Annotated in this window: 56 protein-coding genes (1 of these 56 running past the window's edge); 7 read left to right on the top strand and 49 right to left on the bottom strand. The window is 35.8% G+C overall.

Annotated features, from left to right (window positions below; translation table 11 throughout):
* The 5 genes from ZA07_RS15310 to ZA07_RS15290 all read right to left on the bottom strand — a co-directional run.
* A protein-coding gene (locus ZA07_RS15310; RefSeq protein WP_053972641.1) for a VWA domain-containing protein crosses the window boundary here: on the bottom strand, positions 1-219 show its 5' portion. 2,076 nt of this gene lie to the left of the window's left edge; only the first 219 of its 2,295 coding nucleotides appear in the window; the start codon lies at positions 217-219; its stop codon lies off the left edge, out of view.
* A 116-nt stretch (positions 220-335) separates the two neighbouring features.
* Positions 336-1,994, bottom strand: a complete 1,659-nt coding sequence (locus ZA07_RS15305) for a TonB-dependent receptor plug domain-containing protein (RefSeq protein WP_082316636.1) — start codon at positions 1,992-1,994, stop codon at positions 336-338.
* A gap of 45 nt (positions 1,995-2,039) precedes the next feature.
* Positions 2,040-3,095, bottom strand: a complete 1,056-nt coding sequence (locus ZA07_RS15300; protein WP_053972639.1) for an AMP-binding protein — start codon at positions 3,093-3,095, stop codon at positions 2,040-2,042.
* Positions 3,095-4,051: a CPBP family intramembrane glutamic endopeptidase gene (locus ZA07_RS15295; protein ID WP_053972638.1), complete on the bottom strand. Its 957-nt coding sequence runs from the start codon at positions 4,049-4,051 to the stop codon at positions 3,095-3,097. Before ZA07_RS15295 ends, ZA07_RS15300 begins: the two co-directional genes overlap by 1 nt.
* Positions 4,052-4,054: 3 nt before the next feature.
* Complete coding sequence (locus tag ZA07_RS15290; protein ID WP_053972637.1) at positions 4,055-5,089, bottom strand: o-succinylbenzoate synthase; 1,035 nt, start codon at positions 5,087-5,089, stop codon at positions 4,055-4,057.
* Between the two features lie 57 nt (positions 5,090-5,146).
* On the opposite strand from ZA07_RS15290, the gene ZA07_RS15285 reads away from it, so the two are divergent.
* Positions 5,147-6,055 carry a sterol desaturase family protein gene (locus ZA07_RS15285; RefSeq protein WP_053972636.1) on the top strand — a complete coding sequence of 303 codons (909 nt, stop codon included), beginning with the start codon at positions 5,147-5,149 and terminating at the stop codon, positions 6,053-6,055.
* Positions 6,056-6,071: 16 nt separating this feature from the next.
* Here the strand turns inward: ZA07_RS15285 and ZA07_RS15280 are convergent, their stop codons facing one another.
* Positions 6,072-6,398: a multidrug efflux SMR transporter gene (locus ZA07_RS15280; RefSeq protein ID WP_053972635.1), complete on the bottom strand. Its 327-nt coding sequence runs from the start codon at positions 6,396-6,398 to the stop codon at positions 6,072-6,074.
* A gap of 21 nt (positions 6,399-6,419) precedes the next feature.
* A complete protein-coding gene (locus tag ZA07_RS15275) occupies positions 6,420-7,097 on the bottom strand; it encodes an MBL fold metallo-hydrolase (protein ID WP_053972634.1) in 678 nt (225 codons plus the stop codon).
* Positions 7,098-7,288: 191 nt separating this feature from the next.
* On the opposite strand from ZA07_RS15275, the gene ZA07_RS15270 reads away from it, so the two are divergent.
* Positions 7,289-10,696, top strand: coding sequence for an amidohydrolase family protein (locus ZA07_RS15270; RefSeq protein ID WP_053972633.1), 3,408 nt, complete (start codon positions 7,289-7,291; stop codon positions 10,694-10,696).
* A gap of 64 nt (positions 10,697-10,760) precedes the next feature.
* On the opposite strand, the gene ZA07_RS15265 is transcribed toward ZA07_RS15270, so the two are convergent.
* From ZA07_RS15265 to ZA07_RS15205, 13 genes are all read right to left on the bottom strand, one after another.
* Positions 10,761-11,513 (bottom strand): SDR family NAD(P)-dependent oxidoreductase, encoded by a 753-nt coding sequence (locus ZA07_RS15265; RefSeq protein ID WP_053972632.1) that lies wholly within the window; start codon positions 11,511-11,513, stop codon positions 10,761-10,763.
* 115 nt (positions 11,514-11,628) lie between these two features.
* Positions 11,629-12,792, bottom strand: a complete 1,164-nt coding sequence (locus tag ZA07_RS15260; protein ID WP_053972631.1) for a DUF3999 family protein — start codon at positions 12,790-12,792, stop codon at positions 11,629-11,631.
* 52 nt (positions 12,793-12,844) lie between these two features.
* A complete protein-coding gene (locus ZA07_RS15255; protein ID WP_053972630.1) occupies positions 12,845-15,220 on the bottom strand; it encodes a DUF2339 domain-containing protein in 2,376 nt (791 codons plus the stop codon).
* A 124-nt stretch (positions 15,221-15,344) separates the two neighbouring features.
* The gene (locus ZA07_RS15250; protein WP_053972629.1) at positions 15,345-15,893 is read right to left on the bottom strand and encodes an HNH endonuclease; all 549 of its coding nucleotides are present in this window, start codon (positions 15,891-15,893) and stop codon (positions 15,345-15,347) included.
* Between the two features lie 179 nt (positions 15,894-16,072).
* Positions 16,073-16,372 carry a DUF1905 domain-containing protein gene (locus ZA07_RS15245; RefSeq protein WP_053972628.1) on the bottom strand — a complete coding sequence of 100 codons (300 nt, stop codon included), beginning with the start codon at positions 16,370-16,372 and terminating at the stop codon, positions 16,073-16,075.
* Between the two features lie 51 nt (positions 16,373-16,423).
* On the bottom strand, positions 16,424-16,939 hold the full coding sequence (locus tag ZA07_RS15240) for a hypothetical protein (protein ID WP_053972627.1): 516 nt from the start codon (positions 16,937-16,939) through the stop codon (positions 16,424-16,426).
* Between the two features lie 134 nt (positions 16,940-17,073).
* Entirely contained in the window at positions 17,074-17,703 is a 630-nt protein-coding gene (locus tag ZA07_RS15235) for a DUF1287 domain-containing protein (protein WP_231628695.1), read from the bottom strand.
* Between the two features lie 5 nt (positions 17,704-17,708).
* Positions 17,709-18,503 carry a cation transporter gene (locus ZA07_RS15230; protein ID WP_053972625.1) on the bottom strand — a complete coding sequence of 265 codons (795 nt, stop codon included), beginning with the start codon at positions 18,501-18,503 and terminating at the stop codon, positions 17,709-17,711.
* Between the two features lie 77 nt (positions 18,504-18,580).
* Positions 18,581-19,312, bottom strand: coding sequence for a DUF6090 family protein (locus tag ZA07_RS15225; RefSeq protein WP_231628694.1), 732 nt, complete (start codon positions 19,310-19,312; stop codon positions 18,581-18,583).
* A gap of 108 nt (positions 19,313-19,420) precedes the next feature.
* Entirely contained in the window at positions 19,421-21,787 is a 2,367-nt protein-coding gene (locus ZA07_RS15220) for a patatin-like phospholipase family protein (protein ID WP_082316634.1), read from the bottom strand.
* Between the two features lie 70 nt (positions 21,788-21,857).
* Positions 21,858-22,535 carry a metal-dependent hydrolase gene (locus ZA07_RS15215; RefSeq protein ID WP_053972622.1) on the bottom strand — a complete coding sequence of 226 codons (678 nt, stop codon included), beginning with the start codon at positions 22,533-22,535 and terminating at the stop codon, positions 21,858-21,860.
* A gap of 180 nt (positions 22,536-22,715) precedes the next feature.
* Positions 22,716-23,618, bottom strand: coding sequence for a 1,4-dihydroxy-2-naphthoate octaprenyltransferase (gene menA, locus ZA07_RS15210; protein WP_053972621.1), 903 nt, complete (start codon positions 23,616-23,618; stop codon positions 22,716-22,718).
* An 18-nt stretch (positions 23,619-23,636) separates the two neighbouring features.
* Complete coding sequence (locus ZA07_RS15205) at positions 23,637-24,476, bottom strand: 1,4-dihydroxy-2-naphthoyl-CoA synthase (protein WP_053972620.1); 840 nt, start codon at positions 24,474-24,476, stop codon at positions 23,637-23,639.
* Positions 24,477-24,528: 52 nt separating this feature from the next.
* Here ZA07_RS15205 and ZA07_RS15200 point away from each other — a divergent pair, with 52 nt between their 5' ends.
* Together ZA07_RS15200 and ZA07_RS15195 are read left to right on the top strand one after the other, a co-directional pair.
* A complete protein-coding gene (locus ZA07_RS15200; RefSeq protein ID WP_053972619.1) occupies positions 24,529-25,650 on the top strand; it encodes a C1 family peptidase in 1,122 nt (373 codons plus the stop codon).
* A gap of 110 nt (positions 25,651-25,760) precedes the next feature.
* The gene (locus tag ZA07_RS15195) at positions 25,761-26,219 is read left to right on the top strand and encodes a hypothetical protein (RefSeq protein ID WP_053972618.1); all 459 of its coding nucleotides are present in this window, start codon (positions 25,761-25,763) and stop codon (positions 26,217-26,219) included.
* On the opposite strand, the gene ZA07_RS15190 is transcribed toward ZA07_RS15195, so the two are convergent.
* The 3 genes from ZA07_RS15190 to menD form a co-directional block, all read right to left on the bottom strand.
* Positions 26,191-27,021, bottom strand: a complete 831-nt coding sequence (locus ZA07_RS15190; protein WP_053972617.1) for a S1 RNA-binding domain-containing protein — start codon at positions 27,019-27,021, stop codon at positions 26,191-26,193. The genes ZA07_RS15195 and ZA07_RS15190 overlap by 29 nt on opposite strands.
* An 86-nt stretch (positions 27,022-27,107) precedes the next feature.
* On the bottom strand, positions 27,108-27,446 hold the full coding sequence (locus ZA07_RS15185; RefSeq protein WP_053972616.1) for a DUF2853 family protein: 339 nt from the start codon (positions 27,444-27,446) through the stop codon (positions 27,108-27,110).
* 81 nt (positions 27,447-27,527) lie between these two features.
* Complete coding sequence (gene menD, locus ZA07_RS15180) at positions 27,528-29,288, bottom strand: 2-succinyl-5-enolpyruvyl-6-hydroxy-3-cyclohexene-1-carboxylic-acid synthase (RefSeq protein WP_053972615.1); 1,761 nt, start codon at positions 29,286-29,288, stop codon at positions 27,528-27,530.
* 192 nt (positions 29,289-29,480) lie between these two features.
* On the opposite strand from menD, the gene meaB reads away from it, so the two are divergent.
* The gene (gene meaB, locus ZA07_RS15175; protein ID WP_053972614.1) at positions 29,481-30,485 is read left to right on the top strand and encodes a methylmalonyl Co-A mutase-associated GTPase MeaB; all 1,005 of its coding nucleotides are present in this window, start codon (positions 29,481-29,483) and stop codon (positions 30,483-30,485) included.
* Between the two features lie 56 nt (positions 30,486-30,541).
* Here meaB and scpA read toward each other — a convergent pair whose 3' ends face one another.
* From scpA to ZA07_RS15120, 12 genes are all read right to left on the bottom strand, one after another.
* The gene (gene scpA / locus ZA07_RS15170) at positions 30,542-32,674 is read right to left on the bottom strand and encodes a methylmalonyl-CoA mutase (protein WP_053972613.1); all 2,133 of its coding nucleotides are present in this window, start codon (positions 32,672-32,674) and stop codon (positions 30,542-30,544) included.
* Entirely contained in the window at positions 32,671-34,485 is a 1,815-nt protein-coding gene (locus ZA07_RS15165; protein ID WP_053972612.1) for a methylmalonyl-CoA mutase family protein, read from the bottom strand. Before ZA07_RS15165 ends, scpA begins: the two co-directional genes overlap by 4 nt.
* A 40-nt stretch (positions 34,486-34,525) precedes the next feature.
* On the bottom strand, positions 34,526-35,845 hold the full coding sequence (locus tag ZA07_RS15160; protein ID WP_053972611.1) for a sodium ion-translocating decarboxylase subunit beta: 1,320 nt from the start codon (positions 35,843-35,845) through the stop codon (positions 34,526-34,528).
* A 52-nt stretch (positions 35,846-35,897) separates the two neighbouring features.
* Positions 35,898-36,320: a biotin/lipoyl-containing protein gene (locus tag ZA07_RS15155; RefSeq protein ID WP_053972610.1), complete on the bottom strand. Its 423-nt coding sequence runs from the start codon at positions 36,318-36,320 to the stop codon at positions 35,898-35,900.
* A gap of 27 nt (positions 36,321-36,347) precedes the next feature.
* Complete coding sequence (locus ZA07_RS15150) at positions 36,348-36,710, bottom strand: OadG family transporter subunit (protein ID WP_053972609.1); 363 nt, start codon at positions 36,708-36,710, stop codon at positions 36,348-36,350.
* A complete protein-coding gene (locus tag ZA07_RS15145; protein WP_053972608.1) occupies positions 36,710-38,269 on the bottom strand; it encodes an acyl-CoA carboxylase subunit beta in 1,560 nt (519 codons plus the stop codon). The genes ZA07_RS15150 and ZA07_RS15145 overlap by 1 nt, the downstream gene beginning before the upstream one ends.
* 31 nt (positions 38,270-38,300) lie before the next feature.
* Positions 38,301-38,708 (bottom strand): methylmalonyl-CoA epimerase, encoded by a 408-nt coding sequence (mce, locus tag ZA07_RS15140; protein WP_053972607.1) that lies wholly within the window; start codon positions 38,706-38,708, stop codon positions 38,301-38,303.
* A gap of 224 nt (positions 38,709-38,932) precedes the next feature.
* Entirely contained in the window at positions 38,933-39,244 is a 312-nt protein-coding gene (locus ZA07_RS15135; RefSeq protein WP_231628693.1) for a DUF3861 domain-containing protein, read from the bottom strand.
* Positions 39,231-40,019, bottom strand: a complete 789-nt coding sequence (locus ZA07_RS15130; RefSeq protein ID WP_053972606.1) for a glucose 1-dehydrogenase — start codon at positions 40,017-40,019, stop codon at positions 39,231-39,233. The genes ZA07_RS15135 and ZA07_RS15130 overlap by 14 nt, the downstream gene beginning before the upstream one ends.
* Positions 40,020-40,128: 109 nt before the next feature.
* Positions 40,129-40,299, bottom strand: a complete 171-nt coding sequence (locus ZA07_RS16380) for a hypothetical protein (protein ID WP_369793541.1) — start codon at positions 40,297-40,299, stop codon at positions 40,129-40,131.
* Positions 40,300-40,956, bottom strand: coding sequence for a 4,5-DOPA dioxygenase extradiol (gene ygiD, locus ZA07_RS15125; protein WP_369793540.1), 657 nt, complete (start codon positions 40,954-40,956; stop codon positions 40,300-40,302). It lies immediately after the preceding gene.
* Positions 40,957-40,987: 31 nt separating this feature from the next.
* A complete protein-coding gene (locus ZA07_RS15120; RefSeq protein WP_053972605.1) occupies positions 40,988-41,860 on the bottom strand; it encodes an SDR family oxidoreductase in 873 nt (290 codons plus the stop codon).
* 144 nt (positions 41,861-42,004) lie between these two features.
* Here ZA07_RS15120 and ZA07_RS15115 point away from each other — a divergent pair, with 144 nt between their 5' ends.
* On the top strand, positions 42,005-42,382 hold the full coding sequence (locus tag ZA07_RS15115) for a helix-turn-helix domain-containing protein (protein WP_053972604.1): 378 nt from the start codon (positions 42,005-42,007) through the stop codon (positions 42,380-42,382).
* On the opposite strand, the gene ZA07_RS15110 is transcribed toward ZA07_RS15115, so the two are convergent.
* The 8 genes from ZA07_RS15110 to ZA07_RS15075 form a co-directional block, all read right to left on the bottom strand.
* The gene (locus ZA07_RS15110; protein WP_053972603.1) at positions 42,377-43,123 is read right to left on the bottom strand and encodes a LytTR family DNA-binding domain-containing protein; all 747 of its coding nucleotides are present in this window, start codon (positions 43,121-43,123) and stop codon (positions 42,377-42,379) included. The two genes, ZA07_RS15115 and ZA07_RS15110, sit on opposite strands and share 6 nt — an antisense overlap.
* Entirely contained in the window at positions 43,116-44,156 is a 1,041-nt protein-coding gene (locus ZA07_RS15105) for a sensor histidine kinase (RefSeq protein ID WP_053972602.1), read from the bottom strand. Before ZA07_RS15105 ends, ZA07_RS15110 begins: the two co-directional genes overlap by 8 nt.
* A 1-nt stretch (position 44,157) precedes the next feature.
* Positions 44,158-45,378 (bottom strand): ABC transporter permease, encoded by a 1,221-nt coding sequence (locus ZA07_RS15100; protein ID WP_053972601.1) that lies wholly within the window; start codon positions 45,376-45,378, stop codon positions 44,158-44,160.
* A 1-nt stretch (position 45,379) separates the two neighbouring features.
* On the bottom strand, positions 45,380-46,120 hold the full coding sequence (locus tag ZA07_RS15095; protein ID WP_053972600.1) for an ABC transporter ATP-binding protein: 741 nt from the start codon (positions 46,118-46,120) through the stop codon (positions 45,380-45,382).
* A 2-nt stretch (positions 46,121-46,122) separates the two neighbouring features.
* A complete protein-coding gene (locus ZA07_RS15090) occupies positions 46,123-47,331 on the bottom strand; it encodes an efflux RND transporter periplasmic adaptor subunit (protein WP_053972599.1) in 1,209 nt (402 codons plus the stop codon).
* Positions 47,332-47,335: 4 nt separating this feature from the next.
* On the bottom strand, positions 47,336-48,673 hold the full coding sequence (locus ZA07_RS15085; RefSeq protein WP_053972598.1) for a TolC family protein: 1,338 nt from the start codon (positions 48,671-48,673) through the stop codon (positions 47,336-47,338).
* Between the two features lie 119 nt (positions 48,674-48,792).
* On the bottom strand, positions 48,793-49,908 hold the full coding sequence (locus tag ZA07_RS15080) for a chorismate-binding protein (protein ID WP_053972597.1): 1,116 nt from the start codon (positions 49,906-49,908) through the stop codon (positions 48,793-48,795).
* A complete protein-coding gene (locus tag ZA07_RS15075) occupies positions 49,908-50,333 on the bottom strand; it encodes a PaaI family thioesterase (protein ID WP_053972596.1) in 426 nt (141 codons plus the stop codon). Before ZA07_RS15075 ends, ZA07_RS15080 begins: the two co-directional genes overlap by 1 nt.
* A 50-nt stretch (positions 50,334-50,383) precedes the next feature.
* Here ZA07_RS15075 and ZA07_RS15070 point away from each other — a divergent pair, with 50 nt between their 5' ends.
* Positions 50,384-51,034 carry an alpha/beta hydrolase gene (locus ZA07_RS15070; protein WP_053972595.1) on the top strand — a complete coding sequence of 217 codons (651 nt, stop codon included), beginning with the start codon at positions 50,384-50,386 and terminating at the stop codon, positions 51,032-51,034.
* Positions 51,035-51,037: 3 nt separating this feature from the next.
* On the opposite strand, the gene ZA07_RS16230 is transcribed toward ZA07_RS15070, so the two are convergent.
* The 6 genes from ZA07_RS16230 to ZA07_RS15040 form a co-directional block, all read right to left on the bottom strand.
* Positions 51,038-52,174, bottom strand: coding sequence for an META domain-containing protein (locus ZA07_RS16230; RefSeq protein ID WP_053972594.1), 1,137 nt, complete (start codon positions 52,172-52,174; stop codon positions 51,038-51,040).
* A gap of 101 nt (positions 52,175-52,275) precedes the next feature.
* A complete protein-coding gene (locus ZA07_RS15060; protein ID WP_053972593.1) occupies positions 52,276-53,226 on the bottom strand; it encodes a nitronate monooxygenase family protein in 951 nt (316 codons plus the stop codon).
* Positions 53,227-53,334: 108 nt separating this feature from the next.
* Positions 53,335-54,396 carry a hypothetical protein gene (locus ZA07_RS15055; RefSeq protein WP_053972592.1) on the bottom strand — a complete coding sequence of 354 codons (1,062 nt, stop codon included), beginning with the start codon at positions 54,394-54,396 and terminating at the stop codon, positions 53,335-53,337.
* Positions 54,397-54,425: 29 nt separating this feature from the next.
* Positions 54,426-55,160, bottom strand: a complete 735-nt coding sequence (locus tag ZA07_RS15050) for a hypothetical protein (RefSeq protein WP_053972591.1) — start codon at positions 55,158-55,160, stop codon at positions 54,426-54,428.
* The gene (locus ZA07_RS15045) at positions 55,147-55,695 is read right to left on the bottom strand and encodes an RNA polymerase sigma factor (protein ID WP_231628692.1); all 549 of its coding nucleotides are present in this window, start codon (positions 55,693-55,695) and stop codon (positions 55,147-55,149) included. The genes ZA07_RS15050 and ZA07_RS15045 overlap by 14 nt, the downstream gene beginning before the upstream one ends.
* A 174-nt stretch (positions 55,696-55,869) precedes the next feature.
* Positions 55,870-57,671 (bottom strand): T9SS type A sorting domain-containing protein (locus tag ZA07_RS15040; RefSeq protein ID WP_157492174.1); only part of this gene is annotated, 1,802 nt, incomplete at its 5' end.

Raw genomic sequence — 57,671 nt, 5'->3', positions numbered from 1 at the left:
TACATAGGTATAAACCAAAACATCGCCGACCTGAGCTTTAATGGTATATTTTCCATCAAAATCTGTTTGGGTGCCTTCTTGGGTTCCTTTAATTACAATGTTGACTCCGGGTAATGGTAAACCATTTTCGTCTGCTATCATTCCAGAAACGGTCATTTCCTGAGCTGATATTTGTAAGCTAATTAAGCAAACAAATAAGGTATTTAAAATTGCTTTCATGATTAGTGTGTTTATTGATTTAGCATAAAACTAAATCCTACAAACCAATCAAAACAATGATATTTAGGCAACTATACCTTTGGCTTAGGGAAGCATCAGCATGAACTAGTCAGTGCTTAAAATTCGATCTTGGAGAGAATTTGTTCTTTCTTTTTCGGCAAGAGCCTTATCACTTTGATCTCCTGAGTTTCTTCGGGTTTACCATAATTCTTAAATACGGTAAGCTTTAAATAAACAGGTTTATCAGATTTATTTTGATAGTCTGCCATAAGATAATATGCTCCCATTTGAGCCGTAGAATTGGTATATTCTACTAAACCGTACATGCTAAAAAAATTACCTCCCATTTCGGTCTTCATATGGTCATTACTGCTTATTTCTCTATTGGGATCAATCAATTTCAAATTGATATCCACATCATCCCGATTGGAATCTACCAATATTCGCAACTTGTATTGAATTTTTAAATTTTTGTCGGCATAATCCTCAAGTTGCATCAACACCTTACCCACATCATTATAACTTACTTCCTGAACCTTCTGATAGTTGGAGACTTCCAACTTTTCCATAAGATCCTTATTGTACAATTTATTAAATAGATTATAGGCATTTTCAAACTGACCCACTTCGTAATTGGATAAAGCCAGTTGGCGATAAGACCTGCCATCCTGAGGTTGTAAGGAAAGTATTTTATTGTAAAACAAATTGGCCGCTTCCAATTGACCTTCACTCTCCAATTGGTAAGCCATAGCCCTTAATGTGAAATGGTTTGTAAATGAGCTGTCCAACAGCTGCTTTAAGATAGAAGCAGCTTTATCCTCCTGTCCTTGGGATGAGAAAAATTTATAGCCCTCTACATAATATGAGGTAATTTCATTCTTTTTCGGACTATAATTGGTATAAACGCTTGAAGCCTCATCCATACTCCCTGCCCTTTCAAGTTTGTTAATAAAATCAGGAGTCTTTTCCTTTAAATCAACTTTTGGTGTTTTGAAATAAAAGGTTTCAGTGGAATAATTGGGAACATAATTTTCTTGACGACCAGTTTGAACAGATTTCTTCGTTTTTACCATAACCACTCCATTGCCTGCTCGCGCCCCGTATAAAACAGCTGCATTTGCTCCCTTTAAAATAGTAACAGACTCTATCAATCTGGGGTCTAAATTTGCAAAATGTTGATAAGTTGAAGGAATTCCATCAATTACAACTAAAGCAGAATTGTTTGTCGTTAAAAACCTGATTCCTCTTAACCTAATTTCTTTTGTTTCTTCTGCCCTTTTTACAACAGATGATCCTGGATTAGGAGTCGTCAGAGTTAATCCACTTACCTTACTATCTAAAGCCTCTATGACATTAGAACTCCTCCCAATGTTTAAATCTTCTGAATTTACTGTTTGATAGGCATAAACGATGGAGTTCGGATCTTTTTTCATTCCTAAAGCGCCGTCTGCAGGTTTAGATCGTCTCTGATCTTCAAACACTGGTTCCCGCCTCATATAAACTACCTGTAATGTGGTATTTCCCACAATGGTACGTTTAGGTAAATAACCATTCTTATGAAAATCTAGCGTATCGTTGGCTTTAACTTTTATAGTAAAAGTTCCCTCCTCATCCGTTTTCGTTTTTTCAAAAAATCCTTTACGGGTAACCTGAACTCCTGAAAAAGGCTTTAATTCTTCATCATAAACTGTTCCATAAAGATTCCTGATTGGTTCATTTTGGGCGTATAGATTCACCCCCAGCAATATCAGGAAAATCATCAGTAGATTTCTCATAACTTAAGTAGTTTACCTACTAAAAATACAAGAAATTCTTACGAATCACAAAATCCTTTTAAGCGTTTCCTCTCTCCTTACTTTTCCAGAAGAAGTTTCTTCAAATTGAGGTATATTGTAAATGGCTTTGGGCTTCTCATAGGTATCCAAAGCTTCAAAAACTTTCGGCTCTACCACATTGAAATCTCCTTCAACCACCAAAATGACCTTCTCTCCTAATGTAGGATCTGGTTGGGAGGCGAAAAAGAAACGTCTATCCATTTGGTCCTGAATCTTGGCTTCCATCAACTCTGGAAGTAATTTTATCCCACCTGAATTAATAACATTATCAACTCTTCCTAACCAATCAAATTCAGTTTCAGAATAAATCTCAACCAAATCATTGGTAACAATAGGTTCCTGAGATAATCTAGGGGCATTGATAACCAAACATCCCCTGTCATCCTTGGAAACCGTAATTTTAGGTAGCGTTCTGTATGGAGCGTTCTTTTTTGTGGTATGATTTAATTTTTTTAACCCAATATGGCTTAAAGTTTCAGCCATACCATAAGTCATATAAACACGGGTAGAAATGTGTTGGATTTTGGCCACCAATTCTTTTGAAATGGGAGCTCCTCCAACGATTAAAATTTTGACATGTTCAATGGTGTCCAAGCTATTTTCCAATTGCATAGGTGTCATGGCAGCAAAATCATAGTCTTTGGTTAAAACTATTTTGGATTTAGGTTCAACAACATCCAATTCCAAGCCCAAAATAAGACCTCTAACCAACATCATTTCCCCAGCAATAAAATTAATAGGTAAACAATGTAAGGCGCTATCACCTGGTTTTAATTTGAAAAAATCACCGGTAGAAATCGCCGAATTAACCATGGCTTGTTTTTCTACATGAAATTCTTTTGGAGCACCTGTAGAACCAGAAGATTGAATGGTAATGAGCGGACTGTCATCCATCCAGTTATTAATAAAATCACCCACCTTCTTCTCATAGGGTAAACCTTCTTTTATGTAGCTATAAGCGACTTCCTTTAAATCATCTTGAGCAAAATGATACTCGTTGAGTTTGAAACGGTTATGGATTTTATCGAACTTTGGAATCATCAGTCTAAAATTTTATAATCTTCTTTAATAGGTTCTTCTACATGACCAAAAAGCTTGTCCTTCCAATTGGTCCATCGATATTTCTTCGAAAATATGAATAATAAGATTGGGAATAAAACAAAAACGGGTAAAAAAACGTCAAAAAAACCAGCAGCAGTCGGATTGGAAATATCCTTTAAAATGGAGTGTGTTTGAAACGCTGTCCAATCTGCGGTAACCAACAAAGCAGTAAACAAATTATTGGCCGCATGGAAACCCAAAGCCAATTCCATACCATCATCCATAAGGGTCATAATTCCAAGAAAAAGTCCCGTTCCTATGTAATAAATCATAATGATGTAGCCCATTTTTTCTACTTCGGGATTTGCAATATGTAACAAACCGAAAATAAGTGAAGTAATTGCTAAAGGCAACCATCTAGTTTTTGATATAACACCTAATCCCTGCATTAAATAGCCCCGGAACAAATACTCTTCAAAACTGGTTTGCAAGGGGATAAACACCACAGAAATCAACAAGAGGATTAAAAATGGGATCATTTTAAAATTCCATTGGTAATTTTCTGGGTTCATATAATAATCTGCTACAACAAAGGAAGAACTCAAAATGCCCCAAAGCAAAAAGGCAAATAAAATACGCCCCCAATCTATTTTTTTTCGTGCTGTTGTTAAGGAAGTAATTGTTTGTTTATGTAAAGTCCTGACCACAAAAAAGACGCCAACCAAACCTGCTGCAAAAGACAATAACATGAGAAATAAATTAAGGTTGGATTCCAACATGCCCATCATTTGGGTTTCATCCATACCAAATATATTCTCGCCGCTTTCAAATGCCTTAAAAAATACGGCTACCGTGAAGGGTATTTGACCAATAATTACGGCAAAAATAACAACTAAAAGACCTATCAAATAGCGCCACCAATCATGCAGCACATTAAACGCTTGGGTTATATACATAAACTACAAGTTAAATTTCCAATTTAAATTATTCTGGTACTCTAACGTACCATCACTTACCGTTAGAGGGCTGTCAAAATTATTAGTAAAAAGACCACCAGTCCCTAACCCTTGTGGCATCCTATTTTTTAGTGTGTAAGTCCATTGCGCAATAGCGTTAAGACCCACATTACTTTCCAATGCACTAGTAATCCACCAACCTATATTCTCTCTTTCTGCCAAATTAATCCATTCTTGGCTTCCTTGCCATCCTCCCACAAAACTAGGTTTTAAAATAATGTATTGTGGCTTGATGGTTTGTAGCAATTCCTGCTTACTTGTTACATCAAAAACACCAATTAATTCTTCATCTAAGGCTATAGGAAAAGGCGTAAGCTCACAAAGTTGTGCCATTTCTTGAAATTGACCTTGTTTTATGGGTTGCTCAATGGAATGCAAATCCAATTCAGCCAATTTTTTTAATTTATCCAAGGCTTCTGAAGGATGAAAAGCACCATTAGCATCCACTCTTATTTCTATTTCTTCTTTAGAAAAGCTTTTTCTTATGGACTTTAACAACTTGAATTCGGTCTCAAAATCAATGGCACCAATTTTCATTTTAATACAATTGAAGCCAGTGGACAGTTTAGATTCAATCTGCTCTTTCATAAAATCTTCATTGCCCATCCAAATAAGACCATTGATAGCGATAGAATCCTCTCCTTTTGTAAATGCAGAAGGAAACAGTTCAAATGGTGTTTGGCTTTCTAGAGATTTAAAGGCCATTTCCAATCCAAACTGAATACTGGGGAATTCTTTATTAGCCTCGTATAGTGCGGGTAGCCCCAATGAAATGTTGTGGCATGTCCATTTTAATTGATGCTCATAATCAGGTCTATCATCGGCACTTAGTCCTCTTAATATACCACATTCTCCTATTCCCCTTTTACCATTCTGTTCTAAAATGAAAAACCACGTTTCTTTGGTTTTTAATATGCCTCTTGATGTACCGCTAGGTTTTTTAAACTGAAGTTGGTGTTGTTTGTACTCTGCTGTCATCACATCTCAAAATTACTGATAAAAATGGTTATTTTAGAGAGATTTTTTAAAAGATATATGCCAGATTTTCCAAATATTATTTTATTCGCCATTCCATTTTTTATTTTGGCTATGTTGGTGGAATTGTTTGTAACAACACGCTCAAAATTTAAGGAAACCAAGGGCTATGAAGTTAAAGATGCCTTTGCATCTATTGCTATGGGATTGGGCAATGTCTTTTTAGGCTTTTTGAGTAAAGCCATCGTTTTAGGATGCCTTTTTCTGGTTTACGAACATCTTAGATTTTTTACTATTCCCGTTACTTGGTGGAGCTTTGTCTTGTTATTTTTTGCTGATGATCTATCCTACTATTGGTTTCATCGTGTTTCACACGAATGCCGCTTATTTTGGGCTTCACACGTGGTTCACCATTCGTCACAACATTACAATTTAAGTACGGCTCTTAGACAAACGTGGTCTGGCAGTTTCTATTCCTTTATTTTTTGGCTTTGGTTGCCGTTGGTAGGGTTTCACCCAGCCATGATCATGCTTCAGATGTCAATTAGTCTTCTTTATCAATTTTGGATTCATACGGAGGCTATTGACAAACTACCAAAATGGTTTGAAGCTATATTTAATACACCTTCCCATCATCGTGTACATCATGGAAGTAATCCCATTTATTTAGACAGAAACCATGCTGGCATTCTAATAGTATGGGACAAACTTTTTGGTACGTTTCAACCCGAATTGGAAACCGAAAAGGTCAAATACGGACTAGTTAAAAACCTCAACACCTTCAATCCCATTAAAATTGCATTTTTAGAATGGGTTTATATGTTTAAAGATGTTTTTACGGGAAAGAAAACCTTAAAAGACCGCTGGAATTATGTAACCAAACCACCAGGATGGAAACATGATGGCACTGGAAAATTAAGCAATGACTTGCGAGAGGAGTGGTTCAAAACCTCAAAGAAATCAGTCTGATAAAAGGTCCTTAAGTTTAATTCGAAACCCACTTGAGTCCAACAATCGATATAATTAACGTCGAAATAAAAAAGAGTCTCCAGAACGTCGCTGGTTCCTTGAACACAAAAATACCTATAAGCACAGTTCCCACAGCTCCTATTCCTGTCCAAACCGCATAAGCAGTTCCTATGGGTAGTTCTTTAGACACTTTCACTAATAGCAACATACTTATCGCTAAACAAATTAAAAAGCCCAAATACCAATATGTGGCTTCGCTTCCTGACGACTCCTTGGCTTTCCCTAAACAAGCAGCAAAGGCTACTTCAAATAATCCGGCAATAATAAGTAAAACCCAATTCATAATTGATGTTTGAAATTATAATTACTCATAAGATATACTTATTTGCCTCCCCTGCTCTTTTAAAAAAATAATATTGGAAGGTACTTTCTCAGGAAGCTTTTCATTGGGATACAGATGATAAATCCCAAACATTTTGGTTTCTACAGGAATTCTCTCATTTTGCAAATTCATAAACATCCATGGGTTCATAAATGCCAAATCCAATTCTTTCAAGCTTTTAATTACCTCAACATCCCCAGTATCACCAGAGAGGAAAATTCGTTTTCCATGCCACGTAATCACATAGGAATAATGTTTAAAAGATATACCATAAACCTTGTGTTCTGTTCTAAAAGGTTCAATTTGAAAATCTAAACTTTTCGATTCCAATTCTTTTAATTCTTCAACATTCCAAGGGCCATATTTCTCACCCTCAAACGGTTTTAATAGTTTATATGAATAATGATCTGCATGCTTATGGGTAAATAAAAAAATGGCATTCTCCTTAATTTGCTCAATTTCCTCATTCTCGTATTCCATATAACTATAAGCTCCCGATTTATAGGGAAAATCGACATACAAATTGATGGTTCCATCAGTCATGAACAAGCCACAATTCCCAATGAATTTAATTTGTATTTCATTGGTTTGACTAGTGATAAAAAGTGGTGCCAAACCGATACTAAAATACAGTAATAATTTAGTTAAAAAGTTAATCATGAGCCTGCTATAATAATTCTTAAAAAGCCAAACGTTGGAATTTATACTAAAGTAATAAAAATAAGCTCTAAATCTATTATATGAAAGTGGAACGCCTAACCAAAACAAAAAAAAATCTTGCCGATTACAGTATCAAGTCATTTTCTTATAAATCAATTACTTATATTTAACTATCTAAAATCAATCTCTAAATGAAAATTTTAAAACTCTTTTCCATTGCCCTTGTTTTATTTCTTCAATTTACAATTCAAGCCCAACAAAAAACAAAACCAGCCGACAGTCTAAAAAAAGCTACCAAAGAATTACCTCTGGAACCAGAAAGAACTATTTCCTTTAGCACAGATAAAGGAACCTGGATTTCTGTGGATGTTAGCCCAGATGGTAAAACCATAGCCTTTGACCTGATGGGAGATATTTATACCATTCCGATTTCTGGTGGTAAAGCCACCCAGATCACTCAGGGTATGGCATATGATGTACATCCACGTTTTAGCCCAGATGGTAAATCTCTGGCTTTTATTTCAGATAAAAGTGGTTGCGATAACATTTGGATCTTAGATTTGGAAACCAAAAAAGACAAACAAATTAGCGAAGAGAAAAAGCATAATTTCTTTTCTGTAGTCTGGACTCCTGATGGTGATTATCTCATAGGCAGTAAAGGTCGCAGAAATATCAAACTTCACGTCTACCATAAAGATGGAGGCTCTGGAAGTCAGTTATTTGATAAGCCAAAAGATCTAAAGGCCATTGATCAAGCTTTTGGAGCGGATGGTAAATTGCTCTATTTCTCACAACGTAACAAAGCTTGGAATTATAACGCTCAGTTGCCCCAATATCAAATAGGAACCTATGATATGGAAGACGCAGATATGGCTGTTATTACCTCCAGATATGGCTCCGCCTTCACTCCTACCCTATCACCAGATGGCAAATGGTTGGTTTACGGAACACGGTTTGAGGCTGAAACAGGTTTAATACTTCGCAACTTAAGTTCGGGTGAAGAACGATGGTTAGCCTATCCGGTTCAACGAGACGAACAAGAGTCCATTGCGCCTTTAGGTGTTCTTCCTGGTATGTCGTTTACACCCGATAGTAAAAACTTAATCGCTTCATACGGTGGGAAAATCTATTCCATTTCTATCGAATCCAATACAGCCAAGGAAATCCCTTTCACTGTGGATTTAAAATTGCATTTAGGTCCTCGAGTAAAATTCAATTACCCTATCGAGGATAGTGAAGAAGCTTTGATTACGCAAATACGTGATGCCAAACCGTCTCCAGATGGTTCCAAATTGGCCTTTACAGCCTTAAATAGATTATACATTATGGAACTTCCTGATGGAAAACCCAAACGACTTACAGACAATGCCTTTACTGAAGCACATCCTTCATGGTCTCCAGATGGAAGTCAAATTGTATTTACTACCTGGAAAAATGATGGCGGTCATTTATATAAAGTCAGCGCAAATGGAAAAGGAAAACCAATACAACTTACCAAAGAACCTGGAATCTACACCTTCCCTAGGTGGTCTTACAAACAAAATCGAATTGCCTTTCACAGAAGTTCGGCGCAAACCTATAAAGATGTCATTGGTCCTGTAGCAGAAAGAGCCAATGAGGATTTGGTTTGGATTTCTTCAGATGGCGGTGACATTACTTTTATAGATAAGACCAAAGGCAGGGAAAAGCCACATTTCACAAAAGTGGATGACCGCATTTATTTAAGTCATCCGGAGAAAGGTTTGCTTTCTGTTCGTTGGGACGGCACAGATGAAAAAAGCCATTTAAAACTAAAAGGAATTGAAACTTTTGGATCCTATGATGTGTTTAGCGACCATCATAGCGAAGGTCATGAACCGAGTCTTTTGCCACAAATGGATGACAATCGAGCTGAAGATGATAAATCTTCCAAGCCTAGTGAAGTGTTCATTTCACCAGATGGCAAAAGAGCCTTAGCACAAATTAATAATGATATTTTTAGCATTACCATTCCGCGTTATGGAAAAACGCCTACCATTTCTGTTGCCAAAGCAGAAAAAGCAGCATTTCCAGCGATGAAATTAACCGTTTTAGGAGGCGAATTCCCTGCCTGGTCAAATGATAGTAACACCATCCATTGGTCTCTTGGATCCAGTCATTTCCGATATGATCTAGCCGAGGGCAAACGCTTCAATGATAGTATAGCTGAACTAAAAAAGCAGCAAAAAGAGAAATTGGAAGCAACCAAGAAATTGGATAGCACGGTCAAAGATATTATCATGGACAAAAAGGAAGAAAAATTTGATGATTTTGAAGCGGAAGAGATAAAAATTAAGGTTTTTTACAAAAAAGATACTCCGAAAGGGAATTTATTATTGCAGGGAGCTCGCATTATAACCATGAAGGATGACGAGGTCATTGAAAATGGAGACCTTCTTATTGAAAATAATCGCATCAAAGCCATTGGTTCCTCCGGAAGCTTAAATATTCCTTCGGGCACCCAAGTGATTGATGTGACGGGAAAAACAATTACACCAGGTTTTGTAGACACTCACGCCCATATGTGGCCTACTTGGGGTGTTCATAAAAATCAAATGTGGATGTATTCGGCCAATTTAGCTTATGGCGTTACAACTACCAGAGATCCTCAAACCATGACCACCGATGTTCTAACCTATGCCGATATGGTTGATGCTGGTATGCTAGCTGGACCTAGAGTCTATAGTACAGGACCAGGTGTAGGTTACTGGATGTACCAAATTGAAAGCTTGGATCATGCCAAGAAAGTTTTGAAACAATACAGTGAATACTACCAAACAAAAACCATCAAAATGTACTTGGTGGGTAACCGCCAACAACGCCAATGGGTCATCATGGCAGCCAAAGAACTCGGCTTAATGCCAACAACTGAAGGAGGTTTGGATTTTAAATTGAATATGACACAATTATTAGATGGATACCCTGGGCATGAACACGCCCTACCTATCTATCCTATTTATGAGGATGTGGTTAAAACAATTGCGCAATCACAAATGGCAGTAACCCCTACCCTTTTGGTAGCCTATGGAGGTCCTTGGGGAGAGAATTACTTTTACTCCAGAGAGAATGTTTGGGGCGATCAAAAACTTCAATATTTCACTCCTTATGAAGAATTGGCACAAAAAAGTCGCAGAAGACCAGCATGGTTTATGGATGAAGAACATGTATTTAAAAAGCATGCCGTATTTATGAAGGACTTGGTAGAAACTGATGGACTGGCAGGTATTGGAAGCCACGGACAATTACAAGGACTAGGTTATCATTGGGAACTATGGGCGGTAGCTAGTGCCGGCATGAAAAATCATGATGCGCTAAAGGTAGCTACGATTATTGGTGCCACAGCTCTAGGACTTGAAAAAGATCTTGGTTCCATTGAGATTGGAAAATTAGCCGATATCAATATCATGGATGAAAACCCATTGGAAGAATTAAGAAATACCAATACCCTCAAATATGTTGTTAAAAACGGAAAGGTTTATGACGCCAACAATTTAGACGAAGTATGGCCTAAGGAACAAAAAGCTGAAACGTTTCACTGGCAAACTAAAAAGCCCGAAGGATTACCTGGAATAGGTAATTAATCCATACAAAAAATAAAGGTTGCTAAATTAGCAACCTTTATTTTTTGTTTAAAGTTTAAAGAAATTAAACAGCAGTGTAACCACCATCGGCTATAAAATAACCTCCAGTGGTAAAGGATGACTTATCTGAATTTAAAAACACCACCAATTCTGCAATTTCTTCAGCCTTACCCAATCGGTTCATACTGGCTTTGCTTGCTATAAAAGCTTTGGTTTCCTCGTCTAGATTTTCATCTAGTAAAGGTGTAGCTATATAACCAGGCCCCACTGCATTACAACGTATGTTTTTCTGCCCATATTCAGCAGCTATATTTTTGGTTAATCCTACCACTCCATGTTTTGAAGCCGTATATGCTGGACTCATAGGAGCTGCTACCATTCCGTGAATGGACGCCATGTTTACAATGCTTCCGCCACCATTTTTTTCCATCTGCTCCAATTGGTATCTACACGCATAAAAAACGCCATTTAAGTTCAAGGCAATTACTTTATCCCAAGCATCTATTGCGTATTCTCCTGTTATGGCAACTTGCCCACCAATACCAGCATTATTACACGCCACATCCAAACGGCCATAGGCCGCCACAATTTCTTTTACAATGCGTTCGTTATCTTCAGCTTTTGAAGAATCTGCCAAAATAAACAAGGCTTCACCTCCATTTTTAATGATTTCATCAACTACAGTTTTTCCATGATCTTCATTTATATCTGAAAGGGCTACTTTTGCACCTTCCCTAGCATAACATAGGGCAATAGCTTTCCCTATTCCAGATCCACCTCCAGAAACATATGCTATTTTATTATCTAATAATGACATTTTTTACATTTTTAAGTTCACTATCAAATTTACGAAATCCCCTACCCTTCAAAGTTCTAAAAGCCTTATAATTCTGTTAAATTAAGAACAGGACACTAAGATTTTCATCCCAGTCTTATTTCTTTAACATTCGAACGGAAAAGAATCCTAGAATTAAAATAATCAATATCATAATTCCCCAAAGCCAGAACTTACTTTTAAAAAGTGGTTCTTTATGATGCAATCCTTTTTTTTCTATCTTTTCTTCTATTCCCAGATCTAATACGATTAAAGAATCAGGTATTTGCGAACTAAATCGCGAGATATCATAATCTGCCTTTAAGGCTCTTTTATTTCCGTATGTGAGATAATATTTTGCAGGCTCTACAAAACGCGCCTTCAATTGGTATAAGAAGCCTTTTACTTCTATATCTTCTATAATTAAAGGATGATTGTTGTTGTTGTCAATAATCACCATAAAATTTTTAACCGTTGTACTTTCAAAGGGAAACGTATTGTCCTTTACAGAAGCCAAAGTCCCTCTTGTAAGTAAATTATATTGATTCTTCCAGCCGTTTTGAGTTTGAATACTATCTGCCAAATATTCGATTTTTAGAGGCCTATAAAAATCAAAGGTATCCTTCACATTGATTTTAATACTACTCATACGAACGGGCATAAGTAGTTCCACATCCAAAAGCGTCTGTTTATTAATTTTGTCTTGCTCAACCTCCATTTTTTTAATGGCATAGGTTTTTAAGGTTCCCGTAATTTTCTCATTTTTTACAAGCCTGGCCGATTTTAGATCTGGCTTTTGGTCTGTCTGAATATGAACTCGAAAAAACCTGTACTTGGAATCTGGGAAATTTAATGTTGTAAATTTGAAGTTGGTTTGGCCATTACTAATAGACAATATCCTATAATCCTCCATGACAGTAAACCATTCCTGCTGGTCCTGACTTCCTTGTAAAGTAAGATGCCAATCAAAATTTTCATTTTCAAAATCCAAGATCATTTGGTTCATAACCTCTTCGGAGGGAATTTCAAAAGTGAAATAATACCCTGTGCTATGTAATGACGTATTAAGTAATTTAAACTGAATTTCATTTACAATAAACTGATCAGAGGTATCCTCCAAAAGAAAAGGAGCTTGTATGGTATCATTATCTTTCGTCAATCCAAAAATGCGAACATCAGAGAGATCTTGTGAAATCTTACCAAACATATCGGTTGGTAGAATCACTTTATGCCATGGTTGGGATATACCTAGTAATTCCCTTTGGTGGTCATATTGACTCATTTGGCCAAAAAACTTAAAGCAAGCTGTGAAAAGAAATATTAGACACAATTGTTTATTGAGGCGTTTCATCGGAAATTTTATGTGTGAATTTGTTGTATAAAAATGATATAATCAGCAGCAATACGCCTAATGAGACAAATACAATGGTTTTTGCTATGGTATCTAGGTGGGAAATATCATAGAAAAAGAGTTTTATTAGCGTCAGTCCAAATAAAACTATGGCACCAATACGAAGAGGTTTGTTTCTTTTCCATATACCTAATGCTATAAGGAAAAGGGAATAAACTCCCCACAAAATACTCAAACCAAGTTTATAAGATTGAGAAGACTCAGCCATATCTAGCCAATGAATTAATTCACTACTTACAACCCATAAAATGGTAGTGTGCAACAAAAAATCAAAGGCCCGTTTGTATTTATTTTTTCGATATGATTCTTGAAGGTATTTGTAGATAGTAATCAGAAGTAGTACTACAAACACAAACGACAAATATCTTATTAAAATATGCATGATACTTGTCCTATAATATGGTAATTTAGTTGGATCCAAATAACTCTCCCGTAATTCACTTAGCGCATACAAACCATTGGTTAAAAACACTAATAACACGAAAACAATGAAACCCAAATTAACTAAACCTAAAGACTTGTTTTTCAACCACCTTATATTAACAATCCCAAGCAATGACATAAATAACATAGAATAATTGACAACCCAAACAGTTTCAAATTTGAGTAAATCATAATTCCAATAAGTCATAAGATATTGCTGGTTATCTTCATTAATTTTAAGTAATGAATCTGTAAAAAGTTGCCCCCAATAATTTACAATTTCCATTCTAAAAGCAAAGTAAATGCCCAATAAAAAAATAGCAGGTATACCGAAAGAAACCATTTTTGAAAGTATCTTATTTGACTTCCAAGCTGCATCATATTTTTGATTGAAATGTAACTTTAAAATAAACCCAAAGCCGGCAATAAAACATAAGGATGTTAAAAATTGAATGTTAAGCAAAGGCATCATCCTATCCTCAGGTGTTGAAGGAGTATAGGCATTATAAAACACAATCCAATCATGGATGATACTCAAAAAAGCCAGCAGCATCAAAGGGTAGGACAACTTTTCATAAACCGGCACCTTTTTGGTTCTTCCAATCCAAAATAAAAGAACAGCTTCCCCTATCCAAAGGAAGGTCACCCAATTTCCATCTAATTGAACCGGAATGGCAATGGTGATGAAGACCAAAACCAATCCTACTACCAAATAAAATAAATTCTTATCCCCTAACTTTTGTCTATAAATCACCAGACTTACGAAAAAGTGAACCAATGCGTTACCTAAAGTAAAAAGTCCTAATAATTGCTTTCCTGTTTCATGACCAGAAAGTATCACATAGGCATTTCCATAAAATATAAACGAGTTAAATAGTAATAAGGCAATATCACTTCTTTCAAATTTTTCCTTTTGCAGCAGTTTATAAGCCAAAAAAGTCGCGTAAAAAATGAAGAAAAACAGACTAAGAAAGGTTAAAGCCAATCCAAAATATTCTGAAGTTCTATAATCACTAATAAACCAAGTAAAATAAATAGCCCAAGTAAGACCAAAAGCTACATAGTAAAGTAGCTTCCAATATTTTTTAAAGGCAATGACCAAAATCCCAATATTGATTATGGCCATATAACCAAATAATATTTCTGGCCTACCAGATTCGTTACTCAAAACAAAAGGTACCGCATAAGCACCCACCAGGCCAATATGAGCAATCACTTGCCTATTATAATTTAAGGCAGCCAGCACGGTAAAAATTGTAAATATGACCATAAGCACAAAGGCCAAGGCTTGAGGTATTAACTGATAGAAATTATAGGCAGAGAAGGAAATAAAATAAAAAATGGCCATAGCCCCACTAACAAGTACGGCACTATAGTTTTCATATTTGGTTTTCAGTTTGATTCCAAAGCCCAAAAGGCCCAAACCGGCAAGGTAACCTAAAATGACCCTGGTAAGCGGACTTATCAAATCGTGTTCTATGGAATATTTCACACCAATGAAAACACCAATAACCGTAATGATTATTCCTATTTTATTGATAAGATTTTCGCCTATAAATTTTTCAAGATCTGACTTTACTTTTGCAGTATCTCTTTTTGGTTCAACAGGACGAATACGAGGTTGTATGGATTTTAAAGTATCTGAGGGTGTTTCTTCTTCAATAGAGCTTAAAGAGTCTCTCTTTTGCTTTACCTCATTATCTGTAAATTCCTGCTTTTTTATTTCAGGTTCTTGAACTTCCTCTAGTTGCGAGTTTTGCAGCTTTTCTATAGCGTGCTTTAAATCATCTATTTCCTTAGAAAAACCTCGTTGTTTTTCCACAAGACTATTAAGTCGGTTAAGCAGTTGATTTATTTGATCTTGATGGCTAGTCATTTGGTTAATTAGTATGGAGCTAAATTTGAGGGCAAATTAGCCAATTAGTTATAGCATCTAATTTAACAAATAACGAGGTAATAGAAAACAGATTGTAAGAAAATGTCCCCTGACTTAAGCGCTTCTAATCTTCAGTAACCGAACCCCAATTTTCGCCCGTTTTAATACGATAAAGCTGCATGGTTGATATACCGAATTGTTTGGCTATCATTTTCATACGGGTTCGACGATTTGGATCGTTGATCTTACGCTTAATCAATTTGACTTTATTTTCGGTAAGTTTTGAATAAGTACGTCTTTTAGGTGCGTTAATATATTCTGGATTACTGAATTGATGAACTTCCTTTTCTCGTTTGGTAGCCCATCTCAAGTTAGCTATGCGATTATCTGTTTTGTCATAATTGAGGTGAATCACATAAATACCCTCATCTCGCTTTAAAAAATGCTCTGCTACCAATTTATGGACATATCTACAAGTCCATCTTTTCTTCTCTTTCAAATGAAGACGTAATATTTGATACCCGTTAACAAAGGATACTTTGGGAATAAACTCCTTCTCTTGCTTGCAATTGATAACTCGTCCATAATTTGAAATCTTAAATTTTTCAGTTTCGTGAATTTTATCGTCAAAAACAACCTCTTTCCATTCCTCATTACGGTAATTTCTTATCATTTTAGTTTTATTTAAGTTGTTATTTTAAAACTATCAATTCGTTTAGAGGCCATTTTAGCTAGCTATGGCTATAAATAAGGAGTACAAACCAAATATAGTGATTTTCAATTAATTACAAAACAGAAAAGGTTGTAACTATTTGAAAATGAATATGTAGAATGTAAAAATATGAGTTTTCATTAGATCCAAAGTATCAGGTCAATCCATTCATTTATTCCCACATCTGTTTTCCTTCTGACTTCAGCCTTTATGGGAAGTAAATAAGTATCCCTTTTAGTATCAAACCAAATAGCAGTTTGCCATTCCAGTCCTTTAAGTTGAGCCCTGGCTTTCATTCTTCCCCAACCTTCTTCTTGCCATCTTAAATGTTCACGGATTTCTTTTGAAAGTGAATTAGGTAGTGACACAAAATACCAACCTCCGGTTCCCTCATGTTTCCAGATAGTTTCTGAAAATTGATATCTTATTGTAGTTTCCATTTTAATTTTTGAATTTAATAAAACACCTATTTTAACAGAGGGAACTTAGACTTACTTTGATGCCTGTGTCTCTTTTAGCTCTGGCTTTATTAAATCTTCAATAACCTTAATGCCATTTTCAGGTTTTTTTGAGGTTTCCAAAAATTGAACAAACTCCTTAGAAAATGATTGCCTCCTTAGTTGCCACCATTCTTGAATGCCCTCCAAATAGAAATAAGAAATGATTGTGTTTTTATTACTCACCCATAACCATGGCTCTAGAACTTTCATCTTGTTTTGATAATACAAATTTTCCCAAATTCGGAACATTTGGATGTATAGAAAATTAGAAGTTCTTTTATCTTCCTCGTTCAAGTTGCTCCATGACTTCGTTCCTTTTTCAAATAGTTTTCCTAAATCCCTATCCATAATCAATTGATTTAGGAATTCCCGATTGGAGTTAGCAAAAGAATCGTAAAAATTAGAACGGACTGCCTGGGTGTTCTTTTTAATTTCGATGGCCAGAAAAATAACCGAAATGATAACACCTATGGAAGTCAATAAATTAATGAGCAATTCTAAAGTCATGTCATCGTTTTTAAACCAAGCCTTTAATCACCTCAAAACAAGAGATTTGCAAAATCACCTAATAAAGATAATTAAAAGAAACAGGATATACTATAAACTGATGCATATACAAGGATGTTACAGTGAAAATGGAGTTAATTTTTATATCGGTAATGTCCTATAATCTTAAAATCAAAAAGACAATCCTCCAAAACTTGCCCTTTACCAATATTATGGACAATCAAAGGTCTCTTCCCATCGATCGATGTTTTATCTGCCACTATACCGATATGGGTTATGGCCCCTCCCAAATTCCAACATACAATATCTCCTGGTAAGTAGTCTTCTCCCTTTTGAGATATTGCCAATTCCGTGCCCATCCGATTAAAAAACGTCATCAAATTAGGCACCCTTCTATGATCAATGTTCCTATCAGTTGTTTTTAATCCCCAAAGTTTTGGATATTCATTAAAATGATTTTTCATATCCTCATGAACTTCTTTTTGCAAGTCTACACCCATTTTTCTATATGCCCTAATTATCACATCAGTACAAACCCCTTTATCACTTGGAACATCGCCATTAGGATAATCAATGGAAAAATACCTAGGGTCATAAGTAACCTGCTGTTTGGTTAGTTCTAAGGCACAATCAGATAAGTCCCTACGGTCTGTTTCAGTTTGTGAAAAGCCAAAATTGAATAGAAAAAGGATGGCAATAAGCCAAAGGTTTTTTCTTAAACTTTCTTTTATTAATTGAGCCATTCTATCTAGATATATCTTCATTGCAACTACTTACTTAGCTTTAGAATTCTCCAAGCACCCTGAACTACCAAAACAAATACAATGGTTCCTATAATTAAATCGGGTTTGTTTGAATTTAACCAATGTACCAAAAGACCAGCCACAATTACACCTAGATTGATAATGACATCATTAGATGTAAAAATCATACTCGCCTTCATATGGGCTTCTTCTTTGCTTTTTGATTTTTGTAGAATGTAAAGACATAGACCATTGGCAATAAGCGCTAAAACGGATATAACTATCATGGTTGAAAAATTTGGTAAATGTTCTGCCCCCAAGAAACGCCTCAAAACTTCAACAAAACCAACAACCGCCAAAAACATCTGAAAATATCCGGCCAGTTTGGCAATTTGTTTTTTTCTAACTAAAGATCCTCCTACGGCAAACAAACTAATGCCATAAACAAAACTATCTGCTAACATGTCAAGACTATCTGCCACCAAACCCATTGATTTTGAAACCAGACCTGTGATCATTTCCAAAATGAAAAAAGTAAAATTGATAGCTAGTACTATCCATAGCACCTTTTTTTGATTGGTGTGTTCCTTAATCTCGGTTTGGACAGATGTTTCAGTGGAAAGAAATGTGCTTCCTAAGTTAAGTTCATCTATACTTTTCTCAATAGAATCTATTCCCCCATGGTGGAAAACCGTCAAAATTCTATTTGGAATATCAAATTCCAAATGGACTAAACCAGTCATCCCGTCCAATTTCATGCGGATTAAATTTTCTTCTGAAGGACAATCCATTTTTGATATTTCAAATACGGTTTTGTTCATGGTTTTTAGGTCACATCTAAATTCCAAAATTTATATTCCCACCAAATGCTATTCTAAAAAAAAGGTTGTTTACCATCTTAATTTATTTCATTGGTAATCAACAATAAAATAGAGTTCAAATCTTCCATAAGAGGTTCGTAATGCGCCTTTTCCATGGCCTTCACGGTTAGAATAAACATCAAAATATTATTTTCAAATTTTCGAGAATCCAATAAATCCAGATTGCTTAAGTTAAGCTCGGTTTCTTTTAATCCTAGTTCATCATTTACACCTGTTAATTCAAAAATCGTTCTTAAACTATTACTATCCTCTCTAAAAATATCGAGAACTTTTTCTCTTTGAATTCCAAGTTCATTTTCTTGTTTTGTAACATCCTCTATGGTAGAAATCCAATTAGTCAATTGGATCCTCAAATCTTTGTTTGAAATATCTTTTAAACTTCCAGAATTTATTATTTCATTCAAAAGTGAATTATTGGGATTAAAAGAAATATCAGAAGAAAATGTATTAAACAGCAACTCTGAATATTGCTTTTCAGTTGGTCTCTCATTTTTATCTGATATAAATTCCAAAAGTTGTTTAGCTCCATAAAAATTATTCTTATTGACCTCAATTAGGTTGCCCAATTTAATTTTACTAATCTGGAATTCTGCTTTTAAACCGTTCAAATAAGTTTGTTCTTTTTCTCTCGTAACACGATGTTGATTACTATTGTTAATAGCAAGAGCTATTAAAATCCCTATAACTACCAAAATGATTTCTCCTACCGCATATATTAGGTATTTACTGAATTTATTTTCCTTCAGCATATTTTGCCTGATTTTCCTAAAAAATTTAATCATTTTTATAGTTATCAATTATAAGTTTCATTTTTGAAAACGATGTTACCAAATAAACCATCTGTATCTGAACCTTTATTAATTAGACTTACCCAAAGGAATCCCAACCGAAAAAAACAAACGCAATTTATTAATCCCATTGACATAGGATAAATCCAAATGAACAGGGCCTAAAAAGGAATCATATGATAGAGTCGCCCCCCCAGTAATAAGTAAACCTGAATTTAAATTGGTATGCCAACTTGTAGTTTGACTGGAAAAATTTTCAAAATATTCTTTAAACCCTTCATATCCCAAGGAGGCCAAATGAAAATGTGGTGAAAAATAAATATTTCTGGTTGGCTCCCATTGTAATCCAACAGACCCCATGATTACTTGACTGGCAAAAAGCTCGGTTTCGTACAATCCGGGGAAAGTAAAATTATCGGGGATGGGACTGGGATTATAACCTCCTAGAGAATATTGCGATGATATACCAAAATCGGCATAAGAGATTTCATTGTCGTCCAATTTGTTAATTATAGTAAAATATCCCGATCCTGAAAATAAAAATGCTAAATGCCGGTCCAGATGGATGCGCTTTTCAAAATGGGCTCCAAACTTTGTAAACCCATTGGTTGAACCTTCGCTAATAGTCTCAGAAGAAACGGTACTTTGCAATCTGATATGCCGCCATAAAGAACGTTTTATAAAAGCATTGATAAGAGTTCCTCTTTTAGGAAAAAAAACGCTCTCCATACTATTGGAAAAAAAATGCACCCCAGCTTCCAAGTTATGAAAACCATATTTTCTTAAACCAAAAACATTATCTCCCAAATCGGGATCTGTTTTGGGTCGCAAATAGTCGTATTGATGATTTATCCCAAAACCCACATAGCTTTTAAAGGGAAAGAGGTTTCTATTGAATTGGCTTTGAAACAAAACAACATCGTGATTCACATCATCAGCTCTCCTACCCTCAATGTAAACACTTTCATTAAGCAGCTGTCCCAACAAATCCGTTCGCCACCACCAATTTTTTTGAACTCCAAAAATCTTTTGATGTTGTAACCTTAAGCTAGGTTGTTCTGCAATATCTATAGATACCAAAGATCTAGAAGCTTTGCCAATGATGTTTCTTCCTGTATAATTCATAAGTAAACCCACACCTCTGTATGTATCATAATGTAAAGCTCCTTTTACGGTATGTCTTGAGCGCTCCAATCCTTCCAATTCAATTCCCAAACTATCCTTTTTAACCAACGGATTAAAATAAATGGCATCAAAGAGGTTCGTGCCCATTAATCGGTTGATACCAGAGTTCAAATCATTTACGTTATAGGTCTGTCCTGGCTCAATTCTGATGCGAGCCCGGACCAAATCAAGATTGTCTTTAGAAATATTTTTATAGACGATGGTATCTAAAGTGAATTTTGGAGCTATTTTAGGCAAATTAGGACGAGGTTTGGGATACTTCTTTAAAATTTCGGCTAACTGCTCCAAAGCATCCATATTTTGAATCAAAGCTTCTTTCCCCTCCACATAAATTTCATTGGCCTTTACAAAATCTCCTGTGGAATAGGTTAAGTGTTTTTCATGATTCAATAAAATATCACATAATGCCCTATTCTCTTCTACAATTAAATTACTAGTAAGCATGCTTGTTTGAAAAATAAGCTTAATTGGGTCACTTAATTTATCTCGAGTTAGCATACCGCCTCCTACATCACTACCAATGATAATGTCGGCACCCATGCTTTTTGCTATATCCGTAGGGAAATTGTTTAAAATACCTCCATCAACAAGAAGCGTATTTTCATATCTTACTGGTTTAAAAACTGTTGGAATAGACATACTAGCTCTCATAGCTTGAGCCAGTGATCCGCGATCTAAAATAACTAATTCTCCATTGACAATATCTGTGGCTACAGCACGGTAAGGAATGGGCAAATCATCAAAAGACTCGATTCGGTAAACGGGATAGGTTAATTGAGACAAAAATTCTCGCAGTAGTTGATCATTGAGAATGGCCGGATTGATATTAGGTTTTCCATTCACTAAATTCAATTCGAAAAGATACCTGCCAAACTCACTTTTCTCCTCAACTCCAACACTAGATAATAGGGTTTTCCCCCCTAGCAGCTTTCGCCAATTAGCCTGATGAGCAATTTGAGAGATGCTGTCACCAGAATATCCCATGGCATACAAGCCACCTACAATACTTCCCATACTTGTACCTACAACAAAATCTGGTACAATATTCAAGGAATCTAAAGCTTGAAGCAAAGGGATATGAGCAATACCCTTAGCACCTCCACCACTTAAAACTAGAGCAATTTTAGGTTTCCGGTTTTCAGTTGTTTCAGGCATTTTGAAATCCTGACCCCATATTTGTAGACTGGCGAAAAAAATGCCTAATATGATAAGAGATTTCGGGCCTATTAAAGATTTTATTCCAAGATTCATGAATTGGAAGCTGTTAATGTGAAACTTTTTGATGCTTCAGCCAGTTTACTTATTTGGCTTTCACGCTTGTTTACAATTCAATACTCTCTCCTATATCCAACAGCATCAAATCTTTCCCTTTATCAAAAAATTTTCTTTTGGCCTCTTCGTGGTCTATTTTAATATATCCAAAAGTATCGAAGTGATATCCAAGCACCTTATCGCACTGCACAAAGTCACTGGCAATTATGGCATCGTCCACACCCATTGTGAAATTGTCTCCGATAGGCAAAATGGCCAAATCCAATTGGGTACGCATAGGAATAAGTTTCATATCCATGGTCAGCGCAGTATCTCCAGCAATATAAATATTTTTATGTTCTCCTTCAATCACAAAACCTCCTGGTTGTCCACCATAACTTCCATCTGGAAATGAAGATGTATGATGTGCAATAACATATTTAACCACACCAAATTCAAAATCCCAAGCTCCTCCATGATTCATAGGATGAACCTCAAACCCTTTATTTTCATAATGACTTGCAATCTCAAAGTTTGAAACGATAACGGCATCAGTTTGTTTAGCTATGGTTTCGACATCCAGAATATGATCTTGATGTGCATGGGTTAATAATATGTAATCAGCCTTTAGGCTTGAAATATCGATGTTTGCAGCCGCTTCATTGGCAGAGATAAAAGGATCTACTAAAATTTGGACATCTCCAACTTCTATTCCAAGACTAGCATGACCGTAAAATGTAATTTTCATCAGGTAAGTGTTTAATTGAAGATTGAAAATACAAAAAAACTCAAACAAATCCTTGAATCTGTTTGAGTTTTCAATCCCCAAAATATGAAGTCATTTATACACTTCATTATGTTGATAAAGGACTTACCAACACCCTAATATACGACTTATAAAACTGAAAAACAATATTTTAACTTTTCCCTACAAAAGATGTCCTACAGCCAACAGAACACTTAATAAAAAGGTTGAAAGAGCCAACTTTTTAAGTTCCTGGTCTAACTTAACAGGTTCAATACAGTTGTGTACCTTCTTCATGTGGATAATCAACGGAATATAAGCAATAAAAAAAATAAAATTGTATGGAGAATTATAATATAAAATTCCAAACAAAAAAGAGAGACATATTGCACCACCGACCAAGAACATATGATACCTTTTTGCCTTTTTAAATCCCATTTTTACAGCCATCGTAATTTTGTTGGCTTTTTTATCAGACTCTATATCCCTTAAATTGTTAAGGTTTAAAACCGCAGTACTTAAAAAACCTATAGTGATTGCTGGTAAAATAGTAACGTGGTCTATTTGTTTTGCAAAAAGCACATAAGCACCAATAACACTTAACAATCCAAAGAAGATAAAAACAAAAATATCACCTAGGCCTCTATAACCATAAGCATTACCACCTATGGTATATTTCAAGGCAGCATAAATGGATAACATACCCAAAACCAAAAACAATAAACCCAAAAGGAAATACTTCGAACCAAAAGCCACATAAATGGTAAAAACAGCTAGAAAAATACTGATCAAAATATTAATTCGGATAGCAAAAAACATACTCGTAGGAGTTATTTCACCACTTTGAATGGCTCTTTGCGGTCCTATTCGGTCCATGTTATCAGTTCCCTTCACGCCGTCACCATAATCATTGGCCAGATTAGACAATATTTGGAAACTTAATGTAGTTAATATTGCCATTGTAAATATCCCCCAATGAAAAAGGCCATTATACTCAGCTAAGGAGCCAGCTACAATAATACCTGATACAGATAGAGGTAAAGTTCTTAACCTAAGAGCAGATACCCAGGTTTTAAATGATGCCATAACAATCGATTTGGGTTCCTATGGAATGTATTTTTTATCAAAATTTGGTTTCCGCTTTTCCAAAAAGGCATTTCTTCCTTCAATAGCCTCGTCGGTCATGTATGCCAATCTAGTAGCTTCTCCTGCAAACACTTGTTGGCCTACCATTCCGTCATCTGTTAAGTTCATTGCAAATTTCAACATTTTAATAGACAATGGTGATTTGCCTAGGATTTCCTGAGCCCATTCATAAGCGGTAGCTTCTAATTCATCATGTGGAATAACTGCATTGACCATACCCATTTCATAGGCGTCTTGTGCTGAATAATTTCTTCCTAAAAAGAAAATTTCCCGAGCCTTTTTTTGTCCGACCATTTTCGCCAAATATGCCGAACCATACCCCCCATCAAAACTAGTAACATCAGCATCGGTTTGCTTAAAAATAGCATGTTCTTTACTAGCCAAGGTTAAATCACAAACGACATGCAAACTATGTCCACCTCCAACAGCCCATCCTGGTACCACAGCAATCACCACTTTTGGCATGAAACGTATTAGACGCTGAACCTCCAATATGTTTAAACGATGGTAACCATCTTCTCCAACATAACCTTGATGACCTCTCGCTTTTTGATCACCTCCACTACAAAAACTCCAGATGCCATCTTTAGAGGATGGCCCTTCTGCCGATAGTAAAACAACACCAATGTTAGTATCTTCATTAGCATCATAAAAAGCGTCATAAAGCTCACTTGTTGTCTTAGGTCTAAAGGCATTCCTGACATCTGGTCTGTTAAAGGCAATTCTTGCTACACCACCACATTTTTTATATGTGATGTCTTCGTATTCTTTGGCTATTTTCCAGTCTGCTACACTCATTTTTTTTATTTTAGCCAAAAATAAATGTTTTTACCAATATAGCTCCCTAAGCATGAAAATTTATACATTCTTGACTCTAATTTTAATAGGGTCTTTTTCACTTTATTCCCAAAAATATGAGTTCACACCAATAATCGATCTAGATGCCACGGAAGTGGTTAGTCAAGGCATCACAGGAACCTGTTGGAGCTTTTCCACAACCTCCTTTTTGGAAAGTGAAATCATTAGGAAAACGGGTAAGTTTATTGATCTCTCAGAAATGTACTCAGTTAGGCAAACCTATCCTAAGAAAGCCTGGAATTATTTAATGAGACAAGGCAATGCACAGTTTAGCCAAGGTGGTTTGGCACATGATGTTATTAATAGTGCTCGTGATGCTGGATTGGTTCCGCAAGTAGTTTACACCGGTTTTTTAAACGGTCAAACAAAATACAACCATATTGAACTGGAAGAGGTATTAAAAAATGTATTGGACACCTACATAGAAAATCCAGCTAAAACCTTATCTCCAACTTGGAAAACGGTTGTAGATGGCATTTTGGATGCCTATTTAGGAAAACAAGTGGAGTCCTTTACTTTTGAAGGTTCATCCTACACGCCAAAATCGTTTATGGAAATGGTGCAAATAAACCCTGATGATTACATCAGTTTTACAAGTTTTACTCACCAACCATACAATTCTAAATTTATTCTAAATATTCCAGACAATTTTTCAAATGGCAGCTTTTACAATCTACCTTTAGATGATTTGATGCAAGTAATTACTCATGCCTTAGAAAATGGTTATACAGTTGAGCTAGATTGTGATGTAAGCGAAAAAACCTTTTCTGCCAAACACGGTGTCGCTGTAATTCCTGAAGATGAAAGTATGATCAAAGAGATTCTTACTGAAATTAGATTAGAAAAGGCTATTACCCCAGAATTCCGACAACAGGAATTCGAGAATTTTCACACAACAGATGACCATTTAATGCATATTACAGGTTTAGCCAAAGACCAAAAAGGAAATACTTATTTCAAGGTTAAAAATTCGTGGGGAACTGATGAAAGCCGTGTTACTCATGGTGGTTATGTGTATTTTAGCGAAGCTTATATGAGGTTAAAAGCCATATCCATTTTGATTCATAAAGAAGCCTTACCTAAAGGGATAAAACAAAGATTGAGCATTCAATAGAAACTAATAATTTTTTAAAATTCTCTTAGTGTTAAATTAAACTAGTTTGATTTGTAATTGGAAGATAAATATTACTTTTATAATCCTTTTGATTAACTAGCTAAACTAATATGACCGTTAAAAATAGCGCCTTAAAAAGCGATATTCAAAACAGTTTTAAATTGAGTATTGGAACTGTTTATTTTTTTGAGAATTACTTACTTACTGAAATGGATGAAGGTGCAAATGTCGACCTTATAAATGGCCAAGAATTGATTTACGCAATTCGGGAGCATTTTTCTGATGGCCGACCATATGGTATGATTTGCAACAGAATAAATTCATTCTCCATCAATTTATTAGATCTTGAGAAATTACATAACGCCGCCAACGGATTAGTAGCAAGAGCTATAGTGACTTACTCCAAGCAATCTGAAAAGGCTATAGAACTTGAAAACCACTTTTGTTCATTTCCCAACAAAAAACAGTTTAAATCCTTATTATCTGCTGAAAAATGGGTTCAGGAGCAGCTAAATCTATTTAAATTGACTAATAAAATACCTAGACTAAATAAATTCCATCAGGCTTAATCTCAATCAATCGCTGTTTGTACAATGAGCCGACAGCCTTTTTGAAGCTCTTTTTACTCATTTCCAATAATTCTTTTATTTCTTCTGGATTTGATTTATCGTGAAGTGGTAAAAAACCACTGTTATCATTTAAGACATCCATAACTTTTTGGGCACTTGGTTCAATATTTTTATAACCTATCGGCTGTAATACAATATCCAGTTTATTGTCATTACGTACCTTTTTCACGTAACCCTTTAATCGATCACCAACCTCTACATCACCATATAAATCATCTTTATAAATTAAGCCCGAATGCAAGTTGTTAACCACCACGACCATTCCCAAATCTGTAGGATGGGAAACAATTAAATCTACTTCCTGAAACTTTTCAACTGTTAGTTGGGTATTGTCCAGAAACTTATTGGTTTTGCTTGAAGCTACCAAGCGATCGGTCTTTTCATCGAGATAACAATGAACAAAATAATAATGACCTGCTGTCATTTTAAATACTTGTTCTTTAAAAGGACAAAACAATTCCTTGACCAAACCCCAATCTAAAAAGGCCCCGTATTGATTCACTTGATTACAACGTAAAAGACCAAATTGATTTTTAATGATATATGGTTTATCGGTGGTAGCAACAATTCTCTCTTCGTTATCTAAATAAACAAACACCTCTATTTCATCACCTATTTCAAATGATTGAGGAACATATCGGTTAGGCAAAAGAACTTCATTATCTTCTTGGTCCCCTAAAAACAATCCTGGCTCTGTATCCCTTAATATAGTGAGGGTATTGAATTCTCCTAAGTGTATCATGTGGCAAAGGTATAACGAATTAACTTACCGAAAATAAAAAAGCGCCACAACTTGTGACGCTCGTTTCTTAATTTTATAAACGCTCCCTAATAAATAGAAGCCTTATTAAAATGTTTTACCAATAAATAATAAACTACTGCTCGATATTTATTGCGATTTGAAACACCATATTGTTCCATCACTTTAGCTATTACCTCATCTAATTCTGGTCCATCTTTCAAACCAAGTTTCTTGATTAAAAAATTGGTTTTAACACGTTCAACTTCCGAAGCATCAGACCCAGAAACCGTTGAGGAATCAGCATTGTAGATAGATGGGCCTAAACCTATGGTTACTTTTGTCAAAAGATCCATATCTGCAGTTTCTCCAATTTTATCTTTAATATCGGCTGCATATTTTTCAATTAGTTCATCTCTTTTACTCATTTGATTATTTTTTAGATTGATAATAACTTTAAAATTACATTATTAAAAACCCAAACAAAAAGGAAATGACACTTGTAACATTTATTTAATATACTTGAAGTAATTCAGAAGAATCTCATCGTTTAAAGTTCGAGGTGTAAAAATTTCCAATAGCTTTGTTTTATTTGATTCACTATAGAAACTTTCTAGTTCGTTTTTTAGTTCGGTTTCGTCTTGAGCTGAATGATAATCCAAACCATACATGGCACATAAATGTTGGGCATTTAGTTGATGCTTGGTTTCAAAATAGGTGTCAAAGTTATCAGTATTCTTTTCCCCCGGAAGAATTCTAAAGATACCGCCGCCGCCATTATTAACTACTATAATCCTAAAATGGTTGGGAATGTAATTATTCCAAAGTGCATTACTGTCGTAAAAGAATCCCAAATCACCCGTAATAAAAGTGGTTGGCCTATCATTAGCCACAGAAAAACCAACAGCAGTACTTGTTGACCCATCAATGCCGCTAGTTCCTCTATTGCAATACACATCTATAGTTTCATCCAAATTGAACAATTGGGAATACCTGATTGCCGAACTATTACTAATCTGTAAACTACTTTTCTTTGGTAATTTATTTAATACCCAATTAAAAGCCTTAAAATCAGAAAAAGGGATGTCTTGAAGATAACTATCATGCCTTTCCAAGCGTTTTTTCTTTACTTCCTTCCAAATAGTCCTGTAGTTACTCTTTTTAAAATGTGTCAACTTTGGTAGAAACTCAGAAAAGAAATGATTCGGCGTGGTTTTTAAATGGTTATCTAAACAGAAAAAAGTATCGTTTGCTTGATGCAAATCAATATGCCAATGATGTTTTGGTTGGTAATTTCTTAAAAATGCTTTTATTTTTTTCGACACGATCAGCCCTCCAAAAGTCACCAAAATATCGGGTTGTAACTCTTGAAATTCTGTCTCATCTAAAGGAGCAATAATAGTATCGATACTAGGAAAAAATTCGGGATGATGCAGGTTTGAGGTTGTTTCGGTAAATACCAAAACACTTTGGTCAGAAGCTAATTCTTCAAGCCACTTTTCTTCAATACTATTAGGTTGATTTACACCAACCAAAATCATTTTTTTTGAAGCATTACTCCAATCTTCCAGAAGCCCCTTTAATTCAGATTGGTCTATTCTTTTGGGTTTTGTTTCAAGTTCAACAACCTCAGGTTGTACACTCAATTTCTCCTCGGTTAAATACAAAGGTTCCTCAAACGGAATGTTGATATGAACAGGTCCTTCTAACGATATACTTTTATTAATAGCTATGTTTATTTCATCTACATTCTCTTCATGAATGGCTTGTTTTAGTCCCAATAATCGCTCCAGTTTGCTTTCAATATTTTTGATTATAGCTGGCTCAGTTTCATCCAAATGCTTTGGTTTCTTTTCAGAGCTTACTTTCAAATTAGCAGAATATAAAATATGATTTTCATAGACATTTTCCTGATTGATGGTCTGTCCATCTCCAATTCCTATTAAATAATCGGGCCTATCTGCAGATAAAACTACCAAAGGAATATGACTGTAAAAAGCCTCTGCAACGGCAGGATAATAATTTAATAACGCACTTCCCGACGAACAAACTACAGCTACAGGATGTGTTATTTTTTGGGCAATTCCCATGGCAAAGAAAGCAGCTGAACGCTCATCCACGATACTATAACAAGTAAAAAAAGGATCATTGGTAAAACCAATGGTAAGAGGTGCGTTTCGGCTACCGGGTGAAATAACAATATGTTGAATATTTTTAGCCTTACAAAGTTGAATTACTGTTTGGGCTAAAGGGATTTTGGGATAAATCATGTAATAGAAAAAATAGTCGCACAAAATTACAGAAACTTTGGGGCAAATGGTACAAATAACGCCTAATTATTCATAATTCTTTTTCGATAAAACATTTCATAAATCACCTTGAACACCCTATAAAAGACCCTCATATTATATGGTGTTTACAGAGGTTATCAGTATCTTTACAAGGCTTAATGAAATCCCAAAATGAAGGCATACAAACCTAAAAACAGACTTTCTGCCCAAGAATATATCAATGGTATTTTAAACGGAGATCGCGTCATTCTGTCTCGCGCCATTACCATCATCGAAAGCAGCTTGGAAAGCGACAAAAAGCTAGCAAAAAAAATCATTCAAGGTATTTTGCCTGCTTCCGGAAAATCACTCCGAATTGGGATTACTGGAGTCCCTGGTGTAGGTAAAAGCACCTTCATTGAAGCATTTGGAAAATTCTTGATTAAAAACGGGCATCGGGTTGCCATTTTGAGCATTGACCCAAGTAGCCAACGTTCTAAAGGGAGTATTTTGGGTGATAAAACTCGAATGGAGGAACTTAGCGGGATGGATGAAGCCTATATCAGACCTTCAGCATCTGGAGAAACCTTAGGTGGTGTTGCCAATAAAACAGCAGAAAGCATGTTACTTTGTGAAGCTGCTGGTTATGATATTATTTTAATTGAAACCGTAGGTGTTGGTCAATCGGAAACAGCGGTGCATGGAATGACAGATTTCTTCCTATTATTAATGTTGGCTGGAGCTGGTGATGAACTCCAAGGGATCAAAAAGGGAATCATGGAAATGGCTGACATGGTTGTTATTAATAAGGCCGATGGGGACAATATAAAACAAAGCGATAGAGCCCGAATTCAATACCAAAATGCATTGCATTTATTTCCACCTGCAGCATCTGGATGGACACCCGTGGTAACCAAAGCTTCTGCTTTAAAAGGCATGGGTATTGAAACTATTTGGGAAGAAATCCTCAAATTCAAACAACAGGTGACAGAAAGTGGCTACTTTGAGAAAAACCGAAATCATCAAAAATTGCGCTGGATGTATGATAACATCAATGAAGATCTCAAACAACTCTTCTATGGAAACCCAGAGATTTCAGAACAGTTAATTCAATTGAAAAAAGAAGTTCTAGACTCTCATATATCTCCTGTTGAGGCCGCACAACTTATATTGAATAGCTTCAAAAAATCTTTATAATAAAAAAAACCCGATACTTTTCAGTACCGGGTTTAATTTTTAGGTTTTATTGAAAATTATTCTTGTTCCAAATATTTTTCCATGATGGTAATAGCCGATTTGGCTATCACAGTACCTGGTCCAAAGATGGCAGCAACCTTTCTATCTAGAAGGTATTGGTAATCCTGTTCTGGAATCACCCCACCAGCAAACACCATAATATCTGGTCTTCCCAATCTTTCTAATTCTTCTATCAATTGAGGAATCAATGTCTTGTGACCAGCAGCTAAACTGGAGGCACCAACGAAATGTACGTCATTTTCTATAGCTTGTTTTGCCACTTCTTCTGGTGTTTGAAACAAAGGTCCCATATCGACATCAAATCCCAAGTCAGCAAAACTTGAGGCAACCACTTTAGCACCACGGTCGTGACCATCTTGTCCCATTTTTGCAATCATAACCCTAGGACGACGCCCTTCTATTTCAGCAAAATGATCTGCCAACTTTTGAGCCTGTTCAAACACGCTATCGTTTTTCACTTCTTTTCTATACACACCACTTATTAATTGCGTATCAGCCTTGTGACGTCCAAAATGAACTTCCAAAGCATCAGATATTTCACCTAAAGTAGCGAAATTTTCTGCCGCCTCAACGGCCAATTCCAATAAATTACCCTTACCACTCTCTGCACATGCAGATAAGGCTTTTAATTTGGCATCAACCACATTTTGATCTCTGTTGGCTTTCAGCTTTTTAAGTCGCTCAATTTGTGAATTTCTAACCGCTGAATTGTCAACTTCCAAGATTTCAATCTGTGACTTCTCGTCCGTTTGATATTTGTTCACACCTACCAAGATATCTTGACCAGAATCCAATCTTGCCTGTTTGCGGGCCGCTGCTTCCTCAATTCTCATTTTAGGAACTCCGGTTTCAATAGCTTTGGCCATACCACCCAATTCCTCTACTTCCTCAATAAGCTTCCACGCTTTTTTAGCAATTTCCTTAGTCAAATATTCCACATAATATGAACCGGCCCAAGGATCTACAGATTTAGTAATCTGTGTTTCCTCTTGTATATAAATTTGTGTGTTTCGTGCAATTCTAGCTGAGAAATCAGTAGGCAACGCGATAGCCTCATCCAATGCATTGGTATGTAAAGACTGTGTACCACCCAAACCAGCAGCCATCGCCTCAATACAGGTTCTTGCCACATTGTTGAACGGATCTTGTTCACTCAAACTCCAACCAGAAGTCTGGCTATGCGTTCTCAATGCCATAGATTTTGGATTCTGCGGATTGAACTGCTTAATGATCTTAGCCCAAAGCATTCTGGCCGCCCTCATTTTCGCAATTTCCATAAAATGATTCATCCCTATAGCCCAAAAGAAAGACAATCTAGGCGCAAAATCATCGATTTTTAATCCGGAAGACAATCCCGTACGAATGTATTCCAATCCATCGGCCAACGTATAAGCCAATTCTATATCGGCTGTTGCTCCTGCTTCTTGCATGTGGTATCCACTAATGGAAATGGAATTAAAACGAGGCATATATTTGGTCGTATATTCAAAAATATCCCCAATAATTCTCATAGATGGTTGCGGTGGATAAATGTAAGTGTTACGCACCATAAACTCTTTCAGAATATCATTCTGAATGGTTCCACTTAATTGATCTAAAGCCACCCCTTGCTTTTTAGCCGCTGCTATATAAAAAGCCATCACAGGTAATACAGCTCCATTCATGGTCATGGAAACCGACATTTTATCCAATGGAATCTGGTCAAAAAGCACTTCCATATCCAAAATAGAATCAATGGCTACACCAGCTTTACCTACATCACCAGTCACCCTTGGATGATCTGAATCATACCCACGGTGTGTTGCTAAATCAAAGGCAACAGAAAGTCCCTTTTGACCTGCAGCCAAATTTCTTCTATAGAAAGCATTAGACTCTTCTGCCGTTGAAAAACCAGCATATTGTCTAATGGTCCATGGCCTTGTGGTGTACATTGTGCTATATGGCCCTCTTGTAAACGGAGGTAAACCAGCCGCAAACCCTAAGTGTTCTGCGTCTTCAATATCTGCTTTTGAAAAATGTTTCTTCACAGGAATCCCTTCTGGGGTATTCCAAATATCTTGATCCTCTACTGGAGGTTTATTTGAAGTCTTTACCGTATCTAATGTTAGATTTGAAAAATCTTTTCTCATACTTCTAAAGATTTATAATGTTCTTGAACTTTATTCTGAATGGCTGTTAAGGTTTGAATGACATCCGACTTTATGTGCAAACAACCATCGAGTCCGGCTTCTTTTAATTGGTCGAGTAAATCTACTGGATTTCCAGCCAACAATAAGACCTTTTCAGAATTCTTACTTCGGAAAGTTTCAACAAAGTTTAAGGCACTTTCATGATAATCTGGATCGGAACTGCAAATAACAACAACCTCTGAATCAGATTCTGCACTCGCTTCTGCTGCTGATTGAGCCGTTTCATAACTTTTCTCATCTAAAACTTTAAATCCTGACACCCCTAGAAAATCATAGGAGAAAGCGGCTCTTGCCTTTCTCATGGTTAAATTTCCAAAACTACAAAGCTCAATAACAGGTCTTTTACCAATAGATTCTACCAATAATTCAGTTGCTTTTCTAACAACCTCTATTTCTAGCGATGCTCTTCTCGGTTTTAAAAGTTTTTGGTCTGAAGACGCTCCTGAGGATAAAACTTCTGAAGAAATTGTTTCCATAAGGTTAGGATATTTATTGACTCCTACCAATGGTAACCTTCTTTGGCTAATCCATTTTATTTTTTCTTGTCTTATTTCAGAAATTTGATCCTGAATCAAGCCTTTTTCAAAGGCTTCAAAAAAGCCTCCTTGAGCTTCAACCTCCTTGAATAAAATCAAGGCTTTTTCAGCAATCTTTTGAGTAGCTTCTTCAATATAATAAGATCCGTCAACCGGGTTAGCCACTTTTCCTAAATAGGATTCTTCTTTTAATATGGTGGCAATATTTCCTGCTATACGATTTGAGAATTGTGATGCTTCATTGAATTCTTTATCATAGGGATCCACTAAAACACCATCAACATTACCAAGAATTGCAGACATAGCCTCAGTAGTAGCTCTCAACAAATTGGTATGGGCATCTGTAACCGATTTACTCCAAACTGAAGTTTTAGCCGTTATAAATGGATTAAAATCTGTAACTCCATATTCATTGGCCAGCAAATTTAAAAGACTATGAAAGGCTCTAAACTTAGCTATCTCTATAAAATACTCTGACCCTATCGCCAATTCCACATGTAAGCCTTGAAAAATTTGGTTGGCGTCAACACCTTTTTCCAACAATTTTTCAACAACAAATACCAATGAATTTAATGAATAGGCAACCTCTTGCACTTGGTTGGAACCTGAATCCAAATAAGAAGCCCCAGTAATAGTAAATGCTTTAAAGTTTGGGAAAGCTCCCGTAAGTTTCAATAATTCCACAGAATTGTCAAAAAAAGCTTTATTTAAAGAACCATTTGTGACATAATTTGAAATACCTCTAAAGTCAAAATAACCTTTTAAGTTTTCCTTTTGCTTCAATGTTGAAACTGCATAAATCAAAAAGGATTTGGCAAAGTCTATTTGATCAAATTGAATTAAAAAACTTATGGCAACTTTATTGAGATCGACGCCATTTAAAAGGGCTTCGACCTGAATTTTACCATCAATTTCAAACAACAAACCATTCACCCCTTCATTTATGGCCAGTTTTGCCAACTGGTTCCCTTCTTCTGAAGTGTTTACTTTAATACTTCTAAAGTTAACTAAGTCTTGAGAATTAAGGCCCGTATTTGGCAAACTCTCTATACCATCTTCTGAATTATAAAACGGTTGAAAATTTAGACCGTTAAAATTCTTCCAAATCAATTTATTAAAATCCACACCTTTTAAATCGGTGTCCACTTTATCTTTCCATTCCTGCTTGGAGGTAGGACTGAAATTTGAAAAAAGTGATTTATTCTGAGTACTCATACAAAATGTATTACAATTTACTTTATACTTTAAAATAATGTTAGCCTAAAAAGCTTAGAATAATACCTGCCGCAATGGCTGATCCAATAACTCCAGCCACATTTGGGGCCATAGCATGCATTAGTAAATAATTCTTAGGATCTGCTTTTAAACCTTCAGCATGTACCACCCTTGCACTATCTGGAACAGCAGAAACTCCTGAAGCTCCTATTAAAGGATTTATTTTGTTATCTCCCTTAAGGAACAAATTCATGAATTTAGCAAAAATAAGACCTCCCATAGTGGCTATAACAAAGGAAATAGCTCCCAACCCAAAGATCAACATAGAGTCCTTGGTGATAAAAATATCTGCTTGGGTAGAAGCTCCCACGGTCACACCCAAAAGAATGGTTACGATGTCTATCATTTTGGTCCTTGCAGTCTCTGCTAGACGTTCTGTTCTACCAGATTCCTTCAACAAATTTCCAAAGAACAACATTCCCAATAATGGTAATGAACTTGGTGAGATAAAGGTAGTCAATAATAAGGCAACAACAGGAAAAATCATTTTTTCTTTTTGAGAAACTGCTCTTGGTGGTTTCATTCTAATGAGTCGTTCATTTTTGGTAGTCAACAACTTCATGATTGGAGGTTGAATGACTGGTACCAATGCCATATAAGAATAGGCTGCAATGGCAATAGGACCAATTAGGTTTTTAACCGTTGTCCCATCTGGTAAAAGATTCACACCATTGGCCAATTTAGATGATAAGAAAATCGCTGTTGGACCATCAGCCCCACCAATGATTCCTATCGCTCCTGCCTCGGGTAAATTAAAACCTAAATATAGCGCTCCCAAAAAGGTTCCAAAAACCCCTATTTGCGCCGCAGCCCCCAAAAGCATTAATTTCGGATTGGCAATTAACGATGAGAAATCGGTCATAGCACCTATCCCTAAGAAAATTAAAGGAGGATAAATTCCCTTAACCACCCCAAAGTAAAGGTAATTCAAAACAGATCCTGTTTCATAAATCCCGGTTTGATTCCCTGCAACAAATGGAATATTCCCTATAATCACCCCTACTCCAATCGGAATCAGTAAAAGGGGTTCATAGTCAAATTTAATTCCCAAGTAAATGAAAACAATTCCAATTACGATCATAATGATATTACCCGCTTGGGCATTAGCAAAACCCGTATAACTTAAAAACTGTTTAACACCACTAATTCCTTCTGAAATAAAACTATCCTCCTGCTCGTCCTCTGTTATACTTGTCACAGCAGTAGTTTCCACTGTATTTGAAGCTGAAGTCAACCCCAAAATAGGTCTCATTGAGATGAGAAGGGAGATTACACCTATTATCAATAATATTTTTTTCATTGTGTAGTTTTTTACGCTTAATTAGCCGTAAAGACAATAAGCATTCTCAATTCTATTCAATCTCTATCATTACTTCTCCTTGTAATACTTGCTGACCAGGTTTTACATTAATAGCAGTAACGGTTCCTGATTTTTCTGATACGATATTGTTTTCCATTTTCATGGCTTCCAAAATCATCAAGGAATCATTGGCTTTAATTGTATCTCCAACCTGAACTTTAAGAGATAACACAACACCTGGAATAGGTGCGGTAATGGTTGTTTTTGAAGAACTTGGATTGACCTTAACTGGCTCAACTGGTGCTGTTGTTGAAGGTTTACGCACTAAAGTAGGTGTCTTCCTGCTTTTTATTTCTTCCTTCATTTTCACCAAGTAATTTGTTCCGTTGACTTCTAACTCGATGGTGTTATCTTCTTGCGATAAGATTCTAACACTGTAGCTATTCTCGTTTATATTGAATGTGAAATTTTTCATGATCTTTAGATTTTCTAAATAAATGGGTTAAAATCTATTGTTATAGGCACCATAAATTTTTGAGCTCCATGGTGAATACATTTTCCTGGCTTGCTTAATGGTAAGTATGGCATTTTCATTGTCATGCTGTTCATCGAGATACATATGTACTGCCACCGAAATAGCTGCTGCAATTTCCCCGGTGAAATTTTCATTGACTGTTGGCGAAATTTCTGTAACCTTCTTGTCTGGGCCTTTAGTAATCAACTTATAGATATAAAGCATAAAAGGCAATCCATACTTAAAGAATAACGTAAGTAATAGTAGTCCTCCAAAGACAATCAAAAGTCCTGTCATCAGGATGATATATCCCTCATCCAAAACATCGGTATATAATAGGATCGTTTTCATTACAATGGAATATTTGAATGTTTCTTAGGTGGATTCACCTCTTTCTTATTAGCTAATAGTTCCAAGGCTCTAATAATTCGGAATCTTGTATTTCTTGGCTCAATCACATCGTCTATAAAACCATATTTGGCTGCCACATAAGGGTTGGCAAATTTGGCGGTATATTCGTTTTCTTTTTCCTCGATATAATGTTGCTTCTCATCATCATCTTCAATTTTTCTGATATTGGAACCTTCCAAAACTTCCACCGCTCCTTTCGCTCCCATTACTGCTATTTCTGCAGTTGGCCAGGCATAGTTTAAATCTCCCCGGAGTTGTTTACAGCTCATTACATCATGGGCACCTCCGTAAGATTTCCTTAAGGTAATGGTTACTTTCGGCACTGTTGCCTCACCATAAGCAAACAACAGTTTCGCTCCGTGCAGAATAATTCCAGCATATTCCTGACCTGTTCCTGGTAAAAATCCAGGGACATCAACTAAAGTAACCAATGGTATGTTGAAAGCGTCACAAAAACGAACAAAACGCGCTGCCTTTCTAGAAGCTTCTGTATCTAAAACTCCAGCATAAAATTTAGGTTGGTTTGCAACGACTCCTACGGAACGGCCATTAAATCTTGCAAACCCAACAACAATGTTTTTAGCATAGTTTCTGTGAACCTCTAAAAATTCCCCATTGTCGGTAATTGTGCTGATCACATCCAAAATGTCATAAGGTTGATTCGGATTTTCAGGTATGATGGTATTTAAGACATCATCCAATCTATCTATTGGATCAGACGTTGAAATTATTGGTGGATCTTCCAAATTATTTGAAGGCATGTAGCTAAGAAGCTTTCTTATCAACAATAAATTTTCTTCGTCATTTTCAGCTAAAAAGTGAGAAACCCCCGATTTTGTAGAATGGATATTTGCCCCTCCCAACTGTTCAGTGGTAACATTTTCACCTGTTACCGATTGTACTACTTTAGGCCCAGTTACAAACATATAACTGGTTTGGTCTGTCATGATGGTAAAATCGGTTAATGCAGGAGAATAAACTGCTCCACCAGCACAAGGCCCTAATATTGAAGATATTTGAGGAATCACTCCCGAAGCCATAATGTTACGCTGGAATATCTCAGCATAACCAGCCAAAGATCTCACTCCTTCTTGAATACGTGCCCCTCCACTATCGTTAAGCCCAATAACAGGTGCACCTACCTTCATGGCCATATCCATAATTTTACAAATCTTCAAAGCGTAGGTTTCAGAAAGTGATCCTCCAAAAACGGTAAAATCTTGTCCAAATACGTAGACAATTCTACCATCTATGGTACCGTGACCTGTTACCACACCATCTGAAAGAAATATTTGTTTATCCAACCCAAATGATTTCGTTCTATGGGTAACAAACATGTCAAACTCTTCAAAGCTATCATCATCCAAAAGAATTTCTATTCTTTCTCTTGCTGTTAATTTTCCTTTAGCATGTTGTGAATCAATTCTCTTTTCACCTCCACCCAATCGTGCTTTAGCACGTTTTTCTATAAGTTCGTTGATTTTATCTTGCGTTGTCATAAGTTCCAAACTTTATAAATTATTTATCTTATTATAGCTCTTTGGAGCAAAGTTCTGTTAGAACGCCGTTTGTTGACTTTGGATGAAGAAAGCCAATATTAAGTCCTTCTGCACCTTTTCTAGATTGGGCATCTATCAATCTCACTCCACGTTCCTCCGCTTGTTTTAAGGCTTTATTAGCACTATCCACAGCAAAAGCTAAGTGATGTATTCCAGGCCCTCTTTTTTCAATGTATTTTCCTATTGGACCATCAGGTGAAGTGCTTTCCAATAATTCAATTTTAGTATCACCAACCAGAAAGAAAGCCGTCTTTACTTTTTGATCCTTTACCTCTTCAATAGAGTAGCATGTTAACCCCAATACATTTTCATAATATTGAATGGATTCTTCCAAGTTATCTACCGCAATTCCAATGTGTTCTATGTGCGAAATATTCATGACTTAAAATGATTAATCATTATTATACATCAAAGTTAGAGTAGTTGTAAAGAGGGTTTCATGATAAAAATCATGTTCAAATTTTTCCCGGAAAACGAAATCGATTTAGTTTATAATTTTTATAAAATCTTAATTATGTTTTCAATACGATTTATAAAAATCAATGGAATTGATAAAAAAAAAGGAGCCAATTTGGCTCCTTTTAAAATAAGTTTGAATATGAATCATTGACTTTTTAGTGTCTTCATAAAAGCACTAAACGCTGGATAAAATGATTCAAAAATTGGATGGTTTCTATTTTTTAGCATCACTTCACTAAAAAGCTTAAGTCCTAAGGCAAATTCTTGAGCCTGACTTTCACTTTCAAACAACTGCTTTTGTTTGACGATATCCATAATTTTAAAAATGTCATCATGATTATCAAATTCCAAAGTGATCGGATCTTTAAGAGGTTCATTGGGATCTTTTAAAATCACCTCCTCCATTGTTAATCTATAGTGATTGGCTTTCTTACCCATTACCTTAGGCGTTACCATACATATTAGATTCACCACCATCTATGGCTATTACCTGACCGTTGACATAATTACAGTCATCACTTAACAAATAGGCTACCAAACTTGCAACTTCCTCAGGTTTACCTAATCGTCTGGTTGGATTTCTTTGTGCATAATCTGCTTCCGCTGCTTTTGGATCATCTGGATTAACCTGTTTAAAAGCCTCAGCAACCATAGGTGTTAAAATTGCCCCAGGTGCAATGGCATTAGTGAAAATTTGGTGCTTACCATATTCTAAGGCTGCATTTTTAGTCATTCCAGCCACAGCGTGTTTTGAAGCCACATAAGGTGTTTGGTTCAATACCCCTCGAATTCCCCCTACAGAGGCCACGTTTACAATCCGTCCACCACCATTGGCAACCAATTCTGGAAGTACGTAACGTAAACCATAATAAACACCCATCAAGTTGATATCAATCACCTTTTTGAATACGTCTAGATCATAATCCACCATATCGGCTTGTCGACCTTCAATTCCAGCATTATTATAGAATCCATCAATCTTACCAAAAGCCTCTTTGGCCTTAGCTACGTATTCTTTTACACTTTCTTCTTTAGATACATCTGCAACAACAGAAACAACTCTTATTGAGAATGTATCCTTCAATTCCTTAGCTGTTTCTTCTAGCGTTTCTTTATTAAAATCCACCAAGGTAAGATCTGCTCCTTTTTCGGCTAAAAATTTTGCAGTTGCATAACCTAATCCCATCGCGGCTCCTGTTATAATAATTGATTTATTTTTAAAAGTTTTCATATGTATATATTTTGATTTTTATCCTATAAAATTACGAGCGATAACTATGAAAGCATCAATATTTATAGGCTTTAACGTATTTTTAAATTTATGGAATGATAGATAAAATTTATCCAATTTTAACGGATGTCATGGTTAAAGAACCCGCTACCGCCTGATCATTAAAAAATTCAATCCTGTCATTTTTAGTTTGCAACCCCAAAGTGTATAGCAAAGGATAGTAATGGTCTGGAGTGGGCACTGCTTTAGCGATATTCTTATGCAGTTTTTGATAATTCATTTAATCTTGATGATTTCCATCCAAGATTTTAGATTTGAAAATATCATTTATTTCTAACGTCCAGTCATAACCATAGGTGTCCTCCATTTTATCCCAAGCCACCATTCTTAAATTATGAACCATATTTCCGCTACCTACTATCAACACACCTTTTTTACGTAAATCCAAAAGCTGTTGCGCTAATTCATAATGGTATTCTGGCGGCTTAAAATAATTGATGCTCAATTGCACAACTGGAATATTGGCTTTAGGGTACATATGTTTAATGACACTCCACGCCCCATGGTCTAATCCCCATTCTTCATCCAAACCTACATGAGTAGACGTTAAATGATGTTTAATCTCCTCTGCCAAAGTTGGTTTTCCTTTTACTGGATATTCTACTTCAAAAAGCTGTTGGGGAAATCCGCCAAAATCATGAATAGTTCTAGGAGCTTCCATGTTAGTCACAAAAGTACCATTGGTCAACCAATGTGCTGAAATACACAATATGGCGACTGGAGGTTCTAATGATTCTCCTAATTGGTTCCATTGTTTGGTAAACTGATTGTCTTGAATGGCGTTCATGGGAGAACCATGTCCTATAAATAACACAGGTTGAGTCGTGTCTTTATAGGGTAAGGCGCTCTGCCAGTTTTTAAGGTCTTTGGTTGTCATTGGATGAATTATAGATGATACAATTTATGGATTATTCACCAATAAATGTTGCTTCAAGAAAGGTAGAAAGCGATAATAACTCATGTCCTAAAATATCCTTTAAAGTGGTTGTAGGTTGATCAAATTCACCCGCGGCAATACCTTGGCTGAATCCAACTGTCACATCAATAGCACCTTGAGGAACTCCTGCTTCGCTTAAAGCATTAACAAAGTCTTCTATCGTTGGACTTACATACGAGATATCCTTTCCAGATAACTTAGATAAAATCTCGGCTACATCTTTCATTCCATAAGATAACTCTCCTCCAAACTCATAGGTTTTACCTTCATGACCACTTGTTGAAAGAATAATAGCAGCCCCTTGAGCCATATCTGCCCTAGATGCAAAAGAAACCTTACCTTCATCTGCTGGTAAAAATAGCGTTTGAGTTTCCAAAACATTGTCACCTATAAAAAGTGGTATTACCTCAAGATACAAACCGTGTTTTAAAATGGTATAAGGTATTCCAGACTCCCTTATAAGGTCTTCTGTTTTAATATGTGATTCGGCAACAAATTGAATGATTGAATCCAATTCGTCTGTTTGGCGTTGAAAACTTGTATAAACAATATGTTTTAATTCTGCTTCTTTAGCCGCTTTAACCACATTTTCATGTTGTTTCATTCTTGAGGCAATATCATTTCCAGATACAAAATAAAGAGAATCAACTCCTTTAAAAGCCTTGACAAGAGAATCATAATCATCATAATCGCCCTGTCTTACTTCTACACCCAATTCCTTAAATTTATTGACTTTTTCAACGTTTCTTGACAAAACTGCCATTTGAGATGCTTCTACTCTATTTAAAAGTTCATTAACAACTGCTGCTCCTAAATGGCCACTGGCCCCTGTAATTAATATCATTTGTATTCTTTTTATAGTTTATTAAATATATTTACTTACTTTTGGTTAGTCAAAGATAAAAAGTAAGTTTCTTTTAAACAAGAACGCACCTGAACATCAAATACTTACCTAAAAGTTAGTATTATTAAAAACCAGTTGATTATCATGAATAAAGAATTTGTTAATTTTAGTGAATCATCAAATTGCCCCGTAAGAAACATTTTAGATCGCATAGGTGATAAATGGTCACTTCTCATTTTAATGGTTTTGGAACAGCAGGAGGTCTTGCGTTTTAATGAAATACATCAAGCCATTGGTGATATATCTCAAAAAATGCTTTCGGTATCTTTAAAAAATTTGGAAGCAGATGGATTGGTCAATAGAAAAGTGTATCCACAAATACCCCCTAAGGTAGAATATAGACTAACCGATTTGGGAAAAAGTCTAATTCCTTATGTAGATGCCTTATCAGATTGGTCAAAGCAGCACTTGGCAACAATTTTAAAAAATCGGGAAGCTTACCAAGAAAAAATTCAATCATAAAGAATTGTTATTGATGAACTCAAAGAACTTGGACTTATACTGTTCGGAAACCGTGATGCGTTGTTGATTGATAATGATTTGACTGCGCTCTATCACATCGATATTTTTCAAGGATACTATAAACGACCTGTGTACACGCATAAAATCACTTTCAGGGAGTTCGTTTTCTAAGGATTTCAAACTCATTAAGGTAAGGATAGGTTTGGGTTCGTTTTTTAACCAAATCTTGATATAATCTTTTAATCCTTCAAAGTATAAGACATCATCAAGTTTAATTTTAAGTTGCTTATACTCTGATTTAACAAATAAAAACTCTTTAGTTGTTACCTCTTGCCCTTGAACAATATTTCTATTTTCCTCACTTTTTTTAACTAAGTTGAACCAATCCTTTGCTTTATTTGCTGCTACCAGAAATTCAGAATAATCAAAAGGTTTTAATAAGTAATCTAAGGCATCAACTTTAAATCCTTCTAAAGCATATTGATCGAAGGCCGTCGTAAATATCACTTTTGTTTTTTTTGGTATCATTTTGGATAATTCAATCCCAGTTAGGTCGGGCATTTGGATATCTAAAAAAAGGACATCTACTGGATGTTCTGACACATAATTCATTGCCTCTATAGCATTACTACACGATTTTTGAAGCTGTAAAAATGGCGTCTTTGTTACATAGCTTTCAACCAATTGTAACGCCATTGGTTCATCATCAACAACCACGCAATTTAACTTGAAATCAGTCATTCAAATCAATCATTAATTTAACTTTAAACAGGTTCTTTTCTGCCCCATGGCGAAATGTATATTTATTGGGATACAATAATCTCAAACGCTTTTCTATATTTAAAAGTCCAATACCTGAACCACTTTTATCCATATCTGTTTTAGGGAAATCACGGTTTGTGGTTTCAAAAATGATCTTATCATTCTTCAAGTGCATTTCAAAATGAATGCGACTCTCTTCACTTGAAGACACGCCATGTTTAAAAGCATTTTCAACCAATGAAATAAATAATAATGGTGCTATTTGTACATCATGAGACACCTCTGGAAATTGATAGGATACTTTTGTTCTATCTGTCAATCTCAATTTCATCAACTCAATGTACTTTTCAATAAACTGAATTTCTTTATTTAAAGTGACTCTTTCAACATTGGTTTCATACAACAAATAGCGCATCAATTTACTTAGGCTATGTATGGTAGATTTTGCCTTATCTGGAGAGATATCAACCAACGAATAAATGTTATTTAAAGAATTAAAAAAGAAATGAGGCTGCAATTGATATTTTAAATGCTGTAATTCTGATTCTAATTTGATCTTTTCGGCTTCTTGTCTATCGGCTTCCGTTTTTAAATAGCGTTCGGCCATTTTCAATGCTAAAGAGAATATAATAGGAATTAGAAATGATAAAATTTGAACATAAATAAACAACGTTTTTGGAGGCGCATTTTTTTCCGACATTTTCGGGAATATATCTTGAAAAAATAGATCATTAACGAGACTCCTAGACCAAATACACAAGGCTATTAAACCTGCATTAATTAGTAAAAACCAGACTATTTTCCTCTTGTAAAAGAAATTCTCAACTAAAATCAAATAGTTGACATAAAATAGAGCAGCATACATCAATAAAGGTACCCACGAATGTGCAATCACCCGCATCAAGACTTGATCTTGACCGGATGATAGCAAATATGGAAAGCTAAACAAAACCACCCATACCAAAGCATGAAAAAAAATGGTAATGCCTTTATTCTTAATATTGATATTCATATTATTCGTATCTCAATGCATTAATAGGATCTAAGGCAGCTGCTTTTCTAGCTGGGTACCATCCAAAGAATATCCCTGTTACTGCACAAACGGCAAAGGAAATGATAATGGAATAGCTGGTAACACTTGTTGGCCAACTTAGCATATTTTCTATAAAAACCGTTGCTAACATACCCAAAGATACACCAATTAATCCACCTGTAATACTGATTAAAATAGCTTCAATAAGAAACTGCCAAAGGATATCACTTCCTTTACCACCTACGGCCATACGTAAACCAATTTCTCTGGTTCTTTCTTTAACCGAAACATACATAATATTCATAATTCCAATCCCTCCTATTAATAGGGATATACTTGCAATAGCCACCAATAAAACAGTAAGCATTTCACTGGTAGAACTAAAGGTAGAGATCAATTCATCCATTGAAAACACATTAAAGTCATCTTCCTCATTATCAGAAATATGATGTTGCTCTCTCAAGATATCAGACACTTGACTTACAGCATTTTGAGCTAATTCTTCACTAACAGCGGAAGCTACAATGGTTTGAAGATAGTCAATCGCTAAAATACGCTTTTGAACTGTGGTGTAGGGAGACAGTATCACATCATCCTGATCTTGACCAAAGGTATTCTCTCCCTTTTCACTGAGTACTCCAATCACTTTAAAAGGCGTGGTACCAAAACGAATCATCTTACCTATAGGATCTTCTCCATTAGGAAATAAATTTTCAACAATGGTTTGACCAATAACAGCTACTTTAGAAAAGGAATTCACTTCGGCCTCCGTAAACATACTTCCTTCTTCAATGGTAAACTTCTTAATGTCTATAAAATTTGGAGCTACGCCATAAATGGATGTCGGCCAGTTATTAGCGCCATTGATAGCCTGACCACTTCCAGATACTTGAGGGGAAACATCTGTAAGTAAATCGGCTTGTTCTTTTAAGGCTGTAAAATCGGCTAATTTTAAAGATTGCATCTCACTTGGGTCTAACCTCACTCCTCCACGCATATCTGCTCCTGGCCGAATGTTTATCATATTGGATCCCATACTTGATATTTGTGTTCTAATACTCTCTTTAGATCCTTCTCCAATAGCCAACATAGCGATGACCGAAGCGACACCAATAATAATCCCTAACATGGTTAACAACGTTCTTACCTTATTAAGTAAGATCGCTTTCCATGCTGTTTTTGTTAAATTTAATAGTCTCATATTAATCTTCCTTTGGTAATGCAGCCAATGCTTCTGCAGCATCTAATACATTGGAGTTATATTCATCTTTTATAATATGACCATCCTTAAGTACAATCGTTCTACTACTGAACTCTGCAATATCAGGTTCGTGAGTAACAAAAACGATGGTCTTTCCTTGTCTGTTTAATTCCTGAAAAAGCGACATGATTTCATAAGATGTTCTGGTATCTAAATTCCCTGTTGCTTCATCGGCTAGGATAACTACGGGATCATTCACCAACGATCTGGCAATAGCAACCCGTTGTTGTTGTCCTCCAGACAATTGCGCTGGGGTATGATCTAATCGTTCGCCTAAACCCACTAACTTTAAAGAGCTAACAGCACGATCATAGCGGTCTTGAGTTCCTACTTTACTGTTATAGAGCAAAGGCAATTCGGCATTTTCAATGGCTGATGTTCTGGGTAACAAATTATAGGATTGAAAAATAAAACCTATTTTTTCATTTCTGATGTTTGCCAGTTCGTTTCTATTAAGCTCCTTTACCATCACCCCGTCGATTTGATAAGTCCCAGAAGATGGTTGATCTAAACATCCTAAAATGTTTAACATGGTACTTTTTCCCGAACCACTAGACCCCATTATGGTTACAAACTCACCTTCATATATCGTATAAGAGATTCCTTTTAAGGCATGAACCGTTTCATTACCCATTTTAAATTCTCTTTTAAGATTTTCTATTTTAATAATCTCTTTACTCATGATTATTTCCTTTTATTCTTTCCTGGTGGTTTTGGCATAAACGGACTTTCATTACTCCCTGCTTCAACCACTTCACCAGATGTTGATTCCATATGGTACACTAACTGATCACCTTCACTTAAACCACTTTTTATTTCTATATTTACGCCATCACTTTGTCCTAACACCACCTCTTGTGGTTGAATAGACTTGTTATTTTTTAACCAAACTATAGATTGACTACTCGTTGGTTCTAAACTTGATTTTGGCATAGCAACTTCTTCCTGAGCTTCATAGGCTTGTAATAAACTCATGTCTGGTTTAAAATTAGCCGCCTTAGCTTCTATCGTTAAGACATCTTTTAACTCTAAAGTGTAGATATACACAGTCGCTGTTAAACCTGGCTTTAATTTTAACTCTGGGTTATCTGCTTTAATAACTACTGTATAGGTGATAACATTAGATTCTTCGGTTGGATCCAATCGAACTTGCGTAATGGTTCCTTCAAATTCCTGACCTTGATAAGCATCAACAGTAAAGCTTACTCTTTGTCCTTCTTCTACTTCACCTATGTCTGCCTCATCTACATCTGCTTCTACCTGCATTTCTTTTAAATCTTTGGCTATTGTAAATAAGGTTGGTGTTTCATAACTAGCAGCCACTGTTTGTCCTTCATCGACTTCTCGAGATAATACAACACCGTCTATGGGCGAATAAATTTCAGCATAACTTAAGTTAGTTTGGGCTTCTTGTAAATCTGAATAACGTTGTTCAACAGTATTTTTAGCTGTATTTAGGTTATACAAAGCCTCATCGTAATCTGCTTGACTGATTACTTTATTATCGAATAATGATTTTTGTCTATCGTAGATAGATTGCAAATAATTTTTTTCGTTTAAAGCACTGTTATAACTAGCTCTTGCTTGTGCCAAAGACGCTTTTAAATTGGTTTTATCTAATTCGGCAATAAGCTGTCCTTTTTTTACGATACTGTTGTAATCAACATATATTTTTTCAACTTCCCCCGATACCTGAGTTCCTACTTCAACTTCGGTTAAAGGCTGTACTGTTCCAGTGGCAGTAACCATTTTAGTAACTGTTCCTTTTTTTACCGTTAAGGTATCAACCGTAATAACCGTGTCTTCAGTTTGTCCCCATTTCCAGTAAATTCCTCCAGCAACTATTAATATAACAATAACAAGAGTGAGTATTTTTGTGGTTTTATTTTTCATGTCCTTAAATTTTTATGTCGTTTCCTTGGTAGAACTCCAATAACTGAGTGTATAAAATGTTTAGATATTTTGCTTGTAAATAGTTTTGTTGTGCATTGGTAAAAGTGTTTTGACTAACCACTAAATCGGTAGCACTTAACCCACCTAGATCGTATTTTTTTTGCGCAAGTTTATAAGACTCTTCGGCCGCATTGCTTGCCGACTGAGCAGCTACCAATTGCTCTTGAGTCGCTAAGACATTTTGATAAGCCGTTTCAATTTTTTGATAAATTTCCTTTTCAACCGTACGTTGTTGCAGTTGCGATTGGTCTATGGCTATTTTTGCTTTTTGTACTTCTGCTTTGGTTTGATTTTTATTAAAGATTGGGATGGTTAAAGACAGTCCTACACGTTGATTGAAATTTCCATTAATTTGATCATTAAATGCTAAATCTTGTACACTGGTATATCCTGAACCTAAACTTCCCGTTAAAGCTAGAATTGGTAAGTAATTACCTTTGGCTATATCCAAATCCTTTTCAGATACATCTACATTTAACTTAGATGCTTTATACTCTGGCAAATACTCCAAAGCTGCTTGATATACGTCTAGTTTAGCTGGTATCAATGGTGATTGATAGTCATCTGTTTCTGGAGTCACAACATCAAAATTATCTGTAGGTTGAAGCTCTAATAGCTGTTTTAGAACGATAACTTGTTGGGCATAAGAATTTTTAGCATCTATTAAGTTGTAATTATTGGTTGCCTCTTGAGATAATGCATCTGAATAATCTTGCATTGCAAAACTTCCCGCTTCATAACGAGCCTTTGCTGTTGTCGCTTCTTGAGTGGAAGCTTGTAAGTTCTTTTCAGCTATAATAATTCCTTCTTTAGCATACAAGGCCTGTAAATAGGCTTCAGCAACGCTTAATATGATATTATTTTTAGCCTCTTCTACATAGAGTGAATTTTGATCAACAAGTAGTTTATTTTGTTTGATTTGATTATTTAATTGATTCCCTTGAAATAATGTTACTGAGGTATTTAAACCCAAACTTGTTGAATGAATTTGCTGGTTCACAAAATCACTAGTAATGGGGTCAATAGACTGCCCGTTGGTAAAACTTTGCGTCGCGCTACCACTTAAACTTGGTAATCTATTGTCCTTGGATTGTTTGTAAGTAACATCTGCTGTTTGCTTGGTATACTCTGCATCTTTAATCGTTATATTGTTTTCTATGGCATAGTCTATACACTCTTGAAGTGTCCAAACTTTATTCCCGCTATCTTCTACAACACCAACTTCTTGTGCTTGAATAACAAACCCAGTAAAGAAAATTAGTATGGTTAATATTTGTTTCATTTTTGAAATGTGTTTGAGTTTCACACTCCAAAATTCTAACAAACCTCATTATATATAAAGGACAATAGAAGTTCTAGGGAATTGACTCGACGAACTAGGTCTTTGAATCGATAGGATTTTTACAATAATACCTGCTTGATGGTTTTAGCTTTTTGAACCGTTTCCTCCCATTCTAGTTCTGGAATTGAATCTTTGGTTATACCACCACCAATAAATAGGTGAGCTTCGTTATTTATAATCTCCATACTACGCAAGTTTACAAATAACTCTGATAGCGTTTTTACCATACTGTAGGCATTATTTTCCACGTTACGTCTGTTGGTATTTCTAGTCGTTTTATCCTTAACATTTAACTCTCCTAAATACCCTGAATAATAGGTTCTTTTATAGTGTTCGTGTAATTGAATAAATGCCTTTGACTCTTTTTTGGGAAGACCACAAACAGCTGGTGTAGGATGTAATTTTTGAATGACATTCTTTAAGTTATTTTGCAACACCCCAGTTATCTTTGTTTGTATATGAAGTAGGTTTCCTGCTTTAATGGTCGTAGGTTCCCCTACATGTGTGTTTTTAACTGTTCCTTGAAGACTTTCTTCAATAAAATCAGTCACAAATTGCTGTTCTTGCTTTTCTTTGTCTTTCCACTCTACATCTATGGAACCCTTATAAACCTGGGTTCCAGCGAGTGCCATGGTAGAAAACCTGTTATTCTCAACTTTTAGTAACGTTTCGGGAGTCGCTCCCAGCCACAACCCAATTTTTGGATGGTACCAACAGTATACGAAAGCAGTGTGATATGTTTGCAATAACCTTTTAAAAACAACTATGGGGTCTAATTCAACTCCTTTTATGACTTCCTTTCTGGATAAAACAACCTTTTGAAATTGTCGTTTCAAGATGGCATCGACTCCTTGTTGTACAAGGCTTAAATGAGGTTCCTTTTCAGAATCGTCCAATTTAGGTAATTCATCAAGCTTTTTAGATGTTTGTTCCAGAATAGTACTATTTGCAACTAGTAATTTTGAAACATCTGAGGGGATGATGATGGTCTCTTCATGATCGTCAAAAGGGGCAAATACAAACCCACATTCGGTAAACTCTGAAACAGTATATAATTCTGAATTATCTTGAAGAAAAGCCTTCACCAAGTCTTGGTTTGGTTTTCTATAGGCAACAAAGGGCAATTGCTTTTGAAACTGTAATTCAATTTCTGAGAAAAAAAGATCTTGATCCATTATTTCTTTCTTGGAAGCGAAATGGTAGACAATCTACAAATGGAAATGAGGTTATCTTGGTCATCTGTAACACGGATATCCAATAATTGCGTTGTCTGCCCCCGGTGAATAAAAGTAGCCTTAGCATAAACATAACCCTCGGTCACACTTTTTAAATGGTTTGCCGTAATTTCAATACCACGAACAAATTTCTCTTCAATGTTGGTAAAAATATGAGATGCAAAACTACCTACACTTTCTGCCAAAGCCGCCGTAGCACCTCCATGAAGAACCCCATCTGGTTGATAAACCCTAGAATTAACTGGCATTCTTGCCGTTAAAAAATCTTCACCAAAATCAATCATTTCAATTTCCAAGGTTTCCATTAAGGTGTTTTTACTTGCCAAATTGGCTTGGGCAAGAACGTCTTCTTTAGATAGTGGCATAAATTTGATGTATTTTTAGGAGCTGTAAAAATACAAAACGAGCTGTTAAAATGAATTCAACCCAAAAGGAAATATCCTATCAAACCTCCAACACTTATGAAACACTCAATTCTTTGACAGATAAAACAAAGAATATTTGGTTTGTTTGTCACGGGATGGGCTTTTTAAGCAGATACTTTTTAAGATATTTTGAATCTTTAAATAAGGAAGAAAATTTCATCATCGCACCTCAAGCACCAAGCAAATATTACCTACCTCCTAAAATGAGACATGTAGGAGCTAGTTGGCTTACCAAGGAGAATACCCCATTGGAAATGGAAAATATAGTTAGGTATTTTGATGGCCTCTTCAAACAAGAAAATCTACCTCCACAAGGCAACTTTATTGTCTTGGGATTTTCTCAAGGAGTTAGTGTCGCTCTAAGATATTTAGCAAAAAGGGAGATTTTATGTAATCAAATTATTATTCATTCCGGTAAAATACCACACGAATTGAATCCCCTTGATTTTAAATATCTATCAGATAAAACCCAAGTCCATCTTATTTATGGGAATCATGATGAATATTTAGTAGCTAAAGGATACATTGAAACAGAAATAAGTCATGCCCAATCACTCTTTGGGGAACGATTAAAAATTCATCCCTTTGATGGAAAACATGAAATAAATATGAATCTCGTATCCAAACTTACTCAAGAATGAAAATCAATTATCTTTTCTAAACATCAATAGTTCCCCGTTAGGATTTGATAATGTCAATCGATCATTATCAACTTTAAAGGTAATACTTGATTTCAGTGCCTGCAAGAAAGCCTGTTCTTGTCCGTTATCGGGAACACACATTTTTTTAGTGGTTATAATGTCTTTAAACCTCAAAAGATTAGGCTCGAAAAATAATGACCCTTTCATGTCATTGCAACCAGTGTGGCCAATAAAAATATTCTTTTCCGAATCGATTATAAGTGATGGAATTTTATTTGGATATTGACTCCTGTCTATAGCATTCCCGTTCATTGCTTCCAGACTCCAGATGTCATTTAATTTTGGATCTGTCAAAAAATAACCACATCCATAAAGAGGTTTAATTTCAGAATCACCAGTAGATTTTAATTCCATTTTCACCGAATATGGAAAATTTTCTCCAGACATTTGATTTTCACAAGGATCCTGAATAATTACAATCCTTAGAGCGTAAGCCTCAGTTTCCACATCATATTGTTTCACATTGGCATCCATAGCCTTAATGCTTTTAGGATTTGGTACTGTAATAGTGTCCTCCATCATTTTTAAGGTAATGGATTGCTCATCAATCTCCAAGCTCCAAAAAGGCTCTGTACCATTAGCTTTGAAATAACTTTTATCGGTGATTTCTTGTTTATCAAATCGTACGTTCACAGAAGTCTCATTAGCATCATTTTCTAAATCAGAGGCTTTAAAGATTAGCAAAGTTTCGCTCTCTGAAACTAGTTTAAGCTTGCCTTCATCATCTACCTCGTAATGAGTAATTTTCTTTAAAGCATCACGAAACAAATTTTCTCCCTCGCCACAATACATCATTGTTGTTGGACCAGGCTCACCAAAGGACATTTGATTTTCACTAATTTTATATTCTGAGGTATACCCATTGCATCCACTATTTCCCTTTACAGATCCTTCTTGGGTGAATTCCAAAAAAGGTTTTTTACCTGGAAACAATTCTTCAAAAGATTTATCAGTATTGGAGATGGCTTCCAATTCCCATCCCGACCCTAATAATAAATCACTTTGTTTAGTAACTTCCTTTTGGCAGGAAGAAATCAACACCATTAACACAATAAAAACAGAAGGGAATAACTTTTTCATAATATATGATTAAATAAGATGACGAATTTAAATCTTTAAAAATTGAAAATCAAATCCAAATTTTAAATTCCTTTTGAAGCATTTAGAATCTAAAAAGAACCTTAATGAATCAGCTTTTCTACAATATCTTTTACTGGTAAAATTTGTTTGGTATGTTCAATACTGGGACCTGCCACCCACACTGTTTTATAAGTTGCTTGTTGGGCTGCCTTTTCTGTGGCCTTCATACCAATATAAAATCGTAACATCTTCACCCACTTTTTAAGTTTTTTATTTTTATTGAGGGTGCGTTCTAGCCAAGGGGATTTGGTTCCTATTTTTTGAACATAAGGGGTGTTTATCACCGTACATGGTGTCCCTGAAATACGTTCGGTCATTACAATATCCTGAGCTCCAAAATCGACGCAAGCCTGTTTATATTCCTCCGTAATATTTGATTCTTTGGAAGCTATGAACGGACTTCCTACTGAAACCCCAATAGCTCCGTATGACAGCATTTTATCTAATTCCTCTTTGGTTCCCACACCTCCAGCAGAAATGACCGGAATTTTACAACGTTCGTTCAACAAGGAGATTAGTTCTTTCGGCTTCATTTCACCCCGGTGCCCACCTGCTTGATTATTTACAGCTATTACGGCATCCGCTCCTAGTGCCTCTACCTTTTGGGCATAAGCTAAATCTGTGATATCACAAAACACTTTTATTCCTACCTCATGCGCTTTTCGTATGGTTTCTTGCGGACTTCCCAAAGAGGTGATTATAAAATCACAACCTTCTTCACAAAGAATTTGCAGCTGCTCCTGATACTTAACGTTGGACTTATTGACAATTAAATTAAAACCAAATGCGCCACCAGCCACTTTAGCTGCCTTTAATTCTTGAATAGCAGAACGTAATTCAGCTAAGGTACGGTAGTTTAATGCAGGAATGCATCCAGCTATACCGCAAGCCATAGCTTCTTTTACCATGGCTACATTTGACACCAAAAACATAGGAGCCATAATAATAGGATGCTTGATATCAAGCATTTTGGTAAGTGTGGTATCAGTCATATTAAATTAGTTTGTATCACAAATATAACTGTTTTTATTATGCGTGCATAATTTAAAAAATTGCTATAAAAAATGGAATCATTTATGGTTGTGTTTTGTTAATTGTAACTAATTAAAATCCACCCTTAATCCTATAGAAAGATTGTGAATTTCTGCTGGATTTCTCTTAAAAATAGAATTAGCATCATATTTGGCATAAATACTTACATCTTTAAATCCCAGATATGCGCTTGGACCAAAAGTTAACGTATTAACATTAAAATTATCACGTTCTACTTTTCTGACTTTCTTTCCATCTTCATCATATTTTATAACCTGATTGGTATAGTACCTAACACCTACATACCCTCCTATCCCCATTCGGAATCCCGTTTGAGAACGCAAATAACTTTGATTTGATTTTTTATCAAATTGAGGTTTTGAAAAGTCAAGTTCTAAATGAATCGGGATACTAATGTAACCTATATTAAGAGTCGATTTTTTTATGTCAAACCCGGCATCATCAAGATAGGTCTCATTACCATTCTTAACTAAGATATCATTGTCAGAATCTGGTTTGATTTCATGAAACATGACCGAAAACCCAGCTTTAAGATTCCATAAATTTTGATCTTCCTTTAAACGGTATTTGAATGAAAAACCTACTTCACCATATCCAAAAGGTACAGTTTTAAATCCGTTACCATAATGAGCATGGTCATCTTGAAGTACTGTATTCATACCCAGGATAAAAACCAACTGTGAAGTAAATCGTCTCTCCATTTTTAACCCCGTTAAACTATCCCTAACCAAATTATCTTGCTCTAAAGAACTTAAGAAGGTTTGACTCATCCAGCTTTTATCGGTTTCTTCTTCCAGATTATTATCAACTTTGTCCTTTATCAATTGCTGTAACTTTGTTTCTTCAATAGCTACTTGCTTATTAATGATGTCGGCATGTAATGTGGCTATCTCCATCTTTTGGGATTGGGCTTCCTCTTGAGAAACCTCTCCATTTACTAACTTTTTATCAATAACCTTTAATTCCTTTTTCATTAAAAGTTTCTGCGAAATCGTGATAGAATCTATTCGTTTCGCAATATTAACCGCTTGTTTTTCAAATGTTTTCTCTTGAGCTTTGGTGTTCAGGATAAGACATAAGAATGCCATGATGAAAGTGTAAAGTTTCATTTTTTTGATTGTGTAAATTTGTTTAATAATTAATCTTTGTAATTTCTATCGGCGAGAGTTTCTTGAACCCTCTTTAATTGTTTACCCACTTTCTTAAAGACATCATTATGGTCTTCTTCAAACAATTGAGCTTCCATTTTAGTTAACAATTTATCCGATTCAATAAATGAACTCGATTTTGGGGTCTTTGTCTTATGGGGAATGATTGTGTCCTCTTGTTCCAAACTTGCCAATAAGGCTTCCGGAGTAATAAATAAATGTTTCCCATCCTCCTCTTCGGGTGAATTTTCTTCTCGGGGAGTTACTTTGATTTCCTCACTAGGGGATTGAATTTCAATCTCGTCCTTAGGATTATATACAGACTCATCAACCATGGTTGTTTCTAGTCTGTAAGAATGTGATTTTTGTTCGGCAGAACTTTCAAGTTTATTAAGTGATTGTTCAACTACCTCGTGGTTGGTTAGTTCATCTTTGTTTGTAGTGGGTATGATTTTAGATTCTATCGACTCTCCTTTTTCTTCTTCAATGACAACCTTGGGTTCTATGATAATTTTAGAATCATCCATCATGTTTATGCCTGCAACAAAAAACAGACCTATCACAGCTGTTGCCGCGACAAACCAAGGCCAAACCTGGTTAGAAGTCTTTTTATTTTCAGATTTGTTAAGTAACTCCTTTAACTTGTCTCTACTTTCTAAGGAGGGGACTACTTCCCTATCCTTCAAAGCCTGTTTTATACTATGTTCAAAATTATCTTGATGCATCGTTTTTTGAATTTAAATGAGAAAGCTGACTTTGCAACAATTTTCTAGCATGCGCCAATTGTGATTTGGAAGTCCCTACACTTACCTCCAGCAACTCTGCAATTTCATAATGTTTGTATCCTTCAATTACGTATAGGTTAAAAATGGTTTTACAGCCTACAGGAAGTGCATCGATTGCCATTTGTATCTCTTCGGAATCATCACTAGGGTCCTGATTTGGTTTTTGATAAAAATGACCTTCGTTAACCTCTACCACATCAAATTTGTTCTTCTGAACCCTTAAATAAGAAATGCTCTCCCTAACCATAATTCTTCTCAACCACCCTTCAAAGCTTCCATAAGGCTCGTAGGCTTGAATACTTTCCAAAGCTTTATGAAAAGCTCCAATCATGACATCTTCTGCAAAATGTTGGTCCCTAATATAATGTCTGCAAACACCTAACATCTTGGCTGAGTATCTATCATACAGTGCCAATTGAGCTTGTTGATTGGATTTTTTTGCCAATCTGATAAGCTCATCAACCTCTAAATTCATCGATACTATTTTTGCCATATTAAATGTGGTTCTCTATTTAAAGAAACGTGCTAAAAATAAAAAAGGTTGGATGACCCAGTAATTTTTTTTAATAAAAAAAGGGCAAATGAAATCATTTACCCTTTTTACTGTACCTATCATTTGATTAAAGGTACACATATTTAATAGCTACTATTACTTTGCTACAATTTTCTTAATCTTGATTCCCTGATCAGTAATTAATCTAACAAATAACATTTGACTATTTGTTTTGGTCAAGTCAATAGTTTCCATACCATTGGTTCCTTTTACATAATTTTGAATGTTTTTGGTGTAAACCAAACGACCACTTAAATCAATGATTTCCAAGGTAACTTCGGTATCAAAATCAAAACGATAACTAATATTGACTATATCCTTAAATGGCACTGGATAGGCTTTAAAATCTACAGCTACAGTCTCATTTTGTATCGGTTCAACCTTAGCTGTCTCAGCCAATTTAACCGCTGTTGGCGCTGAAATCATAGGCTCCGTTGTACAAATCTCAACCTCGGCATGAACAATCACATAAAGGTTGTCCAAACAATAAGATCCGTTATTCAAAGTTACGGTATCATCAACATCAATGGTGACAACACCTTCAGAATTACCATTACCATTACCACTGGCGTTGTATTGCCCAGGTGCTACCGTATAAACAGTCTTCTTTTTGCCTCTTTTCTTAGTTGCGAATTGTTTACAGCCAATATTCACATGCAAACCGTAAAGTGCGTAATAGGTATCTTCAGTATCATCAATTAAGTTATATGACACAGTTATATCATCTCCATTTCTAGTAATGGTGGCTGTACCTACATACTGTCCAGGGCCATCTGTTGGCATACAATCGTTCCCATTTCCGGCATATAAGTCAACCGTATAACTGTTGTATTGCATACCCATATCATCACTGATATCAGACTCTAAATCGATTCCTGAAAGTGTCCATCCCCATCGGTTCTCATTTAATTCGTCTTCATAATCCAAGAAACATAGGTTATCAACTCCTGTACATTGGGTGTTATAGGCATAGGCCGTTTCATCGCTACAGCAATCATAAACCATAACATCATAACTACAAGTAGAAGTACAATTGGTTGTTACATTTGTAACTGTTAACCATACTTTATTATTTCCTTCAGAATCAAATAAAACTTCAACAGAAGTTCCATTGTCAGCTCCTATTATAGTACCACCATTTACAGTCCACTCAAAGGTTAAACCTGTGGTATTTCCCTCAAAACTATACACATAACCAGATCCATCCGGCGATTGTAAACAAACTTCAGTAGAGCCAGAAATTTGACAAGGAGGAGCGTCATATTCACTATAGCCTACCGTATCGGAAGCATCACAACCGTTACCATCGGTATAGGTATAAGTGAACGGTGCGTTGGCCGGATCAGCATCCGTAGCATCGGATACTGCTGTACCGCCACCATAGGTCCAACTTCCACCGGTTTGTCCTCCTGGCTCTAAGGCGGTTAAATCAACACTTGTTGTCCCTGGACATACCATCTGATCGTCAATGGATACTGGGGTTACTGTATAATTACTATAGCCTACCGTATCGGAAGCATCACAACCGTTACCATCGGTATAAGTATAAGTGAACGGTGCGTTGGCTGGGTCGGCATCCGTAGCATCAGATACTGCTGTACCGCCACCATAGGTCCAACTTCCACCGGTTTGTCCTCCTGGCTCTAAGGCAGTTAAATCTACACTTGTTGTCCCTGGACATACCATCTGATCGTCAATCGATACCGGGGTTACTGTATAATTACTATAGCCTACCGTATCGGAAGCATCACAACCGTTACCATCGGTATAAGTATAAGTGAACGGTGCGTTGGCTGGGTCGGCATCCGTGGCATCAGATACTGCTGTACCGCCACCATAGGTCCAACTTCCACCGGTTTGTCCTCCTGGCTCTAAGGCAGTTAAATCTACACTTGTTG

It is taken from the genome of Mangrovimonas sp. ST2L15 (assembly GCF_001280515.1).
GTDB classification, from domain to species: Bacteria; Bacteroidota; Bacteroidia; order Flavobacteriales; family Flavobacteriaceae; genus Mangrovimonas; species Mangrovimonas futianensis.
The sequence above is the reverse complement of the archived record's forward strand: the minus strand, read 5'-3'. Positions and strand labels throughout refer to the sequence as shown.

What these genes read in the sequence shown, in the direction of transcription:
- ZA07_RS15270 (WP_053972633.1), top strand. Translation starts at nt 7,289, where the DNA reads ATGAAAATTTTAAAACTCTTTTCCATTGCCCTTGTTTTATTTCTTCAA.
- ZA07_RS15255 (WP_053972630.1), bottom strand. Translation starts at nt 15,220, where the DNA reads ATGACTAGCCATCAAGATCAAATAAATCAACTGCTTAACCGACTTAAT.
- ZA07_RS15130 (WP_053972606.1), bottom strand. Translation starts at nt 40,019, where the DNA reads ATGAAAACTTTTAAAAATAAATCAATTATTATAACAGGAGCCGCGATG.
- ZA07_RS15265 (WP_053972632.1), bottom strand. Translation starts at nt 11,513, where the DNA reads ATGTCATTATTAGATAATAAAATAGCATATGTTTCTGGAGGTGGATCT.
- ZA07_RS15115 (WP_053972604.1), top strand. Translation starts at nt 42,005, where the DNA reads ATGAATAAAGAATTTGTTAATTTTAGTGAATCATCAAATTGCCCCGTA.
- ZA07_RS15290 (WP_053972637.1), bottom strand. Translation starts at nt 5,089, where the DNA reads ATGACAGCAGAGTACAAACAACACCAACTTCAGTTTAAAAAACCTAGC.
- ZA07_RS15095 (WP_053972600.1), bottom strand. Translation starts at nt 46,120, where the DNA reads ATGAGTAAAGAGATTATTAAAATAGAAAATCTTAAAAGAGAATTTAAA.
- ZA07_RS15055 (WP_053972592.1), bottom strand. Translation starts at nt 54,396, where the DNA reads ATGAAACTTTACACTTTCATCATGGCATTCTTATGTCTTATCCTGAAC.
- menA (WP_053972621.1), bottom strand. Translation starts at nt 23,618, where the DNA reads ATGGCATCATTTAAAACCTGGGTATCTGCTCTTAGGTTAAGAACTTTA.
- ZA07_RS15085 (WP_053972598.1), bottom strand. Translation starts at nt 48,673, where the DNA reads ATGAAACAAATATTAACCATACTAATTTTCTTTACTGGGTTTGTTATT.
- ZA07_RS15160 (WP_053972611.1), bottom strand. Translation starts at nt 35,845, where the DNA reads ATGAAAAAAATATTATTGATAATAGGTGTAATCTCCCTTCTCATCTCA.
- ZA07_RS15200 (WP_053972619.1), top strand. Translation starts at nt 24,529, where the DNA reads ATGAAAATTTATACATTCTTGACTCTAATTTTAATAGGGTCTTTTTCA.
- ZA07_RS15235 (WP_231628695.1), bottom strand. Translation starts at nt 17,703, where the DNA reads ATGAAGATATATCTAGATAGAATGGCTCAATTAATAAAAGAAAGTTTA.
- ZA07_RS15285 (WP_053972636.1), top strand. Translation starts at nt 5,147, where the DNA reads ATGCCAGATTTTCCAAATATTATTTTATTCGCCATTCCATTTTTTATT.
- ZA07_RS15050 (WP_053972591.1), bottom strand. Translation starts at nt 55,160, where the DNA reads ATGCATCAAGATAATTTTGAACATAGTATAAAACAGGCTTTGAAGGAT.
- ZA07_RS16230 (WP_053972594.1), bottom strand. Translation starts at nt 52,174, where the DNA reads ATGAAAAAGTTATTCCCTTCTGTTTTTATTGTGTTAATGGTGTTGATT.
- ZA07_RS15280 (WP_053972635.1), bottom strand. Translation starts at nt 6,398, where the DNA reads ATGAATTGGGTTTTACTTATTATTGCCGGATTATTTGAAGTAGCCTTT.
- ZA07_RS15190 (WP_053972617.1), bottom strand. Translation starts at nt 27,021, where the DNA reads ATGATACACTTAGGAGAATTCAATACCCTCACTATATTAAGGGATACA.
- ZA07_RS15295 (WP_053972638.1), bottom strand. Translation starts at nt 4,051, where the DNA reads ATGTATATAACCCAAGCGTTTAATGTGCTGCATGATTGGTGGCGCTAT.
- ZA07_RS15090 (WP_053972599.1), bottom strand. Translation starts at nt 47,331, where the DNA reads ATGAAAAATAAAACCACAAAAATACTCACTCTTGTTATTGTTATATTA.
- ZA07_RS15070 (WP_053972595.1), top strand. Translation starts at nt 50,384, where the DNA reads ATGAATTCAACCCAAAAGGAAATATCCTATCAAACCTCCAACACTTAT.
- ZA07_RS15135 (WP_231628693.1), bottom strand. Translation starts at nt 39,244, where the DNA reads ATGGTAACGCCTAAGGTAATGGGTAAGAAAGCCAATCACTATAGATTA.
- ZA07_RS15145 (WP_053972608.1), bottom strand. Translation starts at nt 38,269, where the DNA reads ATGACAACGCAAGATAAAATCAACGAACTTATAGAAAAACGTGCTAAA.
- ZA07_RS15300 (WP_053972639.1), bottom strand. Translation starts at nt 3,095, where the DNA reads ATGATTCCAAAGTTCGATAAAATCCATAACCGTTTCAAACTCAACGAG.
- ZA07_RS15260 (WP_053972631.1), bottom strand. Translation starts at nt 12,792, where the DNA reads ATGAGTCAATATGACCACCAAAGGGAATTACTAGGTATATCCCAACCA.
- ZA07_RS15155 (WP_053972610.1), bottom strand. Translation starts at nt 36,320, where the DNA reads ATGAAAAATTTCACATTCAATATAAACGAGAATAGCTACAGTGTTAGA.
- ZA07_RS15305 (WP_082316636.1), bottom strand. Translation starts at nt 1,994, where the DNA reads ATGAGAAATCTACTGATGATTTTCCTGATATTGCTGGGGGTGAATCTA.
- ZA07_RS15215 (WP_053972622.1), bottom strand. Translation starts at nt 22,535, where the DNA reads ATGAAAATTACATTTTACGGTCATGCTAGTCTTGGAATAGAAGTTGGA.
- ZA07_RS15250 (WP_053972629.1), bottom strand. Translation starts at nt 15,893, where the DNA reads ATGATAAGAAATTACCGTAATGAGGAATGGAAAGAGGTTGTTTTTGAC.
- meaB (WP_053972614.1), top strand. Translation starts at nt 29,481, where the DNA reads ATGAAGGCATACAAACCTAAAAACAGACTTTCTGCCCAAGAATATATC.
- mce (WP_053972607.1), bottom strand. Translation starts at nt 38,708, where the DNA reads ATGAATATTTCGCACATAGAACACATTGGAATTGCGGTAGATAACTTG.
- ZA07_RS15080 (WP_053972597.1), bottom strand. Translation starts at nt 49,908, where the DNA reads ATGGATCAAGATCTTTTTTTCTCAGAAATTGAATTACAGTTTCAAAAG.
- ZA07_RS15100 (WP_053972601.1), bottom strand. Translation starts at nt 45,378, where the DNA reads ATGAGACTATTAAATTTAACAAAAACAGCATGGAAAGCGATCTTACTT.
- ZA07_RS15105 (WP_053972602.1), bottom strand. Translation starts at nt 44,156, where the DNA reads ATGAATATCAATATTAAGAATAAAGGCATTACCATTTTTTTTCATGCT.
- ZA07_RS15205 (WP_053972620.1), bottom strand. Translation starts at nt 24,476, where the DNA reads ATGAGTGTAGCAGACTGGAAAATAGCCAAAGAATACGAAGACATCACA.
- ZA07_RS15165 (WP_053972612.1), bottom strand. Translation starts at nt 34,485, where the DNA reads ATGAGTACTCAGAATAAATCACTTTTTTCAAATTTCAGTCCTACCTCC.
- ygiD (WP_369793540.1), bottom strand. Translation starts at nt 40,956, where the DNA reads ATGACAACCAAAGACCTTAAAAACTGGCAGAGCGCCTTACCCTATAAA.
- ZA07_RS16380 (WP_369793541.1), bottom strand. Translation starts at nt 40,299, where the DNA reads ATGAATTATCAAAAACTGCATAAGAATATCGCTAAAGCAGTGCCCACT.
- ZA07_RS15240 (WP_053972627.1), bottom strand. Translation starts at nt 16,939, where the DNA reads ATGACTTTAGAATTGCTCATTAATTTATTGACTTCCATAGGTGTTATC.
- ZA07_RS15185 (WP_053972616.1), bottom strand. Translation starts at nt 27,446, where the DNA reads ATGAGTAAAAGAGATGAACTAATTGAAAAATATGCAGCCGATATTAAA.
- ZA07_RS15225 (WP_231628694.1), bottom strand. Translation starts at nt 19,312, where the DNA reads ATGCTGAAGGAAAATAAATTCAGTAAATACCTAATATATGCGGTAGGA.
- ZA07_RS15045 (WP_231628692.1), bottom strand. Translation starts at nt 55,695, where the DNA reads ATGAATTTAGAGGTTGATGAGCTTATCAGATTGGCAAAAAAATCCAAT.
- ZA07_RS15150 (WP_053972609.1), bottom strand. Translation starts at nt 36,710, where the DNA reads ATGAAAACGATCCTATTATATACCGATGTTTTGGATGAGGGATATATC.
- ZA07_RS15220 (WP_082316634.1), bottom strand. Translation starts at nt 21,787, where the DNA reads ATGAATCTTGGAATAAAATCTTTAATAGGCCCGAAATCTCTTATCATA.
- ZA07_RS15120 (WP_053972605.1), bottom strand. Translation starts at nt 41,860, where the DNA reads ATGATATTAATTACAGGGGCCAGTGGCCATTTAGGAGCAGCAGTTGTT.
- ZA07_RS15110 (WP_053972603.1), bottom strand. Translation starts at nt 43,123, where the DNA reads ATGACTGATTTCAAGTTAAATTGCGTGGTTGTTGATGATGAACCAATG.
- ZA07_RS15060 (WP_053972593.1), bottom strand. Translation starts at nt 53,226, where the DNA reads ATGACTGATACCACACTTACCAAAATGCTTGATATCAAGCATCCTATT.
- ZA07_RS15230 (WP_053972625.1), bottom strand. Translation starts at nt 18,503, where the DNA reads ATGAACAAAACCGTATTTGAAATATCAAAAATGGATTGTCCTTCAGAA.
- ZA07_RS15075 (WP_053972596.1), bottom strand. Translation starts at nt 50,333, where the DNA reads ATGCCACTATCTAAAGAAGACGTTCTTGCCCAAGCCAATTTGGCAAGT.
- scpA (WP_053972613.1), bottom strand. Translation starts at nt 32,674, where the DNA reads ATGAGAAAAGATTTTTCAAATCTAACATTAGATACGGTAAAGACTTCA.
- ZA07_RS15195 (WP_053972618.1), top strand. Translation starts at nt 25,761, where the DNA reads ATGACCGTTAAAAATAGCGCCTTAAAAAGCGATATTCAAAACAGTTTT.
- ZA07_RS15275 (WP_053972634.1), bottom strand. Translation starts at nt 7,097, where the DNA reads ATGATTAACTTTTTAACTAAATTATTACTGTATTTTAGTATCGGTTTG.
- ZA07_RS15245 (WP_053972628.1), bottom strand. Translation starts at nt 16,372, where the DNA reads ATGGAAACTACAATAAGATATCAATTTTCAGAAACTATCTGGAAACAT.
- menD (WP_053972615.1), bottom strand. Translation starts at nt 29,288, where the DNA reads ATGATTTATCCCAAAATCCCTTTAGCCCAAACAGTAATTCAACTTTGT.